Here is a 55,331-nt window from a genome sequence, read left to right as displayed (position 1 = left end):
ATCACCGAGCAGGGCGAGTGGCGCTGCGAGATGGTGGTCAACGCCGCCGGCACCTACGCGCGCCAGGTCGGCGAGTGGGTCGGCCTCGACCTGCCCGTGGTCTCGGCGACGCACCACTACCTGGTGACCGACACGGTGCCCGAGTTCGTCGAGCGCGACACGGAACTGCCCGTGGTGCGCGACGACCACGTGGTCTCCGGCTACGTCCGCCAGGAGCAGAAGTCCGGCCTGATCGGCATCTACGAGAAGAAGGACCCGCGCCCGGTCTGGCTCGAGGGCACGCCTTGGGAGGCCGAGCACGAGCTCTTCGAGGCCGACTACGACCGCATCATGCCCTGGCTGGAAGCGGCCCTGGAGCGGGTGCCGGTCCTGGCCGACAAGGGGGTGAAGCGGGTGGTGCACGGCGCCATCGCCCACCCGCCCGACGGCGGCATGCTGCTCGGCCCGGCGCCGGGCCTCCGGAACTACTGGTGCGCCGCCGGCATCCCGGTCGGCATCGCCTGGGGCCCGGGCGCCGGCAAGTACCTGGCCCAGTGGATGGTCCACGGCACCGCCGAGGTCAACATGCGGCCCTTCGACCCCCGGCGCTACGGCCCCTGGACCGGCTTCGACTATGCGGTCGAGAAGGTCAAGGAAGACTACATCCTGCGCCACGAGACGCCCTTCCCGCACCGCGACCGCCCGGCCGCCCGGCCGGTCAAGGCCTCGCCGCTCTACGAGCGCCTCGCGCAGGCCGGCGCGGTCTACGAGCAGGTCTTCGGCTGGGAACGGCCCCTATGGTTCGCCCGTCCCGGGGTGGAGCAGCGCCACCACGAGAGCTTCCGGCGCTCGGCCGCCTTCGACTGCGTCGCCGCCGAGTGCCAGGCGGTGCGCGAGCGGGCCGGCATCCTGGACCTGACCGCCTTCGCCAAGGTCGACGTGACCGGTCCGGGCGCCGAGGCCTTCCTCGACCGCATGATCGCCAACCGGCCGCCGCGCAAGGTCGGCGGGATCGTGCTCAGCCACCTGCTGAACCGGAAGGGCACCATCGAGGCCGAGGTGACCTGCGCCCGCCTTGCCGAGGACCGCTTCTACCTCATGTTCGCCGCCTTCCACGAGCTCCGGATCATGGACTGGCTGGAGCAGCACCGGAACGGCGAGGACGTGACCGTCACCAACCAGTCGAGCGACTACGGCTGCCTGGTGCTCTCGGGCCCGGCGTCGCGCGACATCCTGCGCCAGGTGACCCAGGCGCCGCTCGACAACGAGTCCTTTCCCTGGCTCAAGGCCCGGGAGATCGATGTGGCCGGCGCGCCGGTGCGCGCGCTCCGCGTCTCCTACGTCGGCGAGCTCGGCTGGGAGCTGCACGTGCCGCTCGACAGGATGGCCCAGGTCTACGACGCCCTCTGGCAAGCCGGGAAGGAGCACGGCCTGGAGAACTTCGGCTCGGCCACGCTCAACGCGCTCCGCCTGGAGAAGGGCTTCAAGGGCGCCAGCGAGCTGACCAACGAGGTGACCCTGCCCGAGGCCGACGTCATGCGCTTCGTCAAGCTGGACCGGGAGTTCCTCGGCCGTGACGCGACGGTGGCCAGCCAGGAGGCGCCGCTGCCCTGGCGCTGCGCCTATCTCGCGATCGAGGCCGCCGATTCTGACTGCCACGGCAGCGAGGCGGTCTTCGACAACGGCACGCTGGTCGGCGCGGTCAGCTCCGGCGGCTACGGCCACCACGTCGGGAAGTCTCTGGCTTTCGCCTACCTGAAGCCGGACTATGCGGAACCGGGTTCGGAGCTTGAGGTCATGGTGCTGGGCGAGCGGCGCCCGGCCCGGGTCCTGGGCGAGGCCGCCTACGATCCGCAGAACGAGCGCCCGCGCGCTTAGGAGGGCGTTGTCGCAGTCAGGAGTACTTGATCGACGTCACCCTTCGACAGGCTCAGGGTGAGGTTGATTGCTTGATACACATTGCCCTCACCCTGAGCTTGTCGAAGGGTGATGGTGCCAGGTTCGCATCCTTGAGCAGCTTGGCGGAACGAAAGGACAAGGCCATGGCGATAGCCGAAGCGAGAACGCAGGAACAAGCGGCCAAGACCCAGGCCGAGCTCTACGAGGTCGCCGAGCGCAGCCTGCCGGGCGCCGGCCTGGGCGGCTACTCCCTGCCGGACGACCTGCGCTTCGTGGTCGAGCGCGGCGAGGGCTCGCACCTCTATTCCGTGGAAGGACGCCGCTACATCGACTACGTCGGCGGGGCTGGGGCCAACATCCTGGGCCACGCCCACCCGGCGGTGGTCGCGGCGGTGCGCGAGCAGGCCGGCCGGGCGCTCCACGTCTTCGGCACGCTGAACGACGTGGCGGTGGAGCTCTCCGAGACGCTGCTGCGGGTCATCCCCTGCGCCGAGAAGATCACCTTCACCACCACCGGGTCCGAGGCGACCTTCTACGCCATGCGCATGGCCCGCGCCTTCACCGGCCGGGACAAGATCCTGAAGTTCGAGGGCGCCTACCACGGCAACCACGACTATTCCGCGGTCAGCGTCTTCCCCAAGGCGCCGGGCAACTACCCGGTCGGCAGCGTCGACAGCGGCGGCGTGCCCGAGGTGCTGCCCCAGACCGTGCTGATCGCGCCCTACAACGACCTCGACGTGGTCGAGCGGATCGTCGCGACGAACAAAGCCGACCTCGCCGCCATCATCGTCGAGCCGGTGCAGCGCATCATCTTCCCGCAGCCGGGCTTCCTGGCGGGCCTCAGGCAGATCTGCGACAAGCACGGCATCGTGCTGATCTTCGACGAGGTGGTCACCGGGTTCCGGCTCGCCTTGGGTGGTGGGCAGGAGTACTTCGGCGTGACACCGGACCTCGCCAGCTACGGCAAGATCGTCGGCGGCGGCGGGCCGCTCGGCTGCGTCGCCGGGCGCGCCGAGATCATCGACCGGGCCAATCCCAAGTACAAGGGCCAGGCCGACTACGCCTACATCAACGGCACGCTGCACGGCAATCCGATCGCCGCGGCCGCCGGCCTGGCGACCATCCGCGAGCTGGAGAAGCCGGGCTTCTACGAGGCCCTGCACGGACGCGCCGACGAGCTGACCGGCGCGCTCCAGGGCGTGCTCGACCGCAAGGGCGTGCCGGCCATCGCGGCCGGGCGCGGGTCCTTCTGGCAGTTCCTCTTCATGGACCGGGAACCGGTCAGCCAGACCGACGTCATGGCGAGCGACGCCGCCTCGATGCGCAAGCTCGACCTGGAGCTGCTGCGCCGGGGGATCTACGTGCTGCCGGGCGTGCGCCGCTTCACCTGCGCCGTCACGACCGAGCAGGACATCGCCGAAACGGTCACGGCCCTCGAAGGCGCCTGCGACGCCATGGCCCGGGGATGATCCTCCCGCGGGCGCGGCACCGGTGAAGCGGCACACGGCCATCGAGGTTCGCGACGGGGTCTTTCTGCGCCGCGGCGGCGGCGGCGACGCGCCGGTGCTCTGGTGTGTTCACGGCTACGGCGAGTCCGGCTTCTCTTTCGCGCCGCTCACGGAGACGCCCCTGTGCGACGCCTATCGCCTGATCATCCCTGACCTGCCCGGCTTCGGCGTCTCGCCGAGCGCGCCCGAGGCCGGCACGCTCGACGGCCAGGCCAGGATGCTGGCCGCGCTGATCCGCGCGGTCACGCCGGACCAGCCGGTCGGCCTAATCGGCCATTCCCTAGGCGCCTCGATCGCGGCGCTGGCCGCCGGAGAGCTGAGCGAGCAGGTCGCCGGCATCTTCGCCATCGAGGGCAACCTGACCGCCGCCGGCGGCTACTTCACCGGCCGCGCCGCCAAGGCCAAGGACGCCGCCGGCTTCAAGCGGACCTTCCTCTCCGACCTCAGCCTGAAGTCGGCGCGGAATGTCGCGCTCAGCCGCTACCTGGCCAGCGTCGCCCTGGCCGACGACGAGACCTTCTGGCGCCTGGGGCGCGACGCCACGGAACGGGCGCGGAACGACGGACTCGGCGAACTCTACCGGAACCTGCTCTGTCCCAGCCTCTACTACTGGGGCCGCACCGGGACCGTGCAGGAGGACCGCGACTACCTGAAGGCCCACGGCCTGCCCAACCGGGTCTACACCAAGGCCGGCCACTGGCCGATGGTCGACATCCCCGACGCGACCGGCCGGGCGATCGCCGGTTTCTTCGACCTGCCGTCGTTCAGGAGCGCGCCATGAGGATCACCCGGATCCGGCTGCACAGGGTTCGCCTGCCCTACAAGAGCTTGAGCAGCATCCGCGTCGAGCGCGAGGTGCTGGAAGAGGTCGAGACCAACGTCGTCGCGGTGGAAACCGACGCCGGGATCACGGGTCACGGCGAGTCCTGCGCGATCGGCGCGGTCTACTTGCCGACCTATCCCGACGCGGTGCGCGGCGGCATCGCGGAGCTGGCGCCGGCGCTGCTGGGCGAGGACCCGCGCAGCCTTGGGCGCGTCAACTGGCTGATGGACGAGGCGGTGCGCGGCCAGCCCCAGGCCAAGTCGCCGATCGACATCGCCTGCTGGGACATCCTCGGTCAGGCCGCCGGACTGCCGCTCCACACCCTGCTCGGCGGGCGCCTGATGGACCGGGCGCCGCTCTATCACTCCATCGCCTTCGCCCGGCCCGACGCCATGGCGGTGCAGCTGGAAGGTTACCGGGCCGAGGGCTTCGGCGTCTTCCAGATCAAGGTCGGCGGCTTGCCCGAGGAGGACGTCGATCGCATCCGCGCCTGCCACGGCGCGCTCGGGCCGGGCGACCGAATGTTCTTCGACGCCAACCGCGCCTGGACGTCCGAGGACGCCCTGCGGGTCTCCAAGGCGCTCGCCGATCTCACCTGGCCCATGGAGCAGCCCTGCGAGACCTATGAAGAGTGCCGCCGCGTGCGCCGCCGGATCGACCGGCCGCTCTATCTGGACGAGGTGATCGACGACCAGAGCGACCTGATGGCGGCGGTCGCCGACGAGGCCCTGGACGGCCTGGTCATCAAGCTCTCCCACTGCGGCGGCCTGACCCGGGCGCGGGAACTGCGCGCGGCGGCCCTGGCGGCCGGGCTCAAGGTGCGGATCGAGGACACGGTCGGGGCCGACATCGCCCGCGCCGCCGTGGCGCATCTGGCGGTCACCACGCCGCCGAAACGCCTGATCGCGGCCTACCCGCACCTGAACGACGCGGTGACCCTGGCCGAGGGCGCGCCCAGGGTCGCGGAGGGCGCGGTGTCGCCGGGCGACGCGCCGGGGCTCGGCATCACCCCTCTCTCCGGGGTGCTCGGCGAGCCGGTCGCGGTCCATGAGTGAACGGCGATGAAGATCTCCAGGGTCAGCGTCTATCGGGTCGAGCTGCCGGTCACCGGCCAGGGCTTCAAGTTCTCCGGCGGCCGCGTGGTCCGCTCGACCGATTCGACCATCGTCCGGATCGACACCGACGAGGGCGTCTCGGGCTGGGGCGAGACCTGCCCCTTCGGCAACGACTATCTGCCCGCCTTCCCCGAGGGCGCGCGGGCGGCGCTCGGCCTGCTGGCGCCGGCCCTGCTCGGCCGCGACCCGCGGCGGCCGAATGAAACCTCTGCCGTCCTGGACCGGGCCCTGATGGGCCACGGCTACGTGAAGTCGGCCCTCGACATGGCCTGCTGGGACGTCACGGGCCGGGCGCTCGACCGGCCGCTGGCCGAGCTTCTGGGCGGCTGGGTGACCGAGGCGCTGCCGGCCATCTCTGGAATCGCGCCCGGCGTCGGCGACGATCCCGCCGCGGCGGTCGAGCGCTTTCGCGCCCAGGGCCTCGCCCAGGTCTCGATCAAGGCGAGCGGCGACCCGGCGGCCGATATCGCCCTGCTTCGGGGCTATGCCGCATTGCTGGCGCCGGGCGAAAGCCTCAGGCTCGACGCCAACCGGGGCTGGCGGGTCGACCAGGCGATCCGGGTCGTCCGGGCGGCCGGCGATCTGGACCTGGTGGTCGAGCAGCCCTGCGACAGCCTGGCCGACTGCGTCGCGGTCAAGCGGGCGACCGGCTGCGTCCTGATCCTCGATGAGTGCGTCGAGGACGCGCGCGACCTGGTCGAGGCCAAGGCGGCGGGCGCGCTCGACGGGCTCAACATCAAGATCGGCCGGGTCGGCGGCCTGACCCAATCCCGCCTGCTGCGCGACCTCTGCCTCGAGCTCGACGTGCCGCTCTACATCCAGGACACGGGCGGCAGCAGCATCGTCCAGGCGGCCATCGCGCACCTGGGCCACGCCACGCCGGCTTCGCACCTGCTCGCCGTCTGGGACCCCCACGGCATCACGGAAACCCGGACCGCGGAGCACGCTCCCGTGGTCGCCGAGGGCCGGATGCGGGCGCCGAAGCGCCCGGGACTCGGCGTCGAGCCGATCGCCGGCGTGCTGGGCGAGCCGGCCGCCGTCTACGCCTGAGAGGCCAAGCCATGAAGATCAGCCGCATCGAGGTCTTCCACCTGACCCTGCCGCTCAGGGAGCCCTACAGCCTGTCCGGCGGCCGGCTCCGCTTCGAGTCGCTGGACTCGACCATCGTCGCGGTCACCACCGACGCCGGCCTGACCGGCTGGGGCGAGGGCTGTCCCTGGGGTTCGACCTACCTGCCCGCCTTCGGCAAGGGCATCCGCGCGGTGCTCGACGAGCTGGCGCCCCAGCTGCTCGGCCTCGACCCGCGCCGCCTCGAGGTCATGGAGCGGGCCATGGACAAGGCGCTGCCGGGGCACGGCTACGCCAAGTCGGCGCTCGATACCGCCTTCTGGGACATCCTGGGCCAGGACTCAGGTCTGCCGCTCTGCGAGCTGATGGGCGGGCGCGCGCAAGAGCCGGTGATCCTGCACAGCTCGATCCCGACCGGGACGGCGGACGAGATGATCGCCTCCGTCGCCGCCGCGCGGGGCCGGGGCTACAGCCTCCACTCCTGCAAGGTCGGCCCCTACGCGCTCCTGGACATTCCGCGGATCGAGGCGCTGCACAAAAGCCTGCCCGAGGGCGAGAGCCTCGCCTTCGACGCCAACCGTTCCTGGCTGCCGGACCAGGCGATCCAGGTGATCAACGCCACCGCGCATCTCGGCCACCCCTTCGAGCAGCCCTGCGAGACCCTGGAGGAGTGCGCCGCCGTGCGCCGGGCGACCAATGGCGTTGTGTTCCTCGACGAGAACATCGTCACGCTCCACGACTTGGTGCGCGCCCAGCGCGAGGGGCTCTGCGAGGGGATCGGCCTCAAGATCGGCCGGGTCGGCGGCCTGACCAAGGCCCGGCGCCTGCGCGACTTCTGCCTCGCCTTCGGCCTGCGCATGAACATCGAGGAGACCGGCGGCAGCGTGATCGCCGACACCGGCGCGGTCCACCTGGCCCAGGCGACACCGGCCAGCCATCGGCGCGCCACCTGGCTGTGCCACGACATGCTGACCCTCGACACCGCCGAGGGCGGCGCGCGCAACATGAACGGCTCGACCCGCGCGCCCGACGCGCCGGGGCTCGGCGTGGCGCCGGACCGTGAAAAGCTCGGCGACGCGGTCGCGGTCTACGAATGATAGTCTAATAGCGCCCTGGCAACCGGACCGACAATGCGAAGGGATGGCTCTTGAAGTCCTTCAAGATCGACTGCGAAATCACAAGCGTCGATAGGGTCGATATCTCGAACGAACAAGACTTCGAACCCGATGATGTGGTCACCTCCGTAGCCGGCTTGTTGCATCTCCGGTTCGGCGACACTGCACGAACTTTTGAAACGATACGTTTGCTTTTGTTCACGACCGTGGCGATCCAGTCGTCTTGGGAGCTACTGACCTTCGCTGTCCCCGGATCGAAAAAGACAGTGACGATTCACGAGTACACCAACGTCTTGTGCATGCGCGCCAATAAGGACGTGATGGAGTTGTCTCTGGAGAGCGGAAACACGGTGATGGAAACCGCACAGTGCCCTGTTTCAACGTTCTTGAGAAACCTTGGATTGGTCCACAAATCGTTGACCAAGGAGCTGCTTGCAAAGAACCCGGAACTCATGAACACCGTGCTGTTTCGGTATATTCATCCGGGTGCGGTCCACTTTGCGGTTCATGGGCTAGACTAAGCGGCTCACGGAAATCCGAAACCCGTGGACTGAAGCGGATATGGCTAAGCAGAGTGCCGGACTGCTGCTCTACCGGAAGCGCGAGGGGCGGGTCGAGGTCTTCCTGGTGCATCCCGGCGGACCCTTCTGGGCGAACAAGGACGCGCACGCCTGGTCGATCCCCAAGGGCGAGTTCGAAGCCGGGGAGGACGCCCTAGCGGCGGCCAAGCGCGAGTTTCGGGAGGAGACCGGCTTCGACCCGGGCGCGGGACTCTTCACCGCCCTCGAGCCCTGCCGGCAGTCCGGCGGCAAGGTGATCCACGCCTGGGCCGCTGAGGGCGACTGCGACGCCGCGGCGGTCCGCAGCAACGACTTCGAGATGGAGTGGCCGCCGCGCTCCGGGCAAATGCAGTCCTTCCCGGAAGTCGACCGCGCCGCCTGGGTCCCGCTCGACCAGGCGAAAGAGAAGCTGCACAAGGGCCAGGCCCCCCTGATCGACCAGCTGGAATCCCTGCTCGCCGCCCCCTAGCTTGCCCTCACCTGGCTCGCTGACCGCTCGCCACCCTCTCCCAAGGGAGTGGGTTCAAGGGGCACTGACGGCGCGCGATCCTCGCATGACGCGCTGCAGATTGTGATAGGCTCCGGAAACTTTGGACCGGCTGGAGCGAAGGCGCGCGATGGCACGAATTCTCCTGGTTCTCATGGCGCTCTGCTGCGCACCGGCCGCGAGCGCCGGGGACGGCGTCGATCTGGAGCTCGTGCTGCTGGCCGACGCCTCGCGCTCGATCGACGACGACGAGATTCGTTTCCAGCGCCAGGGCTACGCTTCGGCCATCACCCACCCCGACGTGCTGGCGGTCATCGCCCAGGGCTACGACCAGCGCATCGCCGTGACCTATGTCGAGTGGGGCGACGCCGACTCCCAGGAGGTCGTCGCGCCCTGGACCGTGATCGAGGGCAAGGACTCGGCGGCCGCCTTCGCCGAAAAGCTCATGGCCGCGCCGCGCAAGGCCTGGGGCCCCAACGCGATCGGCAACGCGCTCGCCTTCGGCCTCGGCCTGATCGAGACCAACGAGTTTCGCGCGCCGCGCCAGGTGATTGACCTCTCGGCCGACAGCGCCAGCAATTTCTACGGCATGCCGATCCACGAGGCGCGCCGCGCGGCGCTCGAGGCCGGCGTGGTGATCAACGGCCTCGCGGTCGCCTGCCGGCGCTGCAGCGGCCAACCGGGTGGCTACGACCTGGAGGCGGCCTTCGAGGCCGAGCTGATCGGCGGGCCGGGCAGCTTCGTGGTCACCGCCGACGGCGACCTCAGCTTCGCCCAGGCGGTGCGCAAGAAGTTGATCCTCGAGATCGCGGGCCTCACGCCCGATTCCCGGGGTCCCGAACTGGCGACGCGAGACTGACGGAGAGCGCCCTATGGCGGTGACCGCCCTCTACGCCGCGCTGGCGGCGTTCTTCTTCGTCTACCTGAGCTTCCGGGTGATCGGCGCGCGCCGTTCGGCGAAGGTCGCGCTCGGCGACGGCAGCGACAGCACGCTCCAGCGGCGCATGCGCGCCCATGGCAACTTCGCCGAGTACGCGCCCCTGGCCCTCATCCTCATGGCCCTGGCCGAGGCGCAAGGCGCGCCGCTCTGGATGCTCCATGGCCTGGGACTGGCGCTGCTGGCCGGACGCGCGCTGCACGCCTACGGCGTATGCCAGGATCCGGAGCCGCTGAAGTATCGCCAGGCCGGCATGGCCCTCACCTTCGCCGTGCTGGCGCTCGGCGGCCTGCTCAACCTCGGCCTCGTCGGATGGTCCCTGCTGCAGTAGGTGCCTGGGGCTCGGTGTTAAGAGAGAGCAAGCAGGTTTGGGGCAGCAAGGCCTTAAGGCCAGTCATACTTTTCATTCCGCTGATTTTTTGCGCCTTTTGATGGAGACCCCTCATGGCCGATGTCGAACACGCCGTAATTGTGCATTTCACCTATGGATCGACGGATCTGTCCCGGCTCTTCGAACTTGAGGACAGGCTCGAGGAAGCCATCGAAGACGCGGCGGTGGGCGAGTACGACGGCAATGAAATCGCCGTCGATGGCAGTGACGGCGGCCTCTACATCTATGGCCCGGATGCGGACAAGCTGGCGGAAACCGTTGTGCCGATTTTGGAAGCTACCGATTTCATGAGGGGTGCGGTCGCAACAATTCGCTACGGTCCGCCCGAAGACGGCGTAAGGGAGCGACAACTTCGGATCGGGGACTGAGTGGGATAAGCCAAAGCGGACTTGTAACCAGGGATAGCCAGTCATGGCGCGCAGAAACCGCGAGACCAAGCTCCCGTCGCCCTTCCTCAAGCGCATCATCGCGCAGCCCGAGGTGATCGGGCGGGAGGATGGCTATCCCTTCGACCTGCCGTGGCTCCAGGAGGGCGCCTTCGAGCTGGATTTCACAACCCCGGTCACCATCGTGGTCGGCGAGAATGGCAGCGGCAAATCCAGCCTGATCGAGGCGATCGCGGCGCTGGCCGGCTATGACGAGGCGGGCGGCGGCAAGGGCTACCGCCCGGTCGACCACGAGAGCGCGATCGATCGCAGCGGCGCGCTGCTGGCCGAGGCCCTGCGCGCCCAGTGGCTTCCCAAGGTGACCACCGGCTGGTTCTTTCGGGCCGAGACCTTCTTCTCGGTTGCGCGCTATCTCGATCATGCGGCCATGGAGTCTGGCGGCGCGCCGCCGGATTTCCTCTCCTGGTCGCATGGCGAGGGCTTCATCCGCTTCTTCGAGGAGCGCTGCGCGCGGCAGGGGCTCTACTTCATGGACGAGCCGGAGAGCGCGCTGTCGCCGCGTCGCCAGCTCGAGCTTCTGCGCATCCTCGACGGCATCCATCGGGCCGCCAAGGCCCAGGTCATCATCGCGACCCACTCGCCGCTCTTGATGGCGCTGCCCTGCGCGCGTCTCCTGGAGATCACTCGGTCGGGCCTGTTGGAGATCGATTTCACCGAGACGGACCATTTCCGCCTCTATCGCGAATTCATCACCGACCCCGCCGGCTTTATCGAAGAAGCGCTGGCGGCCGGGGATTCCGGATCTGCTCTAACAGACTGATATCGAGCGGATTCACTAAAGTCGGCCCTTAACGCTTTGTTAACCATGCGCATGCCTATGAGTAGTCAGGGGGCTGATAGGAGAGATCCCTTGGCCCATGATTTGAGCCCCTATCTGCGTATCGCGAGCCGCGACCTGCCGACCGCGTGCAAGCAAACGCGTCACGCGCGGGGCTTGGTCACGCGGCCCTGCAGTGCTTGTGATTTATCCGACCTCTGTCGGCATGCGATGCGGACGGAACCGCAAGCGGTTTCCGCATTGCCGGAGCCGGTAAAGAAAATCGGCGAAGAGGCCGCCCCAAAGCCGCGAGCTGCCTGAACCGGCGAGACGCGGCGCGAAGCTCAAGGAGAATGCGGGTCCGGGTGTTCCCGGCGCTCTCATCCGACGGCGTCAGACCAGCTGCCGCCCTCCGCGCGTCATTCGCCGGCCGGCACCGGCTCGGCGACGGGGAGGGCCGCGGCGGGCTCACGGCGGGATGCCTGGCCGAGGAGGTCCCGCGCGGTCTCGACCAGTCGATCGAGGGAGAAGGGCTTTTCGAGCGCCGCCAGGGCCCCGGACTGCGATGCCAGCTTCAGATGGAACGACGAGGGCAAGTGCCCGCCGCCCGAAATGGCGATCACGCCGATCTCCGGGTTGTGCCGGCGCAAGTGGGCGATGACTTCGAGGCCGTCCACGCGCGGCATCAGCATGTCGGTCACCAGGAGATCGAAGTCGGCCCCGACCAGGCCCGCAAGCACTTTCCGTGCGTCCGAGACCGCCGTGACCTCATGAGAGGCTTCGCTCAGAGCCTGCTCCATGACCAGGAGAAGTTGAGGCTCGTCGTCGACAAGCAGAATACGGGCCATCGGTGCCCTTTCTGTCTACTGTTCCGCCCCGCAGGAAGACTTACCGTCAGCCCACAAAATACAAGAGCGCCTGCGTGAGTCATTTTATGTTTTGCTGTTTTTTGTAATCTTTTGTGACTAGAGTGGATCATGTTTGGTCGGACCCATTCATGGGTCCGACCAAACATGTGAATCCGCTTTAAATCCTAAGGTTAGAGCAGATTCACGCGATTGAATGGATCGCCCCGGGCGAGTCCATTCAATCACGATCTGCTCTATGCGGAACCGGCGGAACGAGATATCCCATGGGGCGATTTTCTAGGTTGCCGGATCTCCTCTGGGGCGAATTGACCAGCTAGATGATCATGCCGAGCGGCTTTCGGCGTCCTGCCGGTCCAGCGCCCGCCTGACTTCGCGCGCCAGGTCGGCGAGGCGGAACGGCTTCTGCAGGAGGTGACCGGCGGCCTCGCCATTGCCGCGGTGCGCCAAGGCGTTCTCGCTGTAGCCGGACATGTAGAGAATCGGCAGTCCGGGGAAGCGCTCGCGCACCTGTCGGCCCAGCGTGGCGCCCCCCACGCCTCCCGGCAGGACGATGTCGGACAGCAGGAGATCCACCGGCGAGGAGGACTCGAGGACCTCCAGGGCGTCGCTCGCCGACGAGGCGGTCAGGACCCGGTATTCCAGCGATTCCAGCATGTCCAGGAGCGACGTGAGCAGCTCGGGGTTGTCCTCGACGACCAGGACGACCTCGCCCCGGGCGTGCTTGACGTCATCCTTCGCCGGCCGGCTCTCCTGGGTCTCCGGCGTTCCCAGGTGGCGCGGCAGATAGATCCGGACCGTCGTGCCTTCCCCGACCTCGCTGTAGATCGTGATGTGCCCGCCCGACTGCTTGACGAAGCCGTAGATCATGCTCAAGCCGAGGCCGGTTCCCTTGCCGACGTCCTTGGTCGTGAAGAACGGCTCGAAGGCGTGCTCCAGCGTTTCCGGCGTCATGCCGCATCCCGTGTCCGACACGGCGATCAGGACATAGTCTCCGGCCGTCAGCGGCGCTTGGGCCGAAGCTTCCGCGTTGTTCAGGCGCACATTGGACGCCTCAATCGTCAGCTTGCCGTGCCCCGGCATCGCGTCGCGGGCATTGATCGCCAGGTTGAGAATGGCGTTCTCCAGTTGGCCGGCGTCGATCTCGACCGCCCAGAGCTCGGGCTCGAGGACCACCCGGATATCGACGGTTTCCCCCAGCGTTCCGCGCAGCAGGTCGCGCATCCCTCCGACCAGCTGGTCGACGGCAACGGGCAGGGGGTGCAGCGCCTGCTTGCGGGCGAACGCGAGCAGGCGCTGCGTCAGGGTCGCGCCGCGTTGGGACGCCGTAATGGCGGCGTCGAGCCAGCGCAGGCAGCCGTCGTCAGGCGGCAGCCTGCTGCGCGCCAGTTCCAGGTTCCCCTGGATGATCGCCAGGGCATTGTTGAAGTCGTGCGCAACGCCGCCGGTCAGCTGGCCGACGGCCTCCATTTTCTGCGCCTGCCGCAGCTGCGCCTCGGCCGCCCTAAGCTCGGTGCTGTCGGTTTCGATCGTGCCGATCGCGGCGAGCTCGCCGTCAGGGTCGAACAGTGGAAACTTGTGGACGAAGGCCATGCGCTTCTTGCCGTCTCCCGCCGGGATCTCCAGCTCCCTGGTGACCGGGGCCCTCCGTCTTCGAACCTCCTGCTCCATGGCCATGACCTCGCGGGCATGAGCACTGGGGACGAGGTCCATCGCGGTCTTATCCTGGAGTTCCCGGTCCTTCGGGTTGAACCAGTCCCTAAAGGTCCGATTGACCAGAAAGTAACGCCCGTCCGGGTGTTTCAGGGAGACGGCCGACGGAATCTGGTCGATCGTGGTGCGGAACCAGGCCTCGCTCTTTCTCGCCTCCTCTTCGCTCCGGACACGTTCCGTGATGTCGGCCGCCGTGCCACGATAGCCCTTGAAGTTTCCCGACCCGTCGTACACCGGCGTGCCGCTGACCGACATCACGACGGTCCTGCCGTCGCGGTCCTTGCCGCTGTGCACGAAGTTACGGAACGGCCTCCGCGCCTCCAGGTCGGCCTTGTGGGCCTGCCACGCGGGCGTCGAGGTGTCCCTGTCCGCCGTGGTTTCCCAGCGTGTTCTCCCGAGCCGCTTGTCGCTTTCGAACCCGACTTCGGCGTAGCGATCCGAAAACCATGTAAAGCGCAGATCGGCGTCCATTTCCCAGAACCAGTCCGACGCGGCCTCGGCGATGTCCCGGAACCGCTGTTCGCTCGCGCGCAGCGCGTCGTCCGTCCGCTCCAGGCGCACCAGGGCGTTTCCGGATTGCGACGTGAGGTATCTCAAAGCGACCAGCGCGCAGAACAGGAGCACGACCGCGGCGGGGAACACGACGAGGTTTCTGCGTCGAATCTGCGCGTCCAAGTGCCGGTTGACCTGGTGGTGGGACGTGACGTGCAGCCTCTCCAATTGCTGAACGGCGAGGCTCAGGTTCTTCAATTCGGTTCGCCGGTCTAGCAGGACCTCGATCTGGTCTTTCGCAAGCGGCGACGCCGGCGGGGTCTCGATGACCGGACGCAGCGCCCGATACGCGGCCCTCACGCGCTCGTGGGTCGCCTCATATCTTGCCCCGCCGAAGGCGGTCTGCAGGGCGGTGATCGCGCTCAGCTCTTGGTCGATGATGTAGAGCGAGTTCTGCAGCGCTTGTGACGTCAGGTGTCCGTGAGCCTCGGCCTCTCCGTGGGACTGGATATCATCGATGTCCGACTGCAGTCGGGTCACCACCTGGGCGAGCTGCGTCCCGATCTTGGCCGTGTGAAGCATCACCGGGATATGGAACGCCGCGTTGCGCTCTCGGCTTTCGGCGATGCCCGCTTCCTGCCAGATCAGCAGGACCGAAATCCCGGCGAAGGAGAACACCAGGAGAAGAATGGAGAGAACCGAATACCGCCTTATGCTCTCGTACAACGGCGACACTACCGGGGCTCCGCGGCCAAGAGCGTCTTGAACTGGGGCAGGCTGGCCATGACCTTGCGCAGGCTGTTGTAGTCGCGTTGGTGTGCCGGAAGGAATCCCCCCGCGCGAAGACCCGAGAGGATCCTGGCCCCTTCCGCATCCGCCGGCGACAGGGCCAGGAAGGCGTCCCGCAAACGGTCGACGTAGGACTCGTCCCAGCCCGGCTGGATGGCCCAAACGTAGTCGGCATAGGGCGGCGTCTCCCAGACGACTCGCAACTCATTCGGCCCCAAGCGTCCGTCGCGCAGCATCGCCTTCACCATCTCTCTGTTGACGGCGCCTAGGCTCACCTGCCCGTTGCGTACCAGGGAGACGGTGCGATCGTGCCCGCTGGAATAGCGGACGCTTGCGAAGAAGGTTTCCGGGACCAGTCCCCGCTCCTGGAGGAAATAACGTGGCATGAGATGGCCGGAGGTCGAGAGCTCGGAGCCGAATGCGAAGTCCTGGCCGGCGAAGTCCTCGATCCCGGGGCCGGCGGCGTCGGCGCGCGCCAGAAAGTAGGTGCTGAACTCGGCGTCGATGTCACGCGTGACGAGCGGCACCGCGTCGTGCCGCGCCGCCGCGCTGACGAAGGTGGCGCCGCCAAAATTGGCCATGTCAACCGCCCCTGACCCGAAGAGCTGGACCAATTGTCCATAGCTGTCGGGGATCACGAACTCGATCTCCTGGTTCATTACGCGGGCGAGGTGCTCGGTGAGCGGCCCGTACCTCTCGCGCAGGGCTTCGGCTTGCTCGCCCGGCAGCACGCCGACCCTCAAGACGCTTTGCGGTGTAGAGTTCTCTTCCTGGGAACAGCCGGCCAGCGCCAAGGCGGCGGCGGCGCCCACGGCAGCGATTAGGAACCGTCGCCGCTCTCGCAGTTTGTTCCTCCACGCACGCGCGCCCTGGTCGTTTCGTCGGGCTGGCTGGATCGTCCGGCTATTGATAGCGCAAAGATAAACGAAGACGGCACGACCGCGGGTTGAGACATAAGGAGAACGCGACATTAGCCAAGATAGTCTCGGTTGGCTATAGCGATCGCACTATTGGCGATGGAGGTTCATCGGCCCAGCGGGCGGCTCACACGGCTTTGATGCAGGAGGCGCGCCGACGCGGGCGGTCGTGCCCGCGTGACCGGTTGTGAAAGCATCATTGGCGTGGGGGGCGTGGTCCGGCGCCGGCTCTGTGCCGGCGCCGGGAATCGTCTGAGGCCGCTTAAGACCTTAGACAGGGCGCCTGGGCGTTCCGTTCCTCGAGCTCGAAGCTCAGCCCGGAATTCAGTTCCTGGATCTGCTCGACCGACCAGATGTAGCCGGTCATCAGGCGGTCGACGAACTCGTAACCGGGCTGGTCGGCAAGTCGCTGCAGACCGTCCAGGGCCCGCATCAGCTCCTGGGTGGCGGCTTCGAGGTCGGAGAGGTAGTCCCCGTGCCGGCGGGCGGCGGAGACCCGGTGACCGGGATTCTCGGCGGCCATGGCGAGGGATCCTTGGGTCGCGGGATGCCCCGCTTTTGATTCAAATGTGTTCGTCATTGCTCCGTGCTCGTGCTCAGTTGATCGGCGCCGGTCCGGGACGTGGCTGGCGGTCTCGGTAACAGAGTCGGTTCATGATCCGGGGGTTCCAGATCGCGACCGTGGCACCGTGCCCGGTCTGCGCCTGTCTCGTTGCCGCGAATGCTCGAGGTTTGCTGACTGGAAGGAAAATTCGCGCCATGGTTACCTTTTGCGGGCCAACCCGGAGGCCCCTCAAGTCCTGTCACTTGAGCGCTCAAAGTATCAGCCGGTGCCGGGAAGTCATTTTATGAAGTGATGAGTTTTGTAAGCTTTTGTGACTAGGCGAATAGTGTCGCGACAGTCGCGTTACAATAGCGTGCAGGGGCTTGGCCGCCCGACGCGGCATCGAACAGGCAAAATTCAGGCCGCAACTGCCAATTGCCGTCGGTCGAAGCCTGCACCTGAGGCGACTTTCGGTAGGAAACCGTACCCTACTCCGGCGTGTAACGAAGTGTTACGGGCTGCCGGCCTGGGCGAGACGTCGGCCGAAAACCGGCGCTCTCGCCGGAAAAGCCCCTGTCACGACTTGCCGGCGCCGGTCTCGCTCCATTTCAGGATCGAGTCGCGCAGTCGGGCAAAGCGCTGCTCCTCCGCCGGGCCGCCGAACACCGGGTCGGCGCGGCCGTCGTCTTCGCTCGCGAGCGCCTCGAGGTCTTCGGCACCCAGCAGGGCTTCGGCGACGGGGAAGAAGTGCTCGTCCTCCATGGCCATATGGTGGCGCTGCGTGTCGATGAACTCGCGGGCCGCGCGCAGGAACCTCGCGCGCGGCACCTCCGCCTCGCGCATCACCTCCCCGACCATCTTGGCGAAGCGGCGCGAGAGCTGGCCCAACTCCTCGTGCTGGGCCAGGAGGGTCTTGGCCGCCGCATCGTCGACCGCCCCCTTCTCGATCAGCTTGCGCGCGATGCGGTCTTCACGCGGATGGTGGCAGAGGTCGGGATAGTCGAGGAAGTAGTCGACCACGCCCTGGATGATCTCGTAGTCGGGCGCCTCGTTCCGCTCGAAAACGGCCACCTGACGGTCCAGCGCGTCGAGCAGCCGGGTCATGTTGCTATGGTCCTGGTGCAGCCGGTCGATCATGTTCGCCATGTCGAAGGTCCCCGTCCTTCTGCCTGTCTAGCCCCTCAACCGGCAGGGGCCCCTGATTCAAGCCCGGGCCCGCGCCGTCCAACGCGACATCTTAGCCTGGAATTCCGCCGACGGGGACTCGCTGTAGAGCGCCGCTCCACGGGCGGCGGGCGCCGCAACGCCCCGGCGGTTAAACCTTGAGGCGGGCCCGGCGGCTTTGCTTCGCCCTGGTGTTGAGGCTGACCGGCAACACCGAGGTCCCTGGGTATTTGCCGGCCGATCCGGGCCGATCTCCGCCGAGATTCGGTCGATTCGAGCGCATTGCCCCCTATGACGGCCTCCCCGAATGAGGTTCAATGGGCGCCAATATCCGGAAGCGGCGCCCCAGGGAGAGGGTCGCGCCGCGGCAACAGGGAGAGAAGACAATGAAACAACTGAACTACTACGCGGGCCTGCTCAGCCAAGGAAAGATCGGCCGGCGCGAGTTCATGGGCCGCGCCCTGGCCCTGGGCGCGACCACGGCGCTGGCCAGCACCATGGCCTCCAAGGCGGTCGAAGCCATGGGTCCCAAGAAGGGCGGCCACTACAAGCAGGCGCTGACCGGCGGGGCGACCAGCGACAACCTGGATCCGGCGCAGACCCTCGACTCCTACATGATCAACGTCAGCTTCGGTCAGCTGCGCAACAACCTGACCGAGATCGCGCCGAGCGGCGAGCTGGTCGGTGAGCTTGCCGAGAGCTGGGATGCCTCCGACGACGCCGCGGTCTGGACCTTCAAGCTGCGCAAGGGCGTGGAGTTCCACAACGGCAAGACGATGGACGCCAACGACGTTGTGGCCAGCTTCAACCACCACCGGGGCGAGGAAACCAAGTCGGCGGCCAAGGGCATCGTCGCGCCGATCACCGAGATCAAGGCCGACGGCAAGGACACGGTGGTCGTCACGCTGAACGGCGGCAACGCCGACTTCCCCTTCCTGGTCAGCGACTATCACCTGTGCATCTGCCCGGCCAAGGGCGAGAGCGGGATCGACTGGGAGTCGGGCACCGGCACCGGCGGCTACATGCTCGAAAACTTCGACCCCGGCATCAATACGAAGGTCAAGCGCAACCCGAACTACTGGAAGGAGGGCCGGGCCTTCTTCGACTCCGTGGAGAACCTCTTCGTCGCCGACGCCGCGGCGCGGACGACAGCCGTCAAGACCGGCGAGCTCCACTCCATGTCGAACCTGGACCTCAAGACCATCCACCTGCTGAAGCGGGACAAGAACCTGCAGATCTTCCCGATCACCGGCAACAAGCACTGCACCATGCCGATGCACACGAACAAGGCGCCCTTCGACAACGCCGACGTGCGCCTCGCTCTCAAGCACGCGATCAACCGCGGCGAAATGCTGCAGAAGATCATCAAGGGCCAGGGCGAGCTCGGCAACGACAACCCGGTCGGTCCGGCCAACATCTTCCGCGCCACGCCCGAAGAGCTGCCGCAGCGCGAGTTCGATGCGGAAAAGGCGAAGTTCCATCTCAAGAAGGCCGGCATGGACTCCTTGACGGTCCAGTTCCACGTTGCCGACACCGCCTTCGAGGGCGCGGTCGACGCGGCGCAGCTCTTCGCCGAGTCCGCCAAGACCGCGGGCATCACCATCGAGGTGGTGCGCGAGCCGAACGACGGTTATTGGTCCAACGTCTGGCTCAAGAAGCCCTGGAGCGCCAGCTACTGGGGTGGCCGGCCGACCGAGGACTGGATCTTCTCGCAGATCTACTCCGCCGGTGCCGATTGGAACGAGGCCTTCTGGGTCAACGAGCGCTTCAACAAGCTCCTGATCGAAGCCCGGAGCGAGCTCGACAGCAACAGGCGGCGCGAGCTCTACGTCGAGATGCAGCGCATCGTACACAACGACGGCGGCTCGATCATTCCTCTGTTCATGGCCTACACCCACGCGGCCAGCAACAAGATCGGCCTGCCCAAGCAGATGGCCAACAACTGGGAGCTCGACGGTCACAAGAACGCCGAGCGCTGGTGGATGGCTTAACCTTCGCCCGCTTTCGGGCGGTTCACTTCAGGAGGCCCGGCGCTTGCGCCGGGCCTCTCCTTCTTTCCAGGAGATCTGTCATGAAAGGCGGGTGTCTTTGCGGGACGATCCGCTACGAAATCAGCGGCGAGCCGCTCGGGATGCACCACTGTCACTGTCACCAGTGCCGGCGCGCCAGCGGCGCCTCCTTCGCAACGACGATGGTGGTGCGGGCCGCCGACTTCGACTTCCTGCAGGGCGAGGAGAAGCTGGCGGCCTACGAGTCCACGCCGGGCAAGCAGCGTACCTTCTGCGGCCGCTGCGGCTCGCCGATCTACAGCCGATACGACGACAATCCGGGCTTCATCAATCTGCGAAGCGGGACGTTGGACGGCGACCCGGGCGCGCGGCCGAGCTTGCATATCCACGTCGCCTCCAGGGCGCCCTGGATCGAGATCACGGATAACTTGCCGCAGAGCCGGGAAGAAGAAGGCTTGGCGTTCTGAAGCGATTCAGCGCTCGACCTTCTTGAGCAGCACCTTGGGGCGGCGCTCCTCGGCGATCTTGAAGAGGTCGAAGGTCTTCTTGACGTAACTCACCACGCCCTCGAGGCCGCTGCAGTACTCCTGCAACTCCGGGGTCGACTGGGCCTCGACCAGCCGCACGCTGCGGGCGGGGTCGAGCGTCTCGAAGCGCAGATAGAACCAAGGCTCGCCGCGCTTCAGGATCAGGTCCTTCGAGGTGTCCCACCATTCGAAGGCCCACATCAGGCTGCGGGGCCAGATGTGGATCGGAAAGCGCGCGGTGACCATGGTGCCCGGCAGGGGCGGGTCCCGGTAGTGATTGAACGGCGGCAGCTGCACCAGGTAGACCGGCTCATCGGCGAGGAAGCGCCAGGGCGCGCCGATCTGGAGCACCGGACGTTCGATGCTGCGCCAGGTGTCGGCCGGCTCCAGCTTGACCAGCTGGTCGAGCACGCTCTTGGCCACCGCGCTGCTCTTGCCGGCCACGTTGATCAGCGCGGGATTGCCCTTGGGTCCCAGCGTGTACCGCAGGTGCAGGTCGAAGGGGCAACGCACCTCGAAGTGGCGCGCCTCGTTGTCCAACACCGCGGGGCAGAAGCCGACGGCCTTGGCCGGCGTGGCCGGGTCCGTCTTGCGGTAGATCGCGCGCGGCGCTTCGTAGATGAAGGTGCTCTTCTCCCCGTGGATCATCCAGCCGACCTCGGCGACCCGTCCCTTGGGATGGCGCCAGGGGCGCTCGCTGTCGCCGTGCGCCGACGCCGGCTCCGTTGCGGCGTCGCCCGGAGGCGGGGATTTGCGGAACAGGGAGAACATGGGACTGCCGAGACCTCTTGCGCCGGCCGGAGGCGAGCTGCGGCGGCATGGTGCGGGGAATCGCCCGATCATGATCAACCGCCCGGGGGAGAGCAAGGTCGGAAAGGCGGCCCCCCAACCCGCCCGCCACGGGGTCCGGTTGAGCCCCGAGCCGCGGCGGGTGTAGCATGGCAACATGAGCGTCGCGCTCGGACCCTTCTGAAGGCACGGCTCATGAACGACACGGACGACTGGGAGTTCCCCGAAGCCGCCCGGCCGCGGGCGGGAAGCGTTTCCTACGATCTCGACCGGGCCATCTCCTCGGTCGTCGCCCTGCGCGCGGAGATCCCGGCGGACGCCTTCACCGCCGCCTTCCTGGGCACGGAGCGCAGCGGCAACGGCGTCATCATCGACGACTCCGGCCTTGTGCTCACCATCGGCTATCTGATCACCGAGGCGGCATCGATCTGGCTGCTCGCGGGAGACGGCACGGCGGTACCGGCACACGTGGTCGGTTACGACCAGGCCTCGGGTTTCGGCCTGGTGCAGGCGCTGGGCCGCCTGGCGGTACCGCCGCTCGAGCGCGGCAGCGCCGCCGATTCGGTGGTCGGCGACGGTGTCGTGGTCGCCGGTCACGGCGGCCTTCCCCACGCGCTCGCGGCCGAGATCACCTCCAAGCGGGAGTTCGCGGGCTATTGGGAATACGTGCTCGACGAGGCGATCTTCACCGCGCCGCCTCATCCCAATTGGGGCGGCGCGGCCCTGATCGGCTCGGACGGACGCCTGCAGGGCGTCGGCTCGCTGTTGGTCCAAGAGGCCGAGCAGGGCGAGACGACGCAGCGCAACGGCAACATGTTCGTGCCGATCGACCTGCTCGAGCCGATCCTGGAAGACCTGCTGAAGTTCGGCAAGGTCGACCAGCCGCCCAGACCCTGGCTCGGGATGTTCACGGCGGAGAGCGACGGCAGCATCGTGATCGCAGGCCTCGCGCGTGGCGCGCCGGCCGATCAGGCGAACCTGGCGGTCGGCGATGTCGTGGTGCGGGTCGCCGATCTGCAGGTCAGCGACCTTGCTGGGCTGTTCCGCGGCATCTGGGCGCGGGGTTCGGCGGGCACGGTGATTCCCCTGACGATCCGGCGCGACGGCGAGGAGATCACCGTCGACGTCCGCTCGGCGGACCGCAACGATTTCCTGAAATCGCCCGGGTTGCATTGAGGCGGTCGGGGTCTGGCTCAGCAGAAAAACGCTGGGAAGCCGTTCGTCCCCGGCCCCCCAGCGCTTCGCTTGACAGTGGTACGGTTGCGTTCCGTCCGCTCGGGTTATTGGAGGCTCGCGCCCCGATACCAGCCTAGCCTCACTTCACGAATTTGAACGCCAACACCGCCACGAGTGAATTCACGAAGGCGACGAGAAGCGCCAGCGGCGCGTCCGCGTACCAAACCTGTCCCAGGCCCAGGGCCGCGACCAGCTGAGCGTTCACCACACCCATGGGAAAGGCGAGGTGAAACAGGAAGATGAGCGCCGCGAATGCGCTGAGCTTGCGGACCAGACTGAGGAAGCTGATCGTGTCTTCCTTGTCGTCCAGAGTTTCGGGGCTCGCCACGGTCGTGCTGAGGTCTACCATCTCCAGCAATGCTCCTCTTTATGGGATGCTCGGCGCCGCGGTCTTGTGCGCCTGAAATTCGATCGGAAAGGTATCAGGAATTCTGGAGAATTGCAAGAAAAACCGATATTTTATTTACGTCAATGCAGTATTAATGATAATAAACACCTTATATTTGACAAATATTGAGGGATTTTAACTAGATAAAGCGCTTAGGAATAATGTGTTTTCTATTTGGGTAAATCCGTACGTCAGTTAATGCCGCGTCAATGGTTAACGCGAGGGCGGTAATCGGGCCGTTTCGGGACGATCAGTAGCCGGCGATCCCCGTGTGCCAACTGGGGCCGGCGGCGGCCAGGAGGGTTCCGTCCGCCTCTGCCGCTACGGCCGAGACGCGGCCGAAGTTCATCGCGCCCGGGCGTTGCGGCAGGAGCCTGACCTGGTGGCCGGCCTTCTCCAGGCCCTGCCGCAGGGCTTGGGGGATGCGCGGATCGACACAGGTCTCGCGGCCCTGGCAGTGCACCCGGGGGTGATCCACGGCCTGTTGCAGGTCCATGGCGTGGTCGATCCGGTTGATCAGGCTGTGCAGCACCCCGGTCTCGATCTGGTAGCCGCCCGAGCCGGAGCCGGCGAAGACCGCCCGTCCGTCCTTCACCGCGACCAGCGCCGGCGCCGCGAAGATCGGCATCTTGCCCGGGGCGATGCTGGAGGGCCGGCCCGGCCGCGGATCGAAGTTCTTCATGCCGTCGTTCAAGAGCCCGGCTTCCGGTACGTAGACCAGCGAGCCCCAGGCGTTGCCTATGGTGATGCAGGCGGCCGCCATGTTGCCTTGGCGGTCGGCCGTGGCGACCTGGGTGGTGCCGCCGCGGCGCGCCAGCGCCGAGTCGCCGGGCAGGATCTCCGGCGCCAGGGCCTCGTCCTCGAAGGGCCAGGGGTCGCCGGGGGCGATCGGGCGGGGCAAGGCCCGGTCAGGCCGGATCGCCTTGCGCCGCTCGGCCGCGAAAGCCGGGCTCGCCAGGCCGTTGACCGGGCTCTCGACGAAGGCCGGATCGCCGTAGTGTGCGATGTTGTCGGTGAATGCGACGCCCATGGCCTCGGCCATGAGATGGCGGTAGGCCAAGCTGTCGGGGCCCTCGGCGGCGAGGTCGTAGCCCTCCAGGATGTTGAGCGCCTCGAGGGCGACCTGGTCGTAGCAGGTCACGACGTCGTGGCCGCGGTAGCGGGTCGGCCGCTCGTGCAGCACGCGGGGCCGGTAGCCGGCCAGGTCCTCAAGAGTCAGGATGCCGCCCAGTCCGCGCACGTGGTCGACCAGCGTCCGGGCGATGGTCCCCTGGTAGAAGGCGGCGGCGCCCTCCCGGGCGATGGCCTCTAGGCTGTCGGCTAGGGCCGTCGTATCGAGCCGGCTACCCTCGGCCAGACTGCCCGCGCTCCTGGGCAGCCCGCCGTCCGGCAGGAAGGCGGCCGCCGTGTCGGGCAGGGCCTCGATCGCCGCGCGACGCTGGGCGATGTGCATGACGTCGGACCAGTCGAAGTCGTAGCCTGCCCGGGCCGCCTCGATCGCCGGCTCCAGGACGCGGCTGAGCGGCAGCGTCCCCAGGGCGTCCTGCAGGTGGCAGAAGCCGGCGACGGCGCCGGGCACGGCGACGGCGAGCGCCCCGGCCTCGGACAGGCCGCCCCTGGTCGAGGGGTGGTGGTAGTAGGTCTCGGGCTGGCCCGGGTCGATCTCGAACATGTCGGGCCTGGCCGTGCCGGGCGCCCGGACGTAGGCGTCGACCGAGAGGAAGCGCCCGGAGGCGGCGTGCCAGGCCGTGATGTGGGCGTAACCGCCGATCCCGCAGGCAGAGGGCTCGACGACGAAAGCGGTGAAGGCGCCGGCGGTCAGCGCGTCGACGGCGTTGCCGCCCTCTTGCAGGATGCGCACGCCGGCCTGGGCCGCCGCCTGGTGCCCGGCGGCGCAGACCCCGTTCTCGACCGCCACCCTGCCGTGGGTCGCGACCGGCTGGCCGACGACCATCTCTGCCGAGGCTGCTCGGGAGGCTGCCATGGCTCAGGCCGCCTCCGGCAGGCGCTCGGGCAGGGCCTCGCGCAGCGGACGGATGTGGTCCAACTCGATGCCGCAGCAGCCGCCGATCACCTGGACGCCCCGGCCGACGCAGTCCTTGGCGAAACCGAGAAAGTCCTCCGGGGTCACGTGGACCGGCTCGGAAGGATCGCGCCGCGCGGCGACATAGTCGTGGCGCTCGGCCTCGGGATAGACCCCGAGCGGGCCTTGCCATTTCGTCTTGACGATGTCGAGCGCCCTCAGCGTCGGCTCGACCGGCGAGTGGAAGACCGTGACCAGGCTGCCGCCCAGGGCCATGACCTCGTCGAAGGCGGCCTCCAGCGGCTCCTCCGAGACATAGCCGACGTTGATCGGCTGGCCGGGGGCGTCCTGGTGGCACTTGAAGCCGACCCAGACCGGCAGGCCGGTGGCGGCGCAGGCCTCGACCACCCACCTGCGTTGGACGGTGCTGCCGGTCGGTTCGGCGATCATGAAGTCGACCCCGGCCTCGGCCAGGATCTCCGCCTGCTCCCGCAGGTTGGCCTTGGCCTGGGCCTCGCTGGTCTCGAAGCGGTACTTGAAGAAGTTCGGATAGCTCTCGCGCCAGCCCGCCTCGACACCGGCGACCATGCCGAAATTCGAGACCGAGCCGCCGATGTAGACCGGCCGCTCCTTGGCGCACTTGTCCCGCGCGTCCTGGGCCAGCATGACGGCGCGCAGGTTCAGCTCGGCGACCTTGTCGCCCATGCCGAGCAGCTCGAGGTTCTGGCGGCAGGAGGCATAGGTGTTGGTCGTGATCACGTCGACGCCGGCCTCGATGTAGTCCTCATGCAGGCGGCGCACGGTGAAGGGGTGGGTCTCGAGGGCGAGCGCAGCCCAGGCCTCCCGGTTCATCGGCACCTCCATGGCCTGGAGTTGGGTGCCGATCGCGCCGTCGAGGATGATCACGGCCTTGTCGTCGATCCGCGCTTGGAGATCCTGGAAACCGCTCATGACCGCCTCCTCCCGCTTCGCTCCGTCGCCTTTTCGGCTGTCCGGTTCCGCCGGAGACGATATCACGCTTCCCCACGGGCGGGGCGACAGTAATATCCAAGGTTTGTCGCGGCGGGTCTTGCCGCGGCCAGCAGGAAGGGAGGCGGTCATGGCCGTTGAAACGCGTTACCTCTTCATCGTGTCCATGGACGTGGCGCCCGAGAAGGAGGACCTTTTCAACGAGGTCTATGACGAGCACGTGGCGCACCTGCTCGCGGTTCCGGGCGTGCGCGCCGTCACACGGTTCAAGGGCGAGGCCTTCGGGCTGGCGATCGCCGGCACGGTCCAGCAGATGCCGGCGCCGAGCCCGGTCTACACGGCGCTCTACGAAGTCGACGGGCCGGCCGTGCTCGAGGGCCCGGCCTGGGCCGAGGCGGTCGAGAAGGGGCGCTGGGGCACCGAGGTGAGGCCCTACACGCAAAACCGGTCCCACGCGCTCTTCCGGAAGCTGTGAGGCCGCAAAACGGTCGAGCCGGGGCGGAGAACGCGCTAGTGTCTTTTTGCTTCCCAAGTTCGAGTGATCGAACTTGGGAAGCAAAAAGACATGAACATTATGATTCTAGTGTGATTCAGCTTCCGAAGCTCGGCACGTTCATCGTGCCGAATTTCGGAACCATCACACTAGTGTCCCGGAAAAGAACGTTCTAGGGGAGGCCATGCCATGAATGACAGGTCGGAGCTCAGCTATCCGGAGTTCGCCAATCCGATGGAGCGGCCGCGCTACACCGGCATCGCCACCTTCATGCGCGCGCCCTTCGCGGAGGACTTCTCCGAGGTCGACATCGGCCTGGTCGGCGTGCCCTACGACGGCGGCGTGACCAACCGGCCGGGCGCCCGCCACGGCCCGCGCGAGATCCGCAACCAGTCCAGCCTGATGCGCAAGGCGCACCAGGCGAGCAAGCTCAATCCCTACGAGGACTGCCGGGTCGCCGACTTGGGCGACGTCCTGATCGAGAAGCCCTTCGCCCTGGAGAGTGCGCTCGACGAGATCACAAAGTTCTACGACCGGGTCCACGCCGCCGGCGTGGTGCCGCTCTCGGCCGGCGGCGACCACTCGGTCACTCTGCCGATCTTCCGCGGCATCGCCAAGGACCGCCCGGTCGGCATGGTCCATTTCGACGCCCACTGCGACACCGGCGACGACTACCTGGGCTCCAAGTTCCACCACGGTGCGCCCTTCCGCCGCGCGGTCGAGGAGGGCCTGCTCGATCCCAAGCGCACCATCCAGATCGGCATCCGCGGGCCGCTCAACGACCTCGACATCTGGAAGTTCAGTCACGACAGCGGCATGCGCGTGGTCTACATGGAGGAGTTCTACGACCGCGGCCCGCGCGACGTGATCGCCGAGGCGCGCGAGATCGTCGGCGACGGTCCAACCTACGTCTCCTTCGACGTCGACGGCCTCGACCCGGTCTACGCGCCGGGCACCGGCACGCCGGAATGCGGCGGCATCACCGTGGTCGAGGCGCAGATCATGATCCGCGCGCTCCAGGGCCTCAACCTGGTCGGCGGCGACGTGGTCGAGGTCGCCCCGCCCTTCGATCCCAGCGGCAACACGGCCCTGGTCGGCGCCACCCTGATGTACGAGATCCTCTGCGTCCTGGCCAACTCGGTGGCGGCGCGGAAGGCGGGATAGGCGGGGCAAGGAAACCAGGCCATGCTCGAAGGGCGCGTGATCGTCATCACCCATGCCAGGCATTTCGTCGGGCCCGCGGTGGCCCGCGTGCTGGCCGGCTACGGCGCGACCGTCGTCTGCCACGAGGGGGAAGCGGGTCCGGGCATCGTCGTTCCCGAGGCTGGCGAGCCGGAGGCCCTGATCGACGAAGTGATCGCCGCCGAGGGCCGCATCGACGTTCTGATCTGCAACGACGCCTATCCGGCGGTGCGCGCGCCGGTCGACGAGGCCGAGCCGGGCGAGATGGGCCGGGCCCTGGAAGCCCTGGTCGAATGGCCCTACCGGCTGATCGGCCGTGCGGTGCCGGCGATGAAGGCGGCCGGCGCCGGCCGGATCCTGATGGTGACCTCGGCGGCGCCGCTGCGCGGCCTGGCCAACTACTCCATGTACGCGACGGCGCGCGGCGCGGGCAACGCGCTGGTCAAGTCGCTGTCGCTCGAGCTGGCGCCCTTCAACATCCAGGTCAACGCCATCGCGCCCAACTACATCCGGAACCCGACCTACTTTCCGCCCGAGCTGCTGGCCAACGAGAAGGCCATGGCGAAGATGCTGTCCAACATCCCGCTGAAGCGCCTCGGCGAGCCCGAGGAGGTCGCCGAGACCATCGCCTTCTTCGCCTCCGACAAGTGCGGCTTCATCACCGGCCACGTCGTGCCGATCGCCGGCGGCTGGGCCTGACCGCCGGCTGAAAAGGCAGCGGACGACCCGGCGGTCCGTCAGTCCTCGTCGGTCCGGCGCTTGTTGCCCGCTTCTACCGAGCCTGGCGCCTCGGTGTGCTCCCGCTCCTGCCGCGGTCGCGCCGAAAGCCGCTCGCTGCCGCCGTCCGTCTCCAGCTCCTCGTGTCCGGCTTCGTGCGAGCCCTTGGGCGGGTAGTCGAGTGTCCCGTCAAGCTTCTCCAGCTTCTCCGGATTGAAGCGGGGGAAGGGAAGCCGGCCGGAACGGCGCCAGGCCTGCACTTGGGCTGCCGCCTTGTCGCCGGTCTCTTTGTCGAGGCCCTCGTCCTTGCCCAGGTAGAGGGTGCGCGACGGGAAGGCGAAGCTGGTTCCGGCCTCTTCGACCAGGTCGAAGAGGCGCAGGAAGATATCCTCGCGAATCGCGTAGAAATCGTTCCACTCCCGGGTCTTCGCGTAGACCCTGATGCGCACGTTGAGGGAAGAATCGCCGTAGCCGGAAAAGCGGACGCGGACGGTTTCACTGGTGATGCGCGGATGGGCGTGCAGCGTCTCGCGCAGCCTGGCCAGAAAATAGCGAAGCTGATCGGCCTTGGTCTCGTAGCGCAGGCCGATGGTCTCGTCGATCAGCATCTCGTCGCATTGCGCCCAGTTGACGATCTGCATGTCGGCGAACTGCGCGTTGGGCACGGTGATCAAGGTGCGGTCGAGGGCGCGCAGCTGGGTCGAACGGATCCCGATCGTCTCGACCGTGCCCCTCTTGCTGCCGAAGTCGCAGAAGTCGCCAACCCGCACGGGTCTGTCGAGAAAGAGAATGATGCCGCCGATCAGGTTCTCCAGCGTCGGCCGGATGGCCAGGGCAACCGCGAGGCCGCCGATGCCCAAGCCGGCGAGAACGCTTAAGACCGGCAAGCCCAGTTCCTGTGCGCTGTAGGCCACGATAATCGTGATCCCGATCACGCCGATCAAACCCGCGAGCAGGCGGAGAAGGTTGGCGTCCAGACCCTCTTCCGGAATGCTCGGCGAGAGGATCAGCCATTCAAAGAACAGCCGGGCGCCGAGCCAGAAGATCCAGGCGGCAGAGAAATAGATCAGGAGAGTCATCGCGCCGTCGACGACTCTGGCGAACTGGCCGAAGACGTTGATCTGATCGTCGATGAAGGGATTCAATAGGGCAACGACCAAGAGGATCGAAAGAGGGCGCAGCAGTTGCCAGGAGAGCACGCCGATGCGCGACGACGGCTCCCGGCGGGCCAGCCAGCGATGCAGACCTGCGATCAAAAGGCCCGCGATCAGGGCGCTCGCGATGCTGGCAGCCACCTTCCAGATCGGCGTGCCGAGCCAGAGAGAGCGCATGCCTGTCGGCACGGCACTGACCAATCTCGAAGGGATGAGGGGACCCGTGAGCTGCGGCACCGATTGGGTCCAATTCCTGATTCCCAGGTCCGAACGTAGAGGCAAAGACTTGATGCCCTGATAGAAGCGCGGTGCGATTCCGACCGTGCGGCTGTTGAACAGGAACTCGCCGTCGCGCGGGCCCAAGTCGATGCGCGTGATGCGGATTGGCGTCCTGGGAATCCTGTAGTTGGCCGGGCCATCGAGATCGAAGGCCTCCTCGTTGGGCACATCGTCCAAATTGGGCAATCCGACACGGCCGAAGATGTCGAGCAGCAACAGGGCCGTCTCGTTTCCCACCTCTCGACGCGAGGATCTTGGTACCTTCGACAGATCGATCAGCGCATGCAGCTGCTCACCCAGCAGGTACATATGATCGGCCACCTCGGTGCTCCGGTTCTCACGGTAGTCGCGGAGCGCCTGCTCCACCTCTCCGCGGAGGCGGATGAAGGTCGCCAGGGTGTCGCGGGGGCTCTCCGTGCGGACCGGCCGGATCGTCTGCCCGGTTCCCTGCCTTGTCGCCGGATCGTCACCGAGGATCGGCGAGGTGTCCTGAGCGCCTACGCCGGGCGGGGCGAGCAGCAGCAAAACGGCGGCGATGCCGAAGCTTCGCAAGGCGCGACGCGGAAAGCTCAAGGTTTTCTCCTCCCAGATCGGCGCAACAGGCGCGCGAGCGAGTGTACACCCTTCGCGAAAGCGTTCTCCATGCCCGAACCAAGCGGGCAAGAGCACTCTCGACGCTGACTGGTTATCCCAGCGCAAGGTTAGGGGGCATGAGGCAGATCATTGTCGATCGGCTCGACCGTCGGACCACCGTGGCCCAGCCCGAGCCGTGGGTACTCGGGCCGAATCCCTCGCCGCTAGTGAATCCGGACCCTGAAACCTATAATCCGCGCCGGCACCGGGCCCGCGAGCCAAGTCTCTCGGGACGGGCGCACGGACGGCGGAACGGCTGCGGATCGATGGGGCCATGGCACTGCGCTGGCAAATAGGGATCATCGCCTTGTTCGGCGCCGTCCTCGCGCTTGGGGCCGGTTGGCTCTTAGGATGGGGCGATCCGATCCTATCGCCCGATCCGAAGCGCGGCGCCGCTGGCGCCACCCTCGTCATCGCCGAGGCGCTGACCCTGAAGGAGGACCGCGTCACCGTGCGCACGGTCGGCACGGGGGAGGCCCTGCGCTCCGCCACGCTCTACCCGGCGGTCGACGGCGAAGTAGAGGAGGTTTTCTTCGAGGCGGAACAGAAGGTGCGAAAGGGCGAGCCGCTGCTGCGCCTGGACGATGAGGACGAAGAACTCGCGGTGCGCTTGGCCGAGGTCACCCTGATGGACGTCCGCCGCCAGGTCGCGCGCTACGAGAAGCTCGCGCCCGGCGGCACGGTCTCCCTGGTCACCCTGCAGTCGGCGGAGGCCGAGCTAGAAAGCGCGGTTCTGCGCGTGGCCCAGGCCAAGGCAGCGTTGAAGGATCGGACTCTCTTCGCGCCCTTCGAGGGCGTCATCGGGCTGACCGATATCGAGGCCGGCGATCGCGTGACCGACGAGACGATGATCGCGACGCTGGATGACCGCTCGTTCATCGAGATCGGGTTCAGCGTTCCGGAGGACTACGCCAGTCGGATTGCGGTCGGCGACGAGATCGCCGTGCGCCCCTGGACCCGCCCGGAACTCGAGCTGCAGGGCAGGGTTTCCGCCACGGACAGCCGGATCGATCCCGCCACCCGGTCGTTGCGGGTCAAGGCGCGCATCGCCAACCCCGACGACTCGATCCGGCCGGGCACCTCTTTCGACGTCCGCCTCGAGTTCCGAGGTGCCGCCTATCCCAGCCTGCCCGAGGTGGCGGTGCTGTGGAGCCGCGACGGCGCCTATGTCTGGCGCGTGGTGGACGATCGGGCCAGGAAGGTCTTCGTGGCCATCGTGCGCCGCGACAAAGGCCGCGTCCTGGTCGACGGCCCGCTCGAAGCGGGCGACCTGGTCGTGGTCGAGGGCGTGCAGGGACTGCGCGATGGGCAGCCGGTCGATCCGCGAGCCCGCGATGGCGGAAACGGCGCCGAGCCGGCGCTCGACGGGACGGCCGGTGCGGGCAAGGGTCCCGCCTGATGACCGCCCGGCCCAGCGAGCTGCCGGCGCTGGCGGTGCGCCGTCCGACCCTGATCGTCGTGATGAACCTGCTGATCGTCATCGCCGGATTGGCGGCGATTTCGGGTGTCGAGGTCCGGGAGCTGCCCGACGTCGACCGCCCGGTCGTAACCGTGCGGGCGTTCTTCGACGGCGCCTCCCCGGAGACCATGGACGAGGAGGTCACCAGCGTCATCGAGGGGGCGGTCGCCCGGGTTTCCGGGGTCAAGACGATCAACGCGGCGAGCGAGGAGAACAACGCGCGGATCCGCGCCGAGTTCGCGCCAGGCGTCGCCCTGGACGTGGCGGCGAACGACGTGCGCGAGGCGGTCGCTGCGATCGAACGCGATCTGCCCGAGGGTGTCGACGAGATCACCATCGTCAAGGCGGATTCCGACGCGTCGCCGATCATCCGCCTGGCTCTCGTCAGCGACCGCCTGTCCCAGCAAGCCCTGACCTACGTCGCCGAAGACGAGGTCGCGGCCGAGCTCTCGACCATTCCCGGCGTGGCAACGGTCGAGCTCTTCGGCGACCAGAAGGAGGTCTTGCGCGTCGTCGTCGAGCCCATGCGCCTGGCCAGCTATGGCCTTTCGATCGACGATGTCGCGCGCGTGCTGCGCAGCACCAGCCTCGACGTTCCCGCCGGAAGCTTCAAATCCGACGACCATCTCCTGGTCGTGCGGGCCGACGCCTCGGTCTGGCGGCCGGAGGACATCGAGGCTCTGGAGCTTCGCGGTGACGAACGGGGCGTGATCCGGCTCGGCAACGTGGCCCGCGCCTTCTACGGACCGGCCGACGCCGAGAGCTACAGCCTCTTGAACGGCCGCAGGGTCGTCGGTCTCGGCGTCGTCCGGCGCGCCCAGTCGAACACCATAGAGATTTCCTTGGCCGTGGAGCGGGCGATCGAACGCCTGAACCGCCGCCTCGCCGACGTCGAGGTGGTCAAGATCTCCGACGACGCTCAGTTCATCCGGGGCGCCGTGCGCGAGGTCCTGGTCAGCCTCGCCGCGGCGGTCGCCGTCGTCATCGGCGTCATCTTCCTCTTCATGGGGGCCTTGCGGCCGACGCTGATTCCGGGCGCAGCCATCCCCGTGGCCCTGATCGGCACCATCGCGGCAATCTGGCTGCTCGGGTTCTCGATCAACATTCTGACGCTGCTCGCGCTGGTGCTGGCGACCGGCATGATCGTCGACGACGCCATCGTGGTGATCGAGAACATACAGCGCAAGCGCGCCGAGGGCCTGAAGCCGCTGGCGGCTGCCGTCGTCGGCACCCGCCAGGTCTTCTTCGCCGTGCTGGCGACGACGATCACCCTGATCTCGGTCTTCGTGCCGATCGCGTTCCTGCCGGGCACGGCGGGCCGCATGTTCACGGAGTTCGGCATCGTGCTCGCGGTCGCCGTGGCGATCTCGTCTTTCGTGGCGCTGACGCTGGGCTGCATGCTGGCCTCGCGCCTCGACTTGCGGGCCGCCGGGGCCGAAGCCGCGGGCGCCGCGAAGGGCCGGGGCCTGCTCGCAAGGCTGGGCGACCGGGCGGCAGCCGGCTACCGGCGACTGCTCGATTTCACGCTCTCGGCGCGCCTCCTGGTCCTGGCGGTCACTGGCCTCCTGGCCGCCACCGCGGTTCTGGTCTACCCCACGATCGACGAGGAACTGCTGCCGAGCGAAGACCGCGGCGCCATCTACATCATGATGCAGGGACCGGACGGCGTCGGACTCGACTACATGGATCGGCAGGCGGCGCGGGCCGAAGCCATCCTGGCGCCCCTGCGCGAACGCGGGGAAATCAGCAACGTGATGACCATCGTCGGCCGCTGGGACCTCAACCGCGTCTATATCTCCGCCCCGCTGGCCGACTGGTCGGCCCGGTCGCGCAGCCAGCAGGAGATCGCCGCCGAACTGCGCCCGAAGCTGAAGGCGATCCCCGGGGCGACGGCGCGCGTGCGCACGCCGAACAGCCTGAACCTGCGGCGCAGTGGCGGCAGCCTCGAGTTCGCCCTGACCGGCCCGAACTACACCGATATCGCGGCCGCGGCGAACGACTTCCTCGCGGCGATGCATGAGCGCCTGCCCCAGTTCGAGGACCCCGAGATCGAGTTTCAGCAGACCCAGCCGCAGCTGACCGTGCAGGTCGATCGCCTGCGCGCCGAGGATCTGGGCGTGCCGGTCGAGGGAATCGTCAACACCCTGCGCGCCATGATCGACGGCTTCGAGGTGGCCGAGCTCAACGTCGACGATCGTTCGGTCCCGGTCATGCTGCAGTCCGCCGCCGGCGCCATTCGCGACCCGAGCGACCTGCACAACCTCTTCGTTTCCAGCGCGCGGGGCGGGATGGTGCCCCTGTCGGCCTTCGTCAGCCTGCGCGAGACCGGCATCGCCGCCGAGCTCGACCGGACCGGCCAGAAGCGCGCGGTCGAGATCGACGTTCCGCTTCCACCTGGCTACGCCATGCGCCGCGCGATGGACGACGTCGAGCGGATCGCCGCCGACGTGCTGCCGCCGGAGATCGGACTCAGGATGCTGAACGAGGCGGCGACCCTGGAGGACACCTCGAACGAGGTCGCGGTCACCTTCGCGATCGCCATCCTCGTGGTGCTGCTGGTGCTCGCCGCCCAGTTCGAGAGCTTCGTGAGCGCCATGGTCATCCTGCTGACCATTCCTTTCGGACTGGCGGCGGCGGTCTTCGCCCTCAAGCTGACCGGCTCGAGCCTGAACATCTATAGCGAGATCGGTCTGATCATGCTGATCGGGCTCATGGCTAAGAACGGCATCCTCGTGGTGGAGTTCGCCGACCAGCAGAGGGACCGGGGCCTCGCGGTGATCGACGCGATACGGCTGGCAGCCACGACGCGGCTGCGCCCGGTCATGATGACCATGCTCTCGACCGTGCTGGGCGCCGTGCCGCTGGTGCTGGCCAGCGGCGCCGGGGCCGAGGCGCGGAGCGCAATCGGCTGGGTCGTGTTCGGCGGCCTGGGGATCGCGACGGTCTTCACCCTGGTCCTGATCCCGGTGATATACAGCCTGCTCGCGCCGCTCGCCCCGCCGCGCGCCCATGCCGGCGTCCGGCTCGACCGGGAGCTGCGCGAGATCGAGCCGGCCGCGCCCATCGCCTTGACCAAGGCCGCCGAGTAACCGCCGCGCCGGCCGGCCATACCGGGCACGGGCGGTATCACACGCCGGAACCCCGACCCCATTGAATCTGCAGCTGAACCCTGGATCCCCAGTATGTCCCGCCATGGTCGAGGATGGACGCGGCTCGGCGGGCGGCCGTTGAAGTCGTCAGGCATCTTCGCTAAAGCTCGTTGATCCGATGCTGTGATTGGACGGAGACAAGATCGTGAGGGCAGTTCAGCTTGCCACGATCGCGGTCCTGGGGGTGTTTGTAATGAGTGCCTCCGGACAGGCATCCGAAGAGAAGGAGTCGGCAGCGCTGAGAGCCGCGGAAGAGTGGCTGGCGCTGGTCGACGCGGAGCGTTACGGCGAAAGCTGGCAAGCGGCTGCCAGCTATTTCCAGAAGGCCGTAAGCCGGGACCAGTGGCAGCAAGCGCTGAACGGGGTGCGGAGGCCGCTTGGAACGGTGCTTTCGAGGCGGCCGAAGTCCAAGACTTTCACAACTACGCTGCCGGGAGCGCCGGACGGTCAGTACGTCGTGATCCAGTTCGACACCTCGTTCGAGAACAAGCGATCCAGCGTCGAAACCGTCACGCCCATGCTGGACGAGAACGGCCGCTGGCGCGTCTCCGGCTATTTCATCAAGTAGAGTTCCAGGTTCATCCCTCGTGCTCCCGCTTGCTGTCGACGGGAGCTTGTTCACGGTCGTGCATACCGTAGTCGCGAAGCACCTCGGCCACACGCAGCCGATAGTCCCGAAAAAGCGCATCCCGCCCGCGCCGCTGTGCGCCACGATGGGCGCTGAGCGCCCGCCACTTGGCGACCGCCTCCTCGTTCTCGAAAAACGAGAGAGACAGGATTTTGTCCGGATCGTTGAGGCTCTGAAAGCGCTCCACCGAGATGAACCCTTCAGATTCCTCGAGAAGCGGGCGCAACTGCGCGGCAAGGCCCAAGTAATCGTCCTTCCGCCCTGGAGCGGGCGAGACCTCGAAAATGATTGCGATCATCTCTTCCTGAGCTCCCCGTGCGGCGTTGAGACGATTTTCAGGAACGTCCTGTCTTCGCGCAGGAGGAATTTCTCGCGCTGTGCGAAGGCGTAGTTCTCCTGGCCGAGCGGGTCTTCCGCCAGGCGTGCCCGATAGGCCTCGTAGGTGGCCAGGGACTCGAGGGTGTAGACGCCGTAGGCAAGCGTCGATGATCCCTCGTGCGGCGCGAAGTAGCCGATGAGGTCGGCGCCGCAACGCGGAATGGCCTGACCCCAGTTCCGGGCATATTCGGCGAAGAGATCCCGCTTCGTCGGGTCGATGTGGTAGCGGATAAAGCATGTGATCATGGCTGCACCTCCTGACATGCCTTGTCAGTATGGCAGCTTGCTCAGCGATAATGGTTCGCTTACCATCGAACTATGAAAGAAGGCCCCGACATTGCGCTACTCGGGTCGCTCATCGGCGATCCGGCGCGCGCGAACATGCTGACGGCGCTCATGAGCGGGAAGGCGCTGACGGCGAGAGAGCTCTCCGTCGAAGCGGGCGTCACCGCGCAGACCGCGAGCACGCATCTCGCCAAACTCGAAAGCGCCGGTCTGCTCAGACGGCGCAAGCAAGGGCGGCATCACTACTTCTCGCTTGCGGACGATGACGTTGGAAGCGTTCTGGAAGCGATGATGGGTTTGGCGGCCAAGAATGGACACATGAGAGCGCGCACCGGGCCGAGGGATCCGGCTCTCCGCAAAGCACGCGTCTGCTACAACCACCTGGCCGGCGAACTGGGCGTCCACCTCTTCGACAGCTTGATCGCGCAGGGCGTGGTCGCGGAAGAAGGCGAGGAGGTCTTCCTGACTGAAGGCGGCCAAGCCCGAATGAAGGATTTCGGGATCGATCTTGCTGCGCTCGGTGGCTCGCGGCGCCCGTTGTGCCGGTCGTGTCTCGACTGGAGCAATCGCAGGACGCACCTGGCGGGTGCCCTTGGAACGGTGCTACTCGATCGTTTCTACCGGCTCGGGTGGGCAAGGCGGGTCACGGACTCGCGGATCGTCGCCTTCTCCAAGACCGGAGAGCGCAGGTTCAAAGAGGCCTTCCCGCTGTAGGGTCCGAGTATCCGCTAGACCTGGGAGTCGTCGAGGTACGCCTTCCTCGGCTCATCCGACGACGGGATCAAGCCTCGCCAGCACGGGTCTCAGCGTTGGGGCGCGCAATGAACTCCTGTGCCGCAAAGACGAAAGCTCTCTCTTCCGGAGTTTGCGCAGAGGCACGTCCGGCTGAAAAGAGTCGTTATCGCCGAGAATCTGTGCAAAACCGAAATCTATCCTGTCCGGACGGAGAGTAAGCTCCTCTCTCTGAAATGCATGAGGTGATGCATGGCGCATGTCGCGTTTCGTCCCGAGCACAACCTGGTTTCGGCCTTCGTCACGCCGATTATCCGGGTAGCGGTGCTTGAAGCGAGCAGCATCAACCCAGGGCTGAAGGCGGCGATTCTCGAACGCGAGACCGAGGGTCCGGCGCGAAAGCGCAGCAACTATGGCGGCTGGCAGTCCAACAGCGACCTGCTCGCCTGGTCGATCCCCGAGGTCAAGGTCCTGACGGAGGCGATCGGCGAGACGGTCCGGCAGATGCAGGCCGCCGTCTGCGATGTCAAGGGACGGGAGTTCAACGTCATGTTCGAAGCCTGGGCCAATGTCTCTCGCGCGGGCGCCTATCACACTCGTCACAGCCATGCCACGTCACACTGGTCCGGCGTGTACTATGTCGAGGCTGGCGCACCCAACCCGGAATGGCCCAAGTCGGGGATCCTGGAGTTCTTCGATCCGCGTGAACGGGTGGAATGCGTGGACCTGCCCGGCGCGCCCTTCGGCAAGTCCATGGGGCTACCCCCCGAGACCGGTACGCTGACGGTCTTCCCGGGCTGGCTCTACCACGCGGTCAATCCCTACCACGGGCCGGGCGAACGCATCTCCATCTCCTTCAACGCGAACTTGCGGCCGGTCAAGGGCCAGTAGCGCGGTCGCGCCCAAGTCGACATCGACCGGCTTCACCTGTTCTAGCGCTCATGCCAAGGAGCCGAAGCACCCGATCAATCAACCCACTGCAGAACGTCACGGATGATGCTCCAGCGCGGGCCTTCTGCGTGGGCCGGCCGACCCAGGACCCAATACTCGAACAGCTTGTCGATGGTGCCGTCGAGCCTCTGAAGGTCGACCCAGTTGCTCATGACCTCCTCGAAGATCAGGTCCTGTTGACCACCCAAGGCGATGACGACGGGGGCGGCGAGGCCCGGTCTCACGGGACTGACGAAATCGTACTGCGGATAGAGCAGGGTCCAGGCCGAGCCTCCTTCGGCGGTGGTGAGCAGTCCGTCTACCTCGGCATGGATCGAATCGAAGAACTCGCGCTCGCTGGCGAGTTCCACCACCTCGGCATTGGGCATGAAGCTCTCGACCCGGTTGCGAAAGAAGCTGTCCCGAAGAACGGCGAACCTGACGGAATCCATGCGGCGGATCTTTGGCTGCTCGTCGAATTCCCCGGCTCGGTGGTCGGGCACGATCAAACCCATGTGCGCCGTCAGGTAAGGTTCCGAAAGCAGCATGCGTTCCACGCGCGCTTGCGTCGCGAGGATACCCGAGATCGCGATATCGAAGTGGTCGTTGCGAAGCTCTTCGGCCAGTGTCTCGAGATCGTAGGGTATGAACTCGATGGTGACGCCTAGGTCGCCGGCCAGTTGGTGAACCAGATCGACGTCCAAACCGACGAGCTGCCCGCTCCCATTGAAGTAGGAGAAGGGCAGACGGTCCGGCAGGTAGCCGACGCGAATGATCCCGCGCTGGCGGATCCGCTCAATGCGGGAAATGCCCTCGAGGGGAACCGGGTTCGGTGCCGAAACCGCGAGCAGGCTAGCTGGTACCGGCGATCGCAGGAGCTGCATCTCCTCCAGCACTTTGTCCTTCTGGTAGGTATCGGCGAAGGTGATGCCGAGGAGCGCTCGAATGCCGAAAACCAGGCCCAAACCCAAGGCCAGCGTGCCGCCCAGAGCGGGTAGGCATCGGGACGGACGGAATTTCGCCAGCCCCGCCAGCGCACAGGTCGAGAGCACCGTGAATACATAGAGATGCATGACCCCGACGAGGTCCGCGAACCGGCTCGCCACGACCCCGGAGACCAGGAACAGCCGAAAGATATCCGAGGGGAGCTGGGCCGCGTCGAGAAGGAAGGGGATTGCCGCAATCAGTTTCCCGAAGGCGAGAAACGTGCCGGTCAGGAGAAGGAAGGGATAGTCGCTCCAGGCGAGCGGGTTGCCGTAGAACCAAGCAGCAAAGGGAATGAAGATCAGGCTGAAAATCTTGCCCGAGTCGGGAAAGGAGTAGGCGAGCGGAATCAGGAAATCGTGCCGGATTCCTTTTCCCTCCGGGGCCGGTGGCTGGTCCTTCAGCAGATCCGAGATTGCCAGGCAGAGCAGGGGAATGACGACGAATACGCTGCCGGTGACAAAGCCGGTGATCAAGGCGTCCTTGGAGGCCGCCAGCACCTGCCAATAGCGAAAGGGCGTGAGCAGCGTCACCAACATGGGAAGCACCCAGAAGGTGAGCAGGAAGGCGCCGCCGCCGAGAATCAGGAGATAGCCCTGTAGTCGACCGAACTCCTCGAGGCTGAGGGTGCCGGCGGCGTTGGCCGAGATCGCAAAAACCCCGACCGGCGCCAGCTTCATGATAAAGCTGGTCACCCGGCGAAGCGCGTTGGCGGCGACGTCGAAGACGTCGATCACCTTTTCACGACCGTCGAGCTTCATGATCGCCACGCCGAACAGAACGCAGAACAGAACCACGGCGGGAACGTAGTTGTTCGCCAGCGAAGAGAAGGGGTTCGACGGAATGTAGAGCTCGATGTGGTCGATCTCTTGCGGCGGTTCGACCAGGGTGGTGCTGAAGAAGGAGCCGACTTGCTGGTCCGGCAAGGCGAGCGCCATCACGAAGACCGTCGCCGCGCCGAGGCTCCACAAGATCGCCAGGATCAGCAGCCCGTACTTGGTCAGAGCCCGAGCCTGTTCGGGCGTGAGCGCACCGATGCTGGAGACGAGAGAGGCGACGATGAAGGGCAGCACCGTCATCTGCAGCAAACCGACGTAGGCGTCGCCGACGAAACCGAGCGGCGACACGATATCGCCGAAGAACAGGCCGACCCCGATACCCAGCCCGAGGCCGGACAGAATCAGAGTCGTGGTCGACGGTTTCTTTCGCCTCCCCGTCGCCTCGCCGCTGCCCTTGTCGGCTCGTGCGTTGTCGCTGATCAACCCTTGGCTACTCATGCGTCGATGTCCCGCGGTATCGGTGTTTGGGACGGAGCAGCTTCTGGCCGGCGAGCCACGGAGGTGTCCCTACCCCAATACCAACGCATTTCCGTTCTCTCCACAATTTCGATCGGGCGATCTCGTTCGACCGCGATCCGCTCTAGTAGAGCCGCTCCCGGATCGACTCCTCTACCGCGGCGTCCGCCGCCTCGGCATCGACGCCTTCGATCTGGTCGGCGACCATTTTTCCCAGGGTTGGGAAGCTCTTGCGGTCGATCCGCTTCTCCGGGTTCCACAGGTCGGATCGGATCAGCGCCTTGGCGCAGTGCAGGAAGGCCTCCTCGACCGTGACCAGCATCACGCTGAGCGGTTTCTTGCCGCCCACGGCGAAGCGCGCCAGCAGAGCCGGGTCCGTCGAGATCTCGGCGCGGCCGTTAACCCGGAAGGTCTCGTTCATGCCGGGCAGGAAGAAGATCATGCCGACCCGCGGGTTGGCGAGCAGGTTGCGGAGCGTGTCCAGGCGCTTGTTGCCGGGCCGGTCGGGCAAGGCCAGGGTCCGCTCGTCGAGCACGGCGACAAAGCCCGGCGCGTCGCCCCGAGGCGAGGCGTCGACCCGGCCCTCGGCGTCGGCCGAGGCGATCACCAGGAACGGAGAGGCAGCGATGAAGTTGCGGCAGTGCCGGTCGAGCTTTGCCAGCACCTTGCGCTTCACCAGGTCGCTCGGCTCGCCGTAGCGGGAGGCCAGTTCGTCGGTGGTAATCATGGGTTGCTTTCCTCCTGGTCCCGCTTGAGGGCCGGCGCTGCCAGCGGCTCGTCCGGCCGATCCCTGAACGCGGCGGCGAGCGGTAAGGGCAGCGCGGCAAGCTCCTCGCCCGCCTCGTTCCCGAGCCGGTGATCGAACAGGCCGCGCTCCCTGAATTGCGGGTCCTGCAAGGCCTCTTCGAGGCTTGCGACGATGGTGCAGCAGCAGTCGCGGCCCGCGAAGCGCGCGCGCCAGCGCTCGGCCGGGTGCCGCGCGATGATCGCCCGGACGCCGGCGATGTCGATGTCCTCGGGCGCCCCGATCACCGCGCAGAAGATCTTCCAGAAACGCTCCTCGAGCGGCGCGGCGGCAAGCAGTCGGCGGTCGGCTGTCGGATAGAGCTGGTAGCGTGGCGAGCCGCCGGTGAAGGGCCCGGCGCCGCCCTTCGGCCAGGCGCCCGTCGCGAGCCCCTCGCCGTAGGCCCAGAACATGAAGGGGAAGAGCCCGTCGCACATGGCGATGTCGAGGCGGGCGCCTTCGCCGGTCTTCTCGCGGCGCAGCAGGGCCAGCAGGATGTTCATGACCGCCGGGTAGGAGCCGCCGGCGATGTCGGCGATCAGGCCCGGCGGGATGACCGGGTCGTCGGTGCCGCCCGGGCCGAGCGCGAGCAGGCCTGTGTCGCCGATGTAGTTGAGGTCGTGCCCGGCGCGACCGCTCTTCGGGCCGCTCTGGCCGTAGCCGGTGATCGAGCAGTAGACGAGACGCGGATTGATCGCCTTGACCGCCTTGTAGCCGAGGCCGAGGCGGTCCATCACGCCCGGACGGAACTGCTCGACCAGCACATCGGCCTGCTCGAGCAGGGGCGTCAATCGCGCGACGGCGTCGGGTTTCTTGAGGTCCAGGGCCAGGCCCTGCTTGCCGCGATTGAGCAGCGCAAAGCCGACGCCGTCCCGGCCCCAGCGGGGCTGGTAGCGGCGCAGGTCGTCGCCGCCGTCCGGCCGCTCGATCTTCAACACCTCGGCGCCGGCCTCGGCCAGCAGCAAGGTGGCCAGTGGACCGGGCAGGAGTGTCGAAAAATCGAGGACCCTGTATCCTTCGAGCGGTTTCATGGCCTAACATCACGAGCAACGAGCAAAATGCGGGGACGATCCTCGTCCACCGCGTCCCGACCCGCAAGCAGACCGTTGGAGAGGAGATCCATGCCGCCGCGTCCCCTCGCAGAACTCCCACCATCCTCCTGGCCAAAGAACCCGCACTACGGCATGGAACTCGTGCCGCTACCCTTCCGGGTCCGCGCGGTGCTGGCCGGCGAGACGGTGGTCGACAGCAACCGTGCCCAGGTCATGTTCGAGCTCGGCCACGCGCCGGTCTACTATTTTCCGAAGCAGGACGTCCGGCTGGAGCTCGCGCGGCGCAACGACCACGCGACCCACTGCCCCTACAAGGGCGACGCCGCCTACTGGTCGATGATGCTCGGCGGCCAGGAAGTCGACAACATCTTCTGGTGCTACGAGGACCCCTACCCCGAGATGGCGGCGCTCAAGGACCTGATCGGCGTCTACTGGGAAAAGATCGACGTCTGGTACCACGGCGAACAGCGCGCCGACGCCCCAGTCGAGATCGCCGGCCGGGTGAACGCCGGCAACAACTTCGCCCAGAGCTATCCGGAACTCTGCGCCGAATGGCATCACGACAAGAACGAACGCATCCAGCCCTACGAGTTCGCCGCCGAGAGTCCCGTGGTGGTCTGGTGGCGCGACGGTGCGGGCGAGGAGTGGGAGGAGGCAATCCGCGACCGGGTGCTCAAGTCCACGGTGACCGACGCCTCGGATTGATCCCGGTGGGTTAGCGCCCCTTCCAGTTGGGATCGCGCTTCTCGGCGAAGGCGCGGATGCCTTCGATCGCGTCCTCGGACTCGTGGATCTTGGAATAGAGCGGCAGGCCGCTCTTGCCACCGGGGCGCACCAGCGCCATGGCCTCGCGCACCGGCAGGGTCTCGCAGTAGGTCAGCACCTCCTTCAGCGCCTGGAGCGCGAGCGGCGCGCCGAGCGAGATCTCCCGGGCGATCTCGCGCGCCGTCTCCATCAGCTCGGCGAGGGGCACGACCTTGTGGACCAGGCCCCAGCGCAGCGCCTCCTCGGCGTCCATGGGCCGGCCGGTCAGCAGCATCTCGCGCGCGACGTTGGGTGGGATCATGCGCGGCAGGCGCTGCACCGCGCCGCCGTCGGCCAGGATGCCGCGCTGCATCTCGGGCAGGGCGAAGTAGGCGTGATCGGCCATGACGACGACGTCGCAGGGAATGACGATCTCGAAGCCGCCGCCGACCGCCGCCCCGTTGACCGCCGCGATGACCGGCTTCTTCAGGTCCCAGTACTCCGTGATGCCGGCGAAGCCGCCGGGACCGTAGCCGGTGACGGGGTCGTAGTCGCCTTCCGGGTCGATGCCGCCCTCGGCGGTCTCCTTGAGGTCCCAGCCGGCGGAGAAGACCCGCTCGCCGATGCCCGTAATCAGGCCGGTGGTCAGTTCCGGGTCCTCCTGCAGGGTGTTGAGCGCGCCGTAGATGGCGCGGCTCATTTCCCGGTTGATCGCGTTGACCGGCGCGCGGTTCATGGTGATCTCCAGCACCTTGCCGCGCCGCTCGGTCAGCACCAGGTCGTCCGTCATCCCGCTCATCCTCTCTTCTGCTTGATCAAGGCGTCGACCGCCAGGCAGCCCTCGGCGCCGACGATCACCGGATTGATGTCCACCTCGGCCAGGGTCTCGCCCAGGGCGGCGGCCATCACCGAGAGCCGCTCGACCGCCGCCGAGAGCGCCCCGACATCGGCCGGCGGCCGTCCGCGCACTCCGGCGAGCAGCTTGGCGAGGCGCAGCCCGCCCAGGAGCTCGCGCGCCTCCGACGCCGCCGCCGGCGCCAGGACGAAGGCCCGGTCCTCCAGGACCTCGACCAGCGTGCCGCCGGCGCCGACCATGACCAGGGGGCCGAAGCCCGGGTCGTGCACAACGCCCAGCGCGACCTCGACGCCGGGCGGCGCCATGCTGGCGACCAGTACCCTGGGACCCAGGCGCGCGGCGAGATCGCGGTAGGCCGCGGCGAGCGCCGCCGCGCTCGCCAGCCCGAGGTGAATGCCGCCGGCCTCGGTCTTGTGCTCGAGGCCTTCCGCCGTCTTGACCGCCACGGGATAGCCGATCGTCTCGGCGGCCCGCAGGGCTTCCGCCTCGTTCCCCGCCACCCGGTGAGCGACCGAGGGAATGCCGAAATCGGCGAGCAGGGAGAGTCCCTCGGCCTCGTCCAGCGGCGCCGGGTCGGCCAGCCTTGCGCGCCAGCGGGCGACTGCTGCGTCGTCCGGCGGCGCGGCCGCCGGGGCCTTCGGGCGGTCCCGGAAGTCGCGGTAGGCGAAGGCGTGGGCGATCGCGCGCAGCGCCGTACGGCCGCCATCGAGCAGGGGAATGCCCTGCTCGGCCAGGGTCTCGAAGGAGTCAGGGTGAAAATGCCGCGTTGTGAAGCAGGCGGCGACCACGGGCTTCTCGGTGTTGCCCGCGACCTCGGCGCACATCCGCGCCATGCCGCTGCGGAACCGGTCCGTGTCGGGCGCGCCGAACTCGGTGATGACCACGCCCATGGCGGTGTCCGGGTCCTCGACCAGGGCGGTGAAGCAGTCGCGGAAGATGTCGAACCAGTCGGGCTGGCCGGCCCAGGCGTCTAGCGGGTTGACCGGCGGCAACCCGTAGGCCAGGCGCCCGCGCAGCTTCTCTTGGGTCGCCTCGCCGATCCGCGACCAGGGGAGTCCCAGCTCCTCCGCGTCGTCGACCAGCAGCGCCCGCTGGCCGCCGGAGTCCATGATCGCGGCGAGGCCGCCGGGGCCCGGCCGGCATTCCTGGGCGAGCAGGATCGCCGTGGTGAAGAGCTCGTCGGTGCTGAAGGTGCGCAGCACGCCGTGGCGCCGGAAGACCGCCTCGAAGGCGCCGTCGCCGCCGGCCAGGCGGCCGGCGTGGCTGGTCACCAGTTCGGCCCCGCGCCGGCTGCGCCCCGGGCGCAGGACGACCACGGGCACGTCGCGCGCCGCCGCCTTCTCCAGCACGGCGAAGAAGCGCTCGGGATCGCCGACGGTCTCGAGGTAGACCGCGAGTACCCGGATCTCCGGCTGCGCCAGGGCGTAATCCATCGCGTCGGCGACGTCGACCGCCGCTTCCTGGCCGGTGTGGACGGTCAGGCCGAAGCGCATGCGCGGATCGAAGGAGTGGGTGTAGCAGTAGACCGCGCCGGACTGGAAGATCGCCGCGATCGGCCCGCTCGCCCGGTGCGTCGGCGGGAACCAGGTCGCCGCCGTGCCCGCCTGGAAATTGATGTAGCCGATGGTGTTGGGCCCCAGGAGCGGCAGGGCGGCTTCCCGGGCCACCCGCGCGATCCGCTCGAGGATCTTGGGCTCCCGGTCGCCCTCCAGCAGCGCCTCGGCGAAGATCACCGCGGCGCGGGCGCCCTTGTCGATGGCCGCCGTCAGCTGGTCCTCGACCCGCTCGGTCGCGCCGGCCACGATGGCGAGGTCGACGGCTTCCGGCAGAGCGGCGACCTCGGGATAGCAGGTCAGCTTGCCGATCGTCTGGTAGGTCGGCGTCACCGGATAGACCGGGCCGGGGAAGTTCAGTCCCGCGAGCGCGTTGAGCGCCTGGTTGCCGGGCCGGCCCTGGCGCCCGCTGGCGCCTATCACCGCGACCGAACGCGGCGCGAACAGCGGCTCGAGAGCGTGGATCTCGGGGGCGTGGGTCTCGCGGGCGTTGGTCTCGGAGGGCGGGCCCGCCTCGGGGGCCGGCGCGGTCATGGCGCGGCGCTCAGCCGGCGGTAGCGCTTCAGGTGGTACGCCGGGTCGCCCAGGGTCGCGTTGATGGCGGTAACGCGCTTCAGGTAGTGACCGATCGGCAGGTCCATGGTCATGCCGATCCCGCCGTGCAGCTGGATGCCTTCCTGGGCCACGTCGCGGGCGTGGAGCCCCAGCCGGTGCTTGGCCGCCGAGGCCGCCCGGGCGCGTTTCGCGGCGTCGCCTTCCCCGAGCGCCGCCGTGGCCTCGTAGACCAGGGACTGGGCCAGCTGACAGGCCATGTAGACGTCGACCATGCGGTGCTGCAGCGCCTGGAAAGCGCCCAGCGCCTGGCCGAACTGCCGCCGAGTCTTGAGGTAGGCGAGGGTCTGCTCATAGACCGTCCACATGATGCCGGAAGCCTCGGCCACGAGGGCCGCAATTCCGATGTCCGCCACCTCTTCGATCAAGGGCAGAGCGGCGCCTTCGGCGCCAACGAGGTCAGCCGCCGCGACCTCGACGGCTTCGAGCAGGAGTTCCGAAGCGCGACCGCCGTCCTGCGTCTGGAAGTCGATCATTGTCAAACCGGGCGCATCCTTGTCGACCAGGAAGAGCGAGATGCCTTCCGCATCCCGCCGCTCGCCCCCGGTACGGGCCGAGACGATTATCTTGTGCGCGGCGGAGCCGTAGAGCACGACAGACTTCTTGCCGTTCAGGACATAGCTGCCGCCGCCCTGCATCTTCGCCGTGGTCGCGACATCGTTCAGGTCGAAGCGTCCGCCGGATTCACTGTGGCCGAAGGCCAGCTTGAGCCTGCCTTCGGCGACGGCCGGTAGTATCGCTTCCTTCTGGCTTTCGCTGCCGCCTTTGACCAACAGGGAAGCGCCGAGCACGACGGTCGCGAAGTAGGGGGTCATCAGCAGGCCGCGGCCGAACTGCTCCATGACCACCATGGTCTCCAGCGGCGAGCCGTCGAGGCCGCCGTAGGCCTCGGGCAGCGCCGCCGCCAGCCAGCCGAGCTCGGCGAAGCTCTGCCAATGCGCCTCGTGGAATCCCGGATCCGCGGCGACGATCTTCTGGCGTTTGTCGAAGGCGTATTCGTCCGCGAGAAAGCGCGTGATGCTCTCGCGGAAGATCTCCTGCTCCTCGCTCAAGGTGAAGTCCATCGCCCCGATTCTCCCCCCGGAACCCTCGGCTAGAGCCCCAGCACCGCCTTGGCGATGATGTTCTTCTGGATCTCGTTGGAGCCCGAGTAGATCGAGGTCTTGCGGTAGTTGAAGTAGGCGCGGGCCGCGTGGCGCGCCGCCTCGGGCACCGGCGTCGGCTCGTTGCGGCCTTCGCTCGGCTCCTCCTCGACCAGGAGCTGGCCGTAGGGTCCCAGCGCCTGCAGGGTCAGCTCCAGGATCCGTTGCTGAATCTCGGTGCCGCGCACCTTCAGCATCGAGGCCTCCGGACCCAGCGCGTCGGGCCCGCCGGGCCCGAAGAGGAAGCGTTGCTCGGTGATCTCGAGCGCGCGCAGATCGATCTCGGCCTCGGCCACCTCGCTCATGAAGGCCTCGTCGTCGGCCAGCGTGCCCGCGCCGTCCGGCGTTTCCGCCGCCAGCTTCCGGAGCCGGGCCAGGCTCGCCAGCGAGCGCGAGATCTCTGCGGTGCCGAAGCGCTCCAGGCCCAGCAGGTACTTGGCGATCGCCCAGCCCTGGTCCTCCTCGCCCAGGCGATTGCCGACGGGCACGCGGACGTCGTCGAAGAAGACCTGGTTGACCTCGTGGCCGCCGTCGAAGGTCAGGATCGGCTGCACGGTCAGCCCGGGCGTGTTCATGGCGAGCATCAGGAAGGTGATGCCGTGCTGCTTCTTGCCCGAGGAATCGGTTCGGAACACGCCGAACATCCAGTCGGAGATGTGGCCCTCGCTGGTCCAGATCTTGCTGCCGTTGACGACGTAGTCGTCGCCGTCGCGCTCCGCGCGGCACTGCAGCGCCGCCAGGTCCGAGCCGGCGTTGGGCTCGGAGAAGCCCTGGCACCACATGACGTCGCCGGTCAGGATGCCGGGCAGGAAACGCTCCTTCTGCGCCTCGGTGCCGTAGGCGATGATCGTCGGGCCGAGCATCTGGACGCCGTAGATCAGGAACCGCGGCGCATCGGCCAGGGCGATCTCCCGCTCGAAGATGTACTGCTGCTGGTCGGTCCAGCCGGTGCCGCCGTGCTCGACCGGCCAGGAAGGGCAGGCCCAGCCTTGCTCGTAGAGCTTGCGGTGCCAGAGCCGCTGGTCCTCGGCCGGGAGGTCCATGCGCTCCTCTGCGACCTGACGGCGGGTGGCATCCGGCAGGTTGGTCCGGATGAAGCTCCGGACTTGCTCTCGAAAGGCCTCGGCCTCGGCGCCGAACGTCAGGTCCATGGGCTCCCCTCCCGGGCTCGAATGCCGCGTCGTCTTCGCGGCCGTCGGGCCTGGCAGGTGCCGGCCTCCCACGGTAAACGTCTCAACGACCGCGCGTCTGGGCGGCAGCTTGGCGGCTTCGCGAGCCTTCGGCTTGCCGAATTCCGTCCTGCGGTGGCGGGTTCTCGATAGTGCGGCGGGCGCCGCGGCTCGGCGCCCGCGCCACGGTCACTGGCCGTTCTTCGCCTTGTATTCGGCGATCGCCTGTTTCAGCTCGGTGTACTCCTCGCAGCCGAAGAGGCAGGCCCAGTTGAGCGTGGCGAGGCGCTCCTCGGCCTTCTCCACGTCGCCCATCTGAAGATGGAGCTCGCCCATGTACTCGTTGGCGCCCACGTGGTTGGGGTCGAGCTTCAAGGCGGTCTCATAGTTGACCATCGCGCGGTCGAAGTCGCCGAGCTTGCGGTGGCTGAAGCCGAGCAGGTTGAAGGCGTCCGCGTCCTTGGGGTTCTCCTCGACCGCCTTGTTCAGCAGAGGGATGGCCTCGGCGTACTTTTCGCTTTTGACCAGCTTCGCCGCGTCGAGATAGGCTTGGCTCTTGCTGGGTGCCGAATAGCTGTTGCCGGCGCCCGCTGCCAGAGCTACTTGGGCCGACAGGCCGAGGGTGACCAGGACCGTCGCTAACAGACGAAGTGCTGTTGTCATTTCGTAGACTCCCTTTTGCTCCGGTCTTACGAAAACGGACGCAGATCAGACGTGCAAACTTCCCGCAAAAGTTCAAGGCAAGGATTCGTGAAGACCGGGATCGGCCCGGCCGGGCGGGGTGCGCCGTGCCCGAGATCGTGATCACCGAGTTCATGGACCGCGCCGCCGTCGATACCCTGGCCAGCGATTTCTCGCTGCACTACGACCCGAAACTGGCGACGAGCCGGGCGGCGCTGAAGGAGGCGGCCGGTCCGGCCCGGGCGTTGATCGTGCGCAACCGGACGCAGGTCGACGCCGCGCTGCTGTCGGCCGCGCCCCGGCTGGAGGCGGTCGGCCGCCTCGGCGTCGGCCTCGACAACATCGACGTGGCGGCCTGTGCGGCGCGGGGCATCGCGGTCTGCCCGGCGACCGGGGCGAACGCCGCGGCCGTCGCCGAGTATGTGATCGCCGCCGCCCTGCTGCTGCTGCGCGGCGCTTTCGGGGCGACGCCGGCGGTGGTCGCCGGCGACTGGCCTCGGGAAGCCTCGGTCGGCCGCGAGGCGGCCGGCAAGGCCCTCGGATTGGTCGGCTTCGGCGCAATCGGCCAGGAGGTCGCCCGGCGCGCCAGAGCCCTGGGCATGACGGTGCTCGCTTGCGACCCGCAGCTGGCGCCTGGGGATCCGGCATGGTCCCTGGCGGAGGCGGCGTCCCTCGAGACGCTGCTCGCGCGCAGCGACGCGGTATCGCTTCACGTCCCGCTGACCGCGGCGACCCGTGGATTGATCGGGGCCGCCCAGATCGAGCGGATGAAGCCCTCGGCCGTGCTGATCAACACGGCGCGCGGTGGGATCGTCGACGAGGCGGCCCTGGTCTCGGCGCTCCGGGCCGGACGGCTCGCGGCCGCGGCCCTCGACGTCTTCGAGGCCGAGCCGCTCGATGGCGAGACCGGGGGCCGCTTCGCGGCGGTGCCGAACCTGCTGCTAACCCCGCATATTGCCGGACTGACCGAAGAGTCGAACGCGCGGGTCGCGCGCCTGGTCGCCGACAAGGTCCGGGCGGTGCTGGAGCCGAAACCGTGACCGAGGTCCGGCTCTCGGTCCCGGCGCTGGAGGACCTGGGCGTCCGGATTCTGACCCGCCACGGCGTCTCGGCGGCCAATGCCGCGGCCGTGACGCGCGCCCTGGTCGCTGCCGAGATCGACGGCAAGAAGGGCCACGGCGCCTCGCGCCTGCCGTCCTATGCCGCTCAGGCGGCCTCGGGCAAGGTCGACGGCGGTGCGGTGCCGACCTGCGCGCGGGTCGGCGCGGCGGGCCTGCGGATCGACGCCGGCCACGGCTTCGCCTATCCCGCCCTCGAGTTGGCGATCGAGGAGCTCGGCGCGCTCGCCCCGCGCTCGGCGGTCGCCGCGGCGGCGGTCACCCGCTCGCACCATTTCGGCCAGGCCGGCTATCACGTCGAGGCGCTGGCCGGGAAGGGCCTGATCGGGCTCGTGTTCGGCAATTCGCCCAAGGCGATCGCGCCCTGGGGCGGCCGTGACGGCATCTTCGGCACCAATCCCATCGCCTTCGCCGCGCCCAGGACCGGCGCCGCGCCGCTGGTCATCGATCTCAGCATGAGCAAGGTCGCGCGCGGTAAGATCATGGTGGCGGCCAAGGAAGGCAAGCCGATCCCCGAGGGCTGGGCGCTCGATGCAGAAGGCCGGCCGACGACCGACGCCGAGGCGGCCATGGCGGGCACCATGGTGCCCCTGGGCGAGGCCAAGGGCGCGGCGCTGGCCGTCATGGTCGAGGTCCTGGCGGCGGCGCTTACCGGCGCGAACCTGGGCTTCGAGGCCTCGTCATTCTTCTCCGCCGAGGGACCGCCGCCCGGGGTCGGCCAGTTCCTGCTGGCCTTCGATCCCGCCGCCTTCTCAGGAGGCGGCTTCGCCGAACGCCTGGAGACCCTGCTCGCCGCAATGCTCGCCCAGGACGGCGTGCGCCTGCCCGGCAGCCGCCGGCTCGAGGCCCGGGCCCGGGCCGAACGGGAGGGGCTCGCCCTGCCGGCGGGGCTGCACCGGGAGCTGCAGGCGCTGGCCGGCGAGTCCTGAGCGCCAGGATCCGCTCTACATCTTAGGTTTAGAGCAGATTTAACGGGTTGATGGATCGCCCGTGGCGATTCCATCAAACTCGGATCTGCTCTAGGGCTGGAATTCCGGCCCGCAGGGCCCGAGGCGGACGCCGGGACGCAGGCGCTGGTAGTCGAGGCCCTCCAGGCGGCAGGGATGGGCGCCCGGCGCCTCGACGACCAGGACCTGGCTGGCGATCGGCTCGAAATCGGCGCGGAAGTGCACCGAGCTCTTGACCACCAGCAGGGCCTGCTCTTGGGGCTCTACGCCGAGATGGCGGAACACGGCCTGGTCGAGGCACTGGAACCGCTCGCTGCCGACCAGGATGCGGATGTCGCAGCCCTCCTCCACGACCCTCAGCAGCGCCATGGGGCCGAGCGCGGCGTGGGCGCCGCGGTACATCTCGCCGGTGCACTCGAAGCGGCCGTCGGTCAGCTTCTCCACCCGGAAGGTGGCCTCGAGCGGGGCCTGGCCGTCCTGGCCGGACTTGCCGCCGAGCGCCGCCTCGATCTCCGCGCCCTCGCCGGCGGCGTGGGCCTGGGCGGCGACCTCCGGATCGTCGACCACCCCGACCACGGCGCCCCGGGCCTTCTCGGCAATGAGCGCCTCGATCATGCCCACCGTGTCGGAGCTGGCGCCGGCGCCGGGATTGTCCTGCGCGTCGGCGAGCACTACCGGGCCCCGGCCGCGCGGTGCCGCCATGGCCCGGCGCGCGCCCTCGCGCGGCTCCAGGAGATCGTTCTCGAAGCGGGCCTCGGCTTCCGTCAGGGCCTCCATCATGGCCTCGGCGGCGGCGTCCACCGCGCCCTGGTCTTCCCCGTAAGCCACCACGGCTGGGCCGCACTCGGCGATGTCGGCCGCCGGGAAACCAAAGGCGAAGTCGACCGTGGCGACCCCGTCGCCGGCGAGCTCCGGAAGCCGCCCGTAGAGCGAGCGGGCCGGTTCTGCCCCGGTGTACTGGCTGGTCAGCGGCACGAGATAGGGCACCTTGCGGAAGGCCGAGGCGCCAAGCCGACCGTCGAGCGCGAGCGACAGCTTCTCGAAGGCCCGCGCGCCGGTCGCCGCCATGTCGATATGCGGATAGGTCCGGAAGATCACCAGCGCGGTCGCATGGCGGACCATGCTGACCGTGACGTTGGCGTGCAGGTCGAGGCTGACGATCACCGGCAGGTCGCGGCCCACGATGTCCCGCACCCGGCGCAGGATCTCCCCCTCGCCGTCCTGCAGGTGTTCGGTCACCATGGCGCCGTGCAGGTCGAGGTAGACCGCGTCGACCGGCACGCTGTCCAGCAGGCCCTCGCAGATCATGGCGGCGATCCGCTCGAAGGCGTCTTCGGTCACGTGCGCCGAGGGTTCGGCGGAGCACCAGAGCAGCGGCGCGAGCTCGACGCCCGCACTCATTGCCGCCTCGGTGAAGCCGACCGCGGGCAGGTTCATGCCGACCATCTTCTCGATCACCTCCGGGCCGCGCAGCAGGGGCGGCCAGGCGTCCGCCTTCACGAAGTCGGCGAAGGCCGCCTTCTTGGGCCCGAAGGTATTGGTCTCGTGCTGAAATCCGGCGATGGCAACGCGCATGGCTCCACCTCAAACGAAGTCGCGGGGGATCTTCTCGTCCCAGTCCCGGCTGAGGACCAGGGTGTCGTTCTCGTAGGCTTCGAGCCGGGCGGCGACGAAGAAGTGATTCTTGTCCGCCGTCATGGTCGTGCGGGTCTCGGTGCGCACCGACCAGGCTTCCCGGTCGAGGGTCTGGGTCCAGTGGGTCTCGGCCCGCGCGCTCAGCGGGTCGTCGGGCAGGATACGGAAGCACTCGCGGGCGATGCTGCCGGTCGCCAGCCCGTGCGTCTTGTCGCGGTAGCGGCCGAAGTCGTCGTTGATCCTGACCCAGGTCTCGCCGGTCGCCTGGTCCTGCTCGACCACGCGGCTGTTGGACGGCTCCCGGAGGGTCTCGCGGGCCCGCGGCGGTGCGCCCTCGGGCTCGCTGAAGGGCCGCAGCGACTCGTCCCGCGCCGGCCGGACCGGCAGGTCGAGCGCCGAGGCTCCGGCGAACAGCGTCAGGGTCGCGGCCTCGGGCGAGGGCCAGAACAGCGGCCAGTAGCAGGTCGAGAGCGCCAGGCGGATGCGGTGTCCCGGCGGGAACGCGTGGGCGATGTCATCGAGCTGCAGCACCACGCGCAGGCGTTCCCCGGGCACCAGCGCCGCCGGGCGCTCGTGGCCCTCCCGGTGGGTCAGGTTGAGGGCGCCATAGGAGATCCGGCTCGAGGCCCCGTCCGGCGCGACGTCGCACAGCCGCGCGACCACGAAGGCGCAGGGCCGATCGGCGCTGAGCTCGAGCGAGAGCCGGGGCGCGCCGAATATCTCCACGCGCGCCTCGAGGGGGTCGGTGTCAAACACCAGCGAGCCGGCGTCGTCGAAGCGCTGGTCGCCGGGCGCCTCGGGGCCGAGCCAGATCGCGCAGAACTCGCCGCCCGCCAGGCCGGTCGTCTGGGGCGAGGCCAGGGTGATGGCGGCCTCGGCGGGCGCCTCGTCCCGCAGGCCGTCGCGGGCCGGATGCAGGCGCCGCGTCTCGATGCGCGGCGAAGGCCACTCGGTTTCGGCGATCCAGCGCCCGGGCCGCTCCCGGTAGAAGGTCCTTGGCGGCAGGCTCTCCTGGAGGTAGGCGCGGTAGAGCGGCTCGTCCATGATGCCCGTTGCCGCGCCCTTCAGCCAGTGATCCCACCAGCGCAGGCACTCCTGCAAGAAGCCGATCGCCGGCGCCGGCACGGCGAAGTGCGGGTACTTGTGGACCCAGGGCCCGGTCAGGCCGAGCCGGGGCGCCCGGAGGCCGGTCAGCAGCCGCGGGACGGCGTTGGAGTAGGCGTCGCCCCAGCCGCCGACGGCGAAGACCGCGGCCTCGATCGCCTGGAAGTCCTCACAGACCGAGCCGTGCTTCCAGAAGTCGTCGCGCCGTTGATGCCGCAGCCAGTTGGCCACCAGGAGCGGCTGTTTCTCCAGGCGCTCCAGCCAGACCTCTCGCCACGAAGGGCCGACCAGGGCCGGGTCGGGCGGACGCGACGAGTAGGAGAACATGGTCGAGGCCCAGCCCAGGTTCTCGTTGAGGAGGCAGCCGCCCTTATAGTGGATATCGTCGGCGTAGCGGTCGTCGGTCGAGCAGAGCGTGACGACGGCCTTCAAGCCAGGCGGTCGGCGCGCGGCGACCTGGAGCCCGTTGAACCCGCCCCAGGAGATGCCGATCATGCCAACGGCGCCGCTGCACCAGGGCTGGGCCGCGATCCAGGCGATCACCTCGAGGGCGTCGTCCTGCTCCTGTTCGAGGTACTCGTCCCACATCAGCCCGTCGGACTCGCCGTTGCCGCGCATGTCGACCCGGACGCAAGCGTAGCCGTGGCCGGCGAAGTAGGGGTGAGTCAGCTCGTCGCGGTCGGCCGTGCCGTCGCGCTTGCGATAGGGGATGTACTCAAGGATGCCGGGCACCGGGTCGTGCTCGGCGTCGGCCGGCAGCCAGATCCGCGCCGCCAGCCGGCAGCCGTCCGGCATGGGAATCCAGGCGTTCTCGATCTCCCTGACCCGCCGCGGAAACTGCCCGACCTGCTTCAAAGCCTCGTCCTTGGCCCTCGTCGATCAGCCATCGTGAGGGCGCGGAGGCGCTCTATGTCAAGGGGTAAAGGAGGGGCAGGGGCCGGCGGCTCCAAGCCGGCTCCGGTCCGGCTGCCGCTGGTTCAGGTCTCGACCCGGCCGGGACCCGTGTTGTCCGGCACCGTCAGGCGAAGGTTGTCCCGCCTTCGCCGGGACAGTGCGCGGGACCGGCTCCAGTTCAGTGCCACGGTCAGGTAGTAGGAGGCCTTGAACATGAAAAGCGGCAGGACGTCGATGCGTGGGCCGAAGACCCGGCCCGCGAGCATCGCGATGACCGCCCGTACCATGCCGAACTCGTTGCGTGGCGACAGGAACATGTCGTGGATCGCCGGCGTGGTGAAGCGATAGACGAACCACGACAGGCGACGCAGACCACGCCTGACCTCGGTTTCGAGGGCAGCGAGCGGCGCCTCTTCGGTCTTTCCGCTGCGCAGGCAGGCGTCCACGGCCGCGCTGCCCTTCTCGGCAGAATTCATGGCCAGGTAGACGCCGGTCGAGAAGACCGGGTCGAGAAAGGCGAAAGCGTCACCCAGCAGAACGTAGCCCGGGCCCCACATGCGCTCGGACTCGTAAGAATAGTTGCCGGTCGCGGTGGCCTCGCCCAGGAGCCTCGCGTTGTTCATGCGCTCGTGCACGCCGGGGCAGAGCTGAATCGTCTCCCAGAGAAACTCCTCGACGCTGCCCTTGCGCTGCTTCAGATAGTCGGGCCAGCAGACCGCGCCCACGCTCATCGCGCCGTCGCGCAGCGGTATCATCCAGATCCAGCCGTGGTCGAACCAATAGAGGCTGATGTTGCCCTCGTCCCGTCCGGTCCTGCGCTCCACGTTCTCGAAATGCCCGAACACTGCGGCCGAATTGTGCTGCGGGTTCTTCCTCTTCAGGCCGAGCCGGGTGGACAGGAAGGCGTTTCGGCCGGACGCGTCGACCAGAAAGCGAGCGCGCCACTCACGATCGACGCCGGACTCGTCGCGGGTCCGCACCAGGGAGCTCTCGTCTTCGCCGAACTCGACCGACGTCACCTTGACGCCTTCGACCACCTCAGCGCCCTGCGCCACGCAGTTGCGCAGCAGGATCTCGTCGAAGTCGGAGCGGCGCACCTGATAGGCATATGAATCCATGCCGTCACCCGCGCGGTCGAAGTAGAAGGTGGTACCGGGACCGGTGTGGTGGCGGCCACAGAACTCGACTCCGGGCTTGAACATGGCCTGGGCCTCGATCTCGTCGATCACCC

49 protein-coding genes (1 of these 49 only partly in view) are annotated in these 55,331 nt (G+C 67.8%); 26 read left to right on the top strand and 23 right to left on the bottom strand.

Going from position 1 to position 55,331, the window contains the following annotated elements; all coding sequences use genetic code 11:
- The 12 genes from QNJ67_06135 to QNJ67_06080 all read left to right on the top strand — a co-directional run.
- Window positions 1-1,857, top strand: a 1,857-nt coding sequence (locus QNJ67_06135; GenBank protein ID MDJ0608538.1) for an FAD-dependent oxidoreductase, incomplete at its 5' end; no start/stop codon positions are given.
- Window positions 1,858-2,021: 164 nt separating this feature from the next.
- Window positions 2,022-3,347, top strand: coding sequence for an aminotransferase class III-fold pyridoxal phosphate-dependent enzyme (locus QNJ67_06130; GenBank protein ID MDJ0608537.1), 1,326 nt, complete (start codon window positions 2,022-2,024; stop codon window positions 3,345-3,347).
- Window positions 3,348-3,369: 22 nt separating this feature from the next.
- Window positions 3,370-4,167 (top strand): alpha/beta fold hydrolase, encoded by a 798-nt coding sequence (locus QNJ67_06125; protein MDJ0608536.1) that lies wholly within the window; start codon window positions 3,370-3,372, stop codon window positions 4,165-4,167.
- Window positions 4,164-5,264, top strand: a complete 1,101-nt coding sequence (locus tag QNJ67_06120; GenBank protein ID MDJ0608535.1) for a mandelate racemase/muconate lactonizing enzyme family protein — start codon at window positions 4,164-4,166, stop codon at window positions 5,262-5,264. The genes QNJ67_06125 and QNJ67_06120 overlap by 4 nt, the downstream gene beginning before the upstream one ends.
- Window positions 5,265-5,270: 6 nt before the next feature.
- Window positions 5,271-6,374, top strand: coding sequence for a mandelate racemase/muconate lactonizing enzyme family protein (locus QNJ67_06115; GenBank protein MDJ0608534.1), 1,104 nt, complete (start codon window positions 5,271-5,273; stop codon window positions 6,372-6,374).
- 11 nt (window positions 6,375-6,385) lie between these two features.
- A complete protein-coding gene (locus QNJ67_06110) occupies window positions 6,386-7,489 on the top strand; it encodes a mandelate racemase/muconate lactonizing enzyme family protein (protein ID MDJ0608533.1) in 1,104 nt (367 codons plus the stop codon).
- 50 nt (window positions 7,490-7,539) lie between these two features.
- Complete coding sequence (locus tag QNJ67_06105) at window positions 7,540-8,028, top strand: hypothetical protein (GenBank protein MDJ0608532.1); 489 nt, start codon at window positions 7,540-7,542, stop codon at window positions 8,026-8,028.
- A 40-nt stretch (window positions 8,029-8,068) separates the two neighbouring features.
- On the top strand, window positions 8,069-8,536 hold the full coding sequence (locus QNJ67_06100; protein MDJ0608531.1) for an NUDIX domain-containing protein: 468 nt from the start codon (window positions 8,069-8,071) through the stop codon (window positions 8,534-8,536).
- A 148-nt stretch (window positions 8,537-8,684) separates the two neighbouring features.
- On the top strand, window positions 8,685-9,413 hold the full coding sequence (locus QNJ67_06095; GenBank protein MDJ0608530.1) for a DUF1194 domain-containing protein: 729 nt from the start codon (window positions 8,685-8,687) through the stop codon (window positions 9,411-9,413).
- Between the two features lie 13 nt (window positions 9,414-9,426).
- Window positions 9,427-9,822: an MAPEG family protein gene (locus QNJ67_06090; GenBank protein ID MDJ0608529.1), complete on the top strand. Its 396-nt coding sequence runs from the start codon at window positions 9,427-9,429 to the stop codon at window positions 9,820-9,822.
- Between the two features lie 113 nt (window positions 9,823-9,935).
- Entirely contained in the window at window positions 9,936-10,250 is a 315-nt protein-coding gene (locus QNJ67_06085) for a hypothetical protein (protein MDJ0608528.1), read from the top strand.
- A gap of 43 nt (window positions 10,251-10,293) precedes the next feature.
- Complete coding sequence (locus QNJ67_06080) at window positions 10,294-11,088, top strand: AAA family ATPase (GenBank protein ID MDJ0608527.1); 795 nt, start codon at window positions 10,294-10,296, stop codon at window positions 11,086-11,088.
- Between the two features lie 416 nt (window positions 11,089-11,504).
- Here QNJ67_06080 and QNJ67_06075 read toward each other — a convergent pair whose 3' ends face one another.
- The 5 genes from QNJ67_06075 to QNJ67_06055 all read right to left on the bottom strand — a co-directional run bounded on the left by QNJ67_06075 (window position 11,505) and on the right by QNJ67_06055 (window position 17,552).
- Window positions 11,505-11,933 carry a response regulator gene (locus QNJ67_06075; GenBank protein ID MDJ0608526.1) on the bottom strand — a complete coding sequence of 143 codons (429 nt, stop codon included), beginning with the start codon at window positions 11,931-11,933 and terminating at the stop codon, window positions 11,505-11,507.
- A 342-nt stretch (window positions 11,934-12,275) separates the two neighbouring features.
- Entirely contained in the window at window positions 12,276-14,891 is a 2,616-nt protein-coding gene (locus QNJ67_06070) for a PAS domain S-box protein (GenBank protein MDJ0608525.1), read from the bottom strand.
- Entirely contained in the window at window positions 14,891-15,757 is an 867-nt protein-coding gene (gene phnD / locus QNJ67_06065; GenBank protein ID MDJ0608524.1) for a phosphate/phosphite/phosphonate ABC transporter substrate-binding protein, read from the bottom strand. Before phnD ends, QNJ67_06070 begins: the two co-directional genes overlap by 1 nt.
- 367 nt (window positions 15,758-16,124) lie before the next feature.
- Window positions 16,125-16,385: a hypothetical protein gene (locus QNJ67_06060; protein ID MDJ0608523.1), complete on the bottom strand. Its 261-nt coding sequence runs from the start codon at window positions 16,383-16,385 to the stop codon at window positions 16,125-16,127.
- Between the two features lie 597 nt (window positions 16,386-16,982).
- On the bottom strand, window positions 16,983-17,552 hold the full coding sequence (locus QNJ67_06055; GenBank protein MDJ0608522.1) for a hemerythrin domain-containing protein: 570 nt from the start codon (window positions 17,550-17,552) through the stop codon (window positions 16,983-16,985).
- A 404-nt stretch (window positions 17,553-17,956) separates the two neighbouring features.
- Here QNJ67_06055 and QNJ67_06050 point away from each other — a divergent pair, with 404 nt between their 5' ends.
- Window positions 17,957-19,561: an ABC transporter substrate-binding protein gene (locus tag QNJ67_06050; protein MDJ0608521.1), complete on the top strand. Its 1,605-nt coding sequence runs from the start codon at window positions 17,957-17,959 to the stop codon at window positions 19,559-19,561.
- Between the two features lie 80 nt (window positions 19,562-19,641).
- Window positions 19,642-20,046 (top strand): GFA family protein, encoded by a 405-nt coding sequence (locus QNJ67_06045; protein ID MDJ0608520.1) that lies wholly within the window; start codon window positions 19,642-19,644, stop codon window positions 20,044-20,046.
- Window positions 20,047-20,052: 6 nt separating this feature from the next.
- Here QNJ67_06045 and QNJ67_06040 read toward each other — a convergent pair whose 3' ends face one another.
- Window positions 20,053-20,877 (bottom strand): hypothetical protein, encoded by an 825-nt coding sequence (locus QNJ67_06040; protein MDJ0608519.1) that lies wholly within the window; start codon window positions 20,875-20,877, stop codon window positions 20,053-20,055.
- A gap of 213 nt (window positions 20,878-21,090) precedes the next feature.
- On the opposite strand from QNJ67_06040, the gene QNJ67_06035 reads away from it, so the two are divergent.
- Window positions 21,091-22,071, top strand: coding sequence for a S1C family serine protease (locus QNJ67_06035; protein ID MDJ0608518.1), 981 nt, complete (start codon window positions 21,091-21,093; stop codon window positions 22,069-22,071).
- A 139-nt stretch (window positions 22,072-22,210) separates the two neighbouring features.
- Here QNJ67_06035 and QNJ67_06030 read toward each other — a convergent pair whose 3' ends face one another.
- From QNJ67_06030 to QNJ67_06020, 3 genes are all read right to left on the bottom strand, one after another.
- Window positions 22,211-22,480, bottom strand: a complete 270-nt coding sequence (locus tag QNJ67_06030) for a hypothetical protein (GenBank protein MDJ0608517.1) — start codon at window positions 22,478-22,480, stop codon at window positions 22,211-22,213.
- Window positions 22,481-22,769: 289 nt separating this feature from the next.
- Window positions 22,770-24,503 carry a gamma-glutamyltransferase gene (locus QNJ67_06025; protein MDJ0608516.1) on the bottom strand — a complete coding sequence of 578 codons (1,734 nt, stop codon included), beginning with the start codon at window positions 24,501-24,503 and terminating at the stop codon, window positions 22,770-22,772.
- Window positions 24,504-24,506: 3 nt separating this feature from the next.
- Entirely contained in the window at window positions 24,507-25,493 is a 987-nt protein-coding gene (locus tag QNJ67_06020; GenBank protein ID MDJ0608515.1) for a homocysteine S-methyltransferase family protein, read from the bottom strand.
- Between the two features lie 148 nt (window positions 25,494-25,641).
- Between QNJ67_06020 and QNJ67_06015 the strand changes: the two genes are divergently transcribed.
- The 3 genes from QNJ67_06015 (at window position 25,642) to QNJ67_06005 (ending at window position 27,885) form a co-directional block, all read left to right on the top strand.
- Window positions 25,642-25,986, top strand: coding sequence for a hypothetical protein (locus QNJ67_06015; protein MDJ0608514.1), 345 nt, complete (start codon window positions 25,642-25,644; stop codon window positions 25,984-25,986).
- 207 nt (window positions 25,987-26,193) lie between these two features.
- The gene (gene speB / locus QNJ67_06010; protein ID MDJ0608513.1) at window positions 26,194-27,168 is read left to right on the top strand and encodes an agmatinase; all 975 of its coding nucleotides are present in this window, start codon (window positions 26,194-26,196) and stop codon (window positions 27,166-27,168) included.
- 21 nt (window positions 27,169-27,189) lie between these two features.
- Window positions 27,190-27,885 carry an SDR family oxidoreductase gene (locus tag QNJ67_06005; GenBank protein MDJ0608512.1) on the top strand — a complete coding sequence of 232 codons (696 nt, stop codon included), beginning with the start codon at window positions 27,190-27,192 and terminating at the stop codon, window positions 27,883-27,885.
- 38 nt (window positions 27,886-27,923) lie between these two features.
- Here the strand turns inward: QNJ67_06005 and QNJ67_06000 are convergent, their stop codons facing one another.
- Entirely contained in the window at window positions 27,924-29,909 is a 1,986-nt protein-coding gene (locus QNJ67_06000) for a mechanosensitive ion channel family protein (GenBank protein MDJ0608511.1), read from the bottom strand.
- Between the two features lie 334 nt (window positions 29,910-30,243).
- Here QNJ67_06000 and QNJ67_05995 point away from each other — a divergent pair, with 334 nt between their 5' ends.
- The 3 genes from QNJ67_05995 to QNJ67_05985 all read left to right on the top strand — a co-directional run bounded on the left by QNJ67_05995 (window position 30,244) and on the right by QNJ67_05985 (window position 35,145).
- Entirely contained in the window at window positions 30,244-31,368 is a 1,125-nt protein-coding gene (locus tag QNJ67_05995) for an efflux RND transporter periplasmic adaptor subunit (GenBank protein MDJ0608510.1), read from the top strand.
- A complete protein-coding gene (locus QNJ67_05990) occupies window positions 31,368-34,517 on the top strand; it encodes an efflux RND transporter permease subunit (GenBank protein ID MDJ0608509.1) in 3,150 nt (1,049 codons plus the stop codon). The genes QNJ67_05995 and QNJ67_05990 overlap by 1 nt, the downstream gene beginning before the upstream one ends.
- 187 nt (window positions 34,518-34,704) lie before the next feature.
- Entirely contained in the window at window positions 34,705-35,145 is a 441-nt protein-coding gene (locus QNJ67_05985) for a DUF4019 domain-containing protein (protein MDJ0608508.1), read from the top strand.
- 10 nt (window positions 35,146-35,155) lie between these two features.
- Here QNJ67_05985 and QNJ67_05980 read toward each other — a convergent pair whose 3' ends face one another.
- Complete coding sequence (locus QNJ67_05980; protein MDJ0608507.1) at window positions 35,156-35,503, bottom strand: antibiotic biosynthesis monooxygenase; 348 nt, start codon at window positions 35,501-35,503, stop codon at window positions 35,156-35,158.
- Window positions 35,500-35,829 carry an NIPSNAP family protein gene (locus QNJ67_05975; protein MDJ0608506.1) on the bottom strand — a complete coding sequence of 110 codons (330 nt, stop codon included), beginning with the start codon at window positions 35,827-35,829 and terminating at the stop codon, window positions 35,500-35,502. The genes QNJ67_05980 and QNJ67_05975 overlap by 4 nt, the downstream gene beginning before the upstream one ends.
- A 72-nt stretch (window positions 35,830-35,901) precedes the next feature.
- On the opposite strand from QNJ67_05975, the gene QNJ67_05970 reads away from it, so the two are divergent.
- On the top strand, window positions 35,902-36,582 hold the full coding sequence (locus tag QNJ67_05970; protein MDJ0608505.1) for a winged helix-turn-helix domain-containing protein: 681 nt from the start codon (window positions 35,902-35,904) through the stop codon (window positions 36,580-36,582).
- Between the two features lie 270 nt (window positions 36,583-36,852).
- On the top strand, window positions 36,853-37,491 hold the full coding sequence (locus tag QNJ67_05965) for a 2OG-Fe(II) oxygenase family protein (protein MDJ0608504.1): 639 nt from the start codon (window positions 36,853-36,855) through the stop codon (window positions 37,489-37,491).
- Between the two features lie 74 nt (window positions 37,492-37,565).
- Here the strand turns inward: QNJ67_05965 and QNJ67_05960 are convergent, their stop codons facing one another.
- The 3 genes from QNJ67_05960 to QNJ67_05950 all read right to left on the bottom strand — a co-directional run bounded on the left by QNJ67_05960 (window position 37,566) and on the right by QNJ67_05950 (window position 41,624).
- Window positions 37,566-39,791, bottom strand: a complete 2,226-nt coding sequence (locus QNJ67_05960) for a cation:dicarboxylase symporter family transporter (GenBank protein ID MDJ0608503.1) — start codon at window positions 39,789-39,791, stop codon at window positions 37,566-37,568.
- A gap of 142 nt (window positions 39,792-39,933) precedes the next feature.
- Window positions 39,934-40,536 carry a pyridoxamine 5'-phosphate oxidase family protein gene (locus tag QNJ67_05955; GenBank protein MDJ0608502.1) on the bottom strand — a complete coding sequence of 201 codons (603 nt, stop codon included), beginning with the start codon at window positions 40,534-40,536 and terminating at the stop codon, window positions 39,934-39,936.
- A complete protein-coding gene (locus QNJ67_05950) occupies window positions 40,533-41,624 on the bottom strand; it encodes a CaiB/BaiF CoA-transferase family protein (GenBank protein MDJ0608501.1) in 1,092 nt (363 codons plus the stop codon). Before QNJ67_05950 ends, QNJ67_05955 begins: the two co-directional genes overlap by 4 nt.
- Window positions 41,625-41,714: 90 nt before the next feature.
- Here QNJ67_05950 and QNJ67_05945 point away from each other — a divergent pair, with 90 nt between their 5' ends.
- Complete coding sequence (locus tag QNJ67_05945; protein MDJ0608500.1) at window positions 41,715-42,350, top strand: DUF427 domain-containing protein; 636 nt, start codon at window positions 41,715-41,717, stop codon at window positions 42,348-42,350.
- Window positions 42,351-42,360: 10 nt separating this feature from the next.
- Here QNJ67_05945 and QNJ67_05940 read toward each other — a convergent pair whose 3' ends face one another.
- From QNJ67_05940 to QNJ67_05920, 5 genes are all read right to left on the bottom strand, one after another.
- Window positions 42,361-43,188: an enoyl-CoA hydratase-related protein gene (locus QNJ67_05940; GenBank protein ID MDJ0608499.1), complete on the bottom strand. Its 828-nt coding sequence runs from the start codon at window positions 43,186-43,188 to the stop codon at window positions 42,361-42,363.
- A complete protein-coding gene (locus QNJ67_05935; protein MDJ0608498.1) occupies window positions 43,185-45,332 on the bottom strand; it encodes an acetate--CoA ligase family protein in 2,148 nt (715 codons plus the stop codon). The genes QNJ67_05940 and QNJ67_05935 overlap by 4 nt, the downstream gene beginning before the upstream one ends.
- Entirely contained in the window at window positions 45,329-46,474 is a 1,146-nt protein-coding gene (locus QNJ67_05930; protein MDJ0608497.1) for an acyl-CoA dehydrogenase family protein, read from the bottom strand. The genes QNJ67_05935 and QNJ67_05930 overlap by 4 nt, the downstream gene beginning before the upstream one ends.
- Window positions 46,475-46,503: 29 nt before the next feature.
- A complete protein-coding gene (locus tag QNJ67_05925; GenBank protein ID MDJ0608496.1) occupies window positions 46,504-47,703 on the bottom strand; it encodes an acyl-CoA dehydrogenase family protein in 1,200 nt (399 codons plus the stop codon).
- Window positions 47,704-47,910: 207 nt separating this feature from the next.
- The gene (locus QNJ67_05920) at window positions 47,911-48,384 is read right to left on the bottom strand and encodes a tetratricopeptide repeat protein (GenBank protein ID MDJ0608495.1); all 474 of its coding nucleotides are present in this window, start codon (window positions 48,382-48,384) and stop codon (window positions 47,911-47,913) included.
- A gap of 125 nt (window positions 48,385-48,509) precedes the next feature.
- On the opposite strand from QNJ67_05920, the gene QNJ67_05915 reads away from it, so the two are divergent.
- Window positions 48,510-49,442 carry an NAD(P)-dependent oxidoreductase gene (locus QNJ67_05915; protein MDJ0608494.1) on the top strand — a complete coding sequence of 311 codons (933 nt, stop codon included), beginning with the start codon at window positions 48,510-48,512 and terminating at the stop codon, window positions 49,440-49,442.
- Entirely contained in the window at window positions 49,439-50,449 is a 1,011-nt protein-coding gene (locus QNJ67_05910) for an Ldh family oxidoreductase (GenBank protein ID MDJ0608493.1), read from the top strand. The genes QNJ67_05915 and QNJ67_05910 overlap by 4 nt, the downstream gene beginning before the upstream one ends.
- A 90-nt stretch (window positions 50,450-50,539) precedes the next feature.
- Here the strand turns inward: QNJ67_05910 and QNJ67_05905 are convergent, their stop codons facing one another.
- The 3 genes from QNJ67_05905 to QNJ67_05895 form a co-directional block, all read right to left on the bottom strand.
- Window positions 50,540-52,042 (bottom strand): M81 family metallopeptidase, encoded by a 1,503-nt coding sequence (locus QNJ67_05905; protein MDJ0608492.1) that lies wholly within the window; start codon window positions 52,040-52,042, stop codon window positions 50,540-50,542.
- A gap of 9 nt (window positions 52,043-52,051) precedes the next feature.
- Window positions 52,052-54,061, bottom strand: a complete 2,010-nt coding sequence (locus QNJ67_05900) for a CocE/NonD family hydrolase (GenBank protein MDJ0608491.1) — start codon at window positions 54,059-54,061, stop codon at window positions 52,052-52,054.
- Between the two features lie 122 nt (window positions 54,062-54,183).
- Window positions 54,184-55,331, bottom strand: the 3' portion of a protein-coding gene (locus QNJ67_05895) for an NAD(P)/FAD-dependent oxidoreductase (GenBank protein ID MDJ0608490.1). Its footprint extends 229 nt past the window's final position; 1,148 of the gene's 1,377 nt are visible here — the last part of the coding sequence; its start codon lies beyond the right edge, outside the window; it ends in the stop codon at window positions 54,184-54,186.

It is taken from the genome of Kiloniellales bacterium (genome assembly GCA_030064845.1).
Classification (GTDB): domain Bacteria; phylum Pseudomonadota; class Alphaproteobacteria; order Kiloniellales; family JAKSDN01; genus JASJEC01.
This window is presented reverse-complemented; position numbering and strand designations above follow the sequence as displayed.

Excerpts from the sequence above, each read along its gene's own strand:
- QNJ67_06005 (MDJ0608512.1), top strand. The coding sequence starts at position 27,190 with ATGCTCGAAGGGCGCGTGATCGTCATCACCCATGCCAGGCATTTCGTC.
- QNJ67_06040 (MDJ0608519.1), bottom strand. The coding sequence starts at position 20,877 with ATGTTCTCCCTGTTCCGCAAATCCCCGCCTCCGGGCGACGCCGCAACG.
- QNJ67_05905 (MDJ0608492.1), bottom strand. The coding sequence starts at position 52,042 with ATGCGCGTTGCCATCGCCGGATTTCAGCACGAGACCAATACCTTCGGG.
- QNJ67_05950 (MDJ0608501.1), bottom strand. The coding sequence starts at position 41,624 with ATGAAACCGCTCGAAGGATACAGGGTCCTCGATTTTTCGACACTCCTG.
- QNJ67_05935 (MDJ0608498.1), bottom strand. The coding sequence starts at position 45,332 with ATGACCGCGCCGGCCCCCGAGGCGGGCCCGCCCTCCGAGACCAACGCC.
- QNJ67_05965 (MDJ0608504.1), top strand. The coding sequence starts at position 36,853 with ATGGCGCATGTCGCGTTTCGTCCCGAGCACAACCTGGTTTCGGCCTTC.
- QNJ67_06020 (MDJ0608515.1), bottom strand. The coding sequence starts at position 25,493 with ATGAGCGGTTTCCAGGATCTCCAAGCGCGGATCGACGACAAGGCCGTG.
- QNJ67_06110 (MDJ0608533.1), top strand. The coding sequence starts at position 6,386 with ATGAAGATCAGCCGCATCGAGGTCTTCCACCTGACCCTGCCGCTCAGG.
- QNJ67_06095 (MDJ0608530.1), top strand. The coding sequence starts at position 8,685 with ATGGCACGAATTCTCCTGGTTCTCATGGCGCTCTGCTGCGCACCGGCC.
- QNJ67_05975 (MDJ0608506.1), bottom strand. The coding sequence starts at position 35,829 with ATGATCACATGCTTTATCCGCTACCACATCGACCCGACGAAGCGGGAT.
- QNJ67_05960 (MDJ0608503.1), bottom strand. The coding sequence starts at position 39,791 with ATGAGTAGCCAAGGGTTGATCAGCGACAACGCACGAGCCGACAAGGGC.
- QNJ67_06075 (MDJ0608526.1), bottom strand. The coding sequence starts at position 11,933 with ATGGCCCGTATTCTGCTTGTCGACGACGAGCCTCAACTTCTCCTGGTC.
- QNJ67_05945 (MDJ0608500.1), top strand. The coding sequence starts at position 41,715 with ATGCCGCCGCGTCCCCTCGCAGAACTCCCACCATCCTCCTGGCCAAAG.
- QNJ67_06015 (MDJ0608514.1), top strand. The coding sequence starts at position 25,642 with ATGGCCGTTGAAACGCGTTACCTCTTCATCGTGTCCATGGACGTGGCG.
- QNJ67_06120 (MDJ0608535.1), top strand. The coding sequence starts at position 4,164 with ATGAGGATCACCCGGATCCGGCTGCACAGGGTTCGCCTGCCCTACAAG.
- QNJ67_06130 (MDJ0608537.1), top strand. The coding sequence starts at position 2,022 with ATGGCGATAGCCGAAGCGAGAACGCAGGAACAAGCGGCCAAGACCCAG.
- QNJ67_06100 (MDJ0608531.1), top strand. The coding sequence starts at position 8,069 with ATGGCTAAGCAGAGTGCCGGACTGCTGCTCTACCGGAAGCGCGAGGGG.
- QNJ67_06050 (MDJ0608521.1), top strand. The coding sequence starts at position 17,957 with ATGAAACAACTGAACTACTACGCGGGCCTGCTCAGCCAAGGAAAGATC.
- QNJ67_06085 (MDJ0608528.1), top strand. The coding sequence starts at position 9,936 with ATGGCCGATGTCGAACACGCCGTAATTGTGCATTTCACCTATGGATCG.
- QNJ67_06025 (MDJ0608516.1), bottom strand. The coding sequence starts at position 24,503 with ATGGCAGCCTCCCGAGCAGCCTCGGCAGAGATGGTCGTCGGCCAGCCG.
- QNJ67_05930 (MDJ0608497.1), bottom strand. The coding sequence starts at position 46,474 with ATGGACTTCACCTTGAGCGAGGAGCAGGAGATCTTCCGCGAGAGCATC.
- QNJ67_06030 (MDJ0608517.1), bottom strand. The coding sequence starts at position 22,480 with ATGGTAGACCTCAGCACGACCGTGGCGAGCCCCGAAACTCTGGACGAC.
- QNJ67_05970 (MDJ0608505.1), top strand. The coding sequence starts at position 35,902 with ATGAAAGAAGGCCCCGACATTGCGCTACTCGGGTCGCTCATCGGCGAT.
- QNJ67_05990 (MDJ0608509.1), top strand. The coding sequence starts at position 31,368 with ATGACCGCCCGGCCCAGCGAGCTGCCGGCGCTGGCGGTGCGCCGTCCG.
- QNJ67_05925 (MDJ0608496.1), bottom strand. The coding sequence starts at position 47,703 with ATGGACCTGACGTTCGGCGCCGAGGCCGAGGCCTTTCGAGAGCAAGTC.
- speB (MDJ0608513.1), top strand. The coding sequence starts at position 26,194 with ATGAATGACAGGTCGGAGCTCAGCTATCCGGAGTTCGCCAATCCGATG.
- QNJ67_06035 (MDJ0608518.1), top strand. The coding sequence starts at position 21,091 with ATGAACGACACGGACGACTGGGAGTTCCCCGAAGCCGCCCGGCCGCGG.
- QNJ67_06055 (MDJ0608522.1), bottom strand. The coding sequence starts at position 17,552 with ATGGCGAACATGATCGACCGGCTGCACCAGGACCATAGCAACATGACC.
- QNJ67_06060 (MDJ0608523.1), bottom strand. The coding sequence starts at position 16,385 with ATGGCCGCCGAGAATCCCGGTCACCGGGTCTCCGCCGCCCGCCGGCAC.
- QNJ67_06080 (MDJ0608527.1), top strand. The coding sequence starts at position 10,294 with ATGGCGCGCAGAAACCGCGAGACCAAGCTCCCGTCGCCCTTCCTCAAG.
- QNJ67_05940 (MDJ0608499.1), bottom strand. The coding sequence starts at position 43,188 with ATGAGCGGGATGACGGACGACCTGGTGCTGACCGAGCGGCGCGGCAAG.
- QNJ67_06090 (MDJ0608529.1), top strand. The coding sequence starts at position 9,427 with ATGGCGGTGACCGCCCTCTACGCCGCGCTGGCGGCGTTCTTCTTCGTC.
- QNJ67_05920 (MDJ0608495.1), bottom strand. The coding sequence starts at position 48,384 with ATGACAACAGCACTTCGTCTGTTAGCGACGGTCCTGGTCACCCTCGGC.
- QNJ67_05955 (MDJ0608502.1), bottom strand. The coding sequence starts at position 40,536 with ATGATTACCACCGACGAACTGGCCTCCCGCTACGGCGAGCCGAGCGAC.
- QNJ67_05980 (MDJ0608507.1), bottom strand. The coding sequence starts at position 35,503 with ATGATCGCAATCATTTTCGAGGTCTCGCCCGCTCCAGGGCGGAAGGAC.
- QNJ67_06115 (MDJ0608534.1), top strand. The coding sequence starts at position 5,271 with ATGAAGATCTCCAGGGTCAGCGTCTATCGGGTCGAGCTGCCGGTCACC.
- QNJ67_05995 (MDJ0608510.1), top strand. The coding sequence starts at position 30,244 with ATGGCACTGCGCTGGCAAATAGGGATCATCGCCTTGTTCGGCGCCGTC.
- QNJ67_06045 (MDJ0608520.1), top strand. The coding sequence starts at position 19,642 with ATGAAAGGCGGGTGTCTTTGCGGGACGATCCGCTACGAAATCAGCGGC.